Origin of the sequence: Actinoplanes siamensis (assembly GCF_016862395.1) — a bacterium.
Taxonomy (GTDB): Bacteria; Actinomycetota; Actinomycetes; order Mycobacteriales; family Micromonosporaceae; genus Actinoplanes; species Actinoplanes siamensis.
Genome location: NZ_BOMW01000018.1, coordinates 1 through 57286, shown reverse-complemented (window position 1 = coordinate 57286; position 57286 = coordinate 1). Strand labels below are relative to the sequence as shown.

The window sequence follows — 57286 nt, the reverse complement described above, 5'->3', positions numbered from 1 at the left end:
CGACGAGGTCGTCGGGGGTCATCGGCGGCTCCATCCACCCACCGTATCGGTGCTCAGCCCAGGCCCGGCAGGGTGACCCGGGCGGTGGTGCCGAGCATGTCGCTGGTCACGTCCAGTGAGCCGAGATGCGCGGCGATCGTCGCGCGGGCGATCGTCAGGCCGAGGCCGACGCCGGGAATCGCCTGCTCGCGGGCGTGCCGGCCGCGGTAGAAGCGGTCGAAGACGTACGGCAGCTCATCGCCGGGAATGCCGACGCCCGCGTCGGTGATCTCCACGGCCGGCTGCGGGGCGGCGGAGGCCCGGACGGTGATCGGCCGGTCCGCCGGGGTGAACAGCAACGCGTTGCGCAGCAGCTGCTCCAGGGCCAGCGCCAGCCGGGCCAGATCGGCCTGGACCAGCGCCGGCGGCCCGGTCCGGACGTCTATCGGCTCGGTCCGCAGCGCGGCCAGCGGGCGGCAGGCGGTCAGCGCGGCCGCGACCACGATGTTCAGGTCGACCGGGCCGACCGGGGCGGGCGGCGGCGCGTCCGGCGGACGGGTGCCGGCCAGGATGTGGTCGACCATCGAGACCAGCCGTTGCCCGTTGCGCTGGATCGGTTCGATCAGGTGGCGGTACGGCGCCAGCTCCTCGTTCTCGCCGAGCAGCTCGAGGTAGCCATGGATGCTGGTGACCGGGGTACGCAGCTCGTGCGTGATCGTGGCGACCAGGTCCTCCTCGCGCTGCGCGGCACGGGCCAGGTGGTCGCCCAGTTCGGCCGTGCGCAGCCGGCTGCGGATCGCGGCCAGGTGCGTGGCGGCCTGCCCGGCGAACGTGGCGAGCGCGTCCACCTGCCGGTCCGAGACGTCGCGTGGCTGGTCGTCGATCACGCACATCGCGCCCAGCACGAAACCTTCCTCGTCGATCACCGGGGCGCCGGCGTAGAACCTGATGTTCGGCGCGTCGAGCACGTTGCGGTACCTCGCGAAGTCCGGGTGCCGCCGGGCGTCCGGGACGATCAGCGGTGACCGGGCCGGCACGACGTGCGCGCAGAACGAGACGTCGAGCGGGGTCTCCCGATCCGCCAGCCCGACGTTGCCGGCGAACCACTGCCGGTCCCGGTCGACCATCGAGACCGCCGCCATCGGGGTGTCGAACATGGTGGCGGCGAGCCGGGTCAGATCGTCGAGCACCCGGGGCCGGGGCTGGTCCAGCACCTGATACGTCTGCAGCGCGGCGAGCCGGGCCTCGTCGTTCACAGCGTCCCACACAGCCTGACCATCGGCTCCGCTCCGGCATTGCTGAGGGCAGGGGCGGGGCGATGGGCGGTGGACGCGACGCGGGCGCCGGCTCAGCCTTTGGTGGCGACGGCGCGCTTGCCCACCGCCTTGACCGACCAGGTCACCGTGGCCCCGGTGAACGGATTCTTCGCGCTCACGTGCACGCCGCCCTTGATGTCGGTGACCGCGACGACCTTGAAGCCGAGCTCGTCGTTGACCGTCCGGGCCTCGGACCGCGCCCAGGTGCGGATGGTGCTGGCCCGCACCGCTCTGCCGCCCGACTTGGCGGTGGCGGTCGCGGCGCCGGCCAGGGCCGCCCGCCGCACGCTGCCCGCCATGTCGAGGTACGCGGTGGCCTTGTCCAGCAGCGCCTTGGCGATCACCGAGGAGTCCGGTGGCAGCGTCACGGTCTGCGGGCCGTAGTCGAAGGTGAGGGACGCCCTGTCGGTGCCCTGGGTGACCTCGACGGCGCCGAACAGGCCGGTGGCGCTCGTGGTGAAGACGAAGGTGGCGTGGTCCGCGTCGGTGTAGGTGTAGTCGGTGGTGCCGTCGTCGTGGACGGTCTTCGTGCCGGGGTGCCGGGCGTCGCCGCCGATCAGGCCGGACGGGACGGGCACGCCCTCCAGCCAGGCGTCCAGGGTGAGCGCCGGGTCCGGCTGGAAGGAGTAGGTCGCGGAGGGGTGGCCGGCCATCTTGGCGGCGGCCGGCCCGGTGCCGGTCAGGGACAGGTACTCGCCCCGGCCGGCCGCCGCGTAGAAGCTCGCCGGCCCGGACGTGACGGCGCCGGTGGTGGTGACGTACCCGAGACCGTGGTCCGGGTCGACGGCGAACTTCCCGGTGCCGGTCGCCGTCGCGCCGTCCTCGGTGACGCTCATCCGGTAGTCGCCGCCGAAGCCCGCCAGTTCGGCGGCCGCCGTGGTGCCGGCCACGCCCTTGAGCGCCGCGTACATCTGCGCGCCGGTCAGCGACGTCGTGGTGTCGGCGGCCCGGGCGGGCGCGGGCGCGATCACGGCGCCGGCCGCGACCATGGAGGTCAGCAGGATGCGGTACACCAGCGGAGTCCTTTCGAGATGGGATACGGCCGTGTGCGCGCCGGCCGGTCACTCCGCCCGGGTCTGCCCCGCGTCGTCGATCACGTGGGACGGCATTCCCAGCTTGCGGGACACTGCGGCGTGCTGCCGGGAGTTCGCGGAATTCGTCGGCCGGACCGCCGTGCGGGCCTCCGGCAGGGCGCGTGGATCACCGCGAATGCGCGCTGCCGAGCGGCGGGACTCCATGATCTGGAAGCGTAGAAGCACTGGTCAGAGCCCGTGTGCAGATTCCGTGAAATCAGACAAAGGAGCCGGGCGGTGGGATAGAACGACCGATAGACAGAGGGAATGAAAGACGACGAACGGGGTACGAACGGTGGCCACTCCCACCCAGTCCGAGGTCCGTGAGGACGACTTGGACCAGGAACAGAAGCGGAAGAGTCTCAGCACCGCGGCGGCGCGGAACCTGGCGACCACCACCAAGACGGTTCCGCAGATGCAGGAGATCACCTCCCGGTGGCTGCTGCGGAAACTGCCCTGGGTGCAGGTCTCCGGCGGCGTCTACCGGGTGAACCGGCGGATGACCTACCGGATCGGCGACGGCCGGCTCAGCTTCACCAACGTCGGCGCCCAGGTCCGCGTCGTTCCCGGCGAGCTGCGTGAGCTCTCCGTGCTCAGCGAGTTCGACGACGACGAGGTGCTGAGCACGATGGCCGACCGGTTCGTGCAGCGGGAGTACGAACCCGGCCAGGTCATCGTGGAGTTCGGCTCGGTCGCCGACCATCTGTACCTGATCGCGCACGGCAAGGTCAGCAAGATCGGTGTGGGTGACTACGGCGATCCGGTCAACCTGGGCGTGGTCGCGGACGGCGAGGCGTTCGGCGAGCAATCGCTCACCGAGGCGGAGCGGATCTGGGACTACACCGCGAAGGCGATGACAGCGGTGACCCTGCTGACCATCTCGCGGGCCGCGTTCACCGAGATCCTCGACCACAGCGACCGGCTCCGCGCGCATGTCGAGAACTTCCGGGCCAAGACCCGCCGGCCGCAGAACAAGCACGGCGAGGCGGCGATCAAGGTCGCGGCCGGTCACCAGGGCGAGCCGCAGCTCGACGGCACCTACGTGGACTACGAGCAGACCCCGCGGGAGTACGAGCTGAGCGTCGCGCAGACCATCCTGCGGGTGCACACCCGGGTCGCCGACCTCTACAACGAGCCGATGAACCAGGTGGAGCAGCAGCTCCGGCTGACCGTCGAGGCGCTGCGCGAGCGCCAGGAGTACGAGATCGTCAACAATCGCGAGTTCGGCCTGCTGCACAACGCCGACCTGCGGCAGCGCATCCACACCCGGAGCGGCCCGCCCACCCCGGACGACCTGGACGAGCTGCTCAGCATGCGGCGCAGCACCAAGCTGTTCGTGGCCCATCCGCAGGCGATCGCGGCGTTCGGCCGGGAGTGCACCAAGCGCGGCATCTACCCGCCGATGCTGGAGCAGGACGGTGGCACGTTCCTGTCCTGGCGCGGCGTGCCGATCCTGCCGTGCGGCAAGATCCCGGTGACCGAGACGCACACGACGTCGATCCTGGCGATGCGCACCGGTGAGGCGGACCAGGGCGTGGTCGGGTTGCACCAGATCGGGATCCCGGACGAGTACCAGCCCAGCCTGTCGGTGCGGTTCATGGGGATCGACGAGCAGGCGATCATGTCGTACCTGGTCAGCGCGTACTACTCGGCGGCCGTGCTGGTGCCGGACGCGCTGGGCGTCCTGGACCACGTCGAACTGTCGCACTGATCATGTTCGGCACACTGCTGGCACCCGACCCGGGGCTCGCGATGCCCGACCCCGGCAACGACCTGCCCCACCTCGGGCGGGAGATCGTGAACGACTTCACCGACGCGCCGTCCGGCGATCTCGGGGCGGTGCTCGGACCCGTACCGCGCGGAATCGGCCTCGGGCCGAGCGGACTGGGCACCTCCGCCGCCCGCATGTTCCGTCCGGAACCGCCGCCGCGGGCGCCGGACGAGCCGCGGCTGTTCTGCCCCGGCCCGCTGCGCGACGATCCCGCGCTGGGCGAGCGGGTCAACGAGGCCGTGGTCAGCTGGGCCGAGGAGGTCGGCATCTATCCCGGCCGCCTGGACCGGCTGCGCGCGGCGAACTTCGGCCGCTTCATGATGCTCGCCCATCCCGGCGCCGCCGACCCGGACCGCCTGCTCGCCGCCACGAAATGTCTGGTCGCGGAATGGGCGGCGGACGACTACTACGTGGACGAGGTGTCCCTGGGCGCCGACCCGATGGTGGTCGGCTCGCGGCTGGCCAACCTCCACGCGGTGGTCGACCCGGCGTCGCTGCCCCGCAGGTACGCGGCCGAGTTGGCCGAGCACCACAGGCTCCAGCCGATCTCGGTGGCCTTCCGCAGCGCCATGGAACACCTCGCCGGGTACGCGACCGTGACGCAGCTGGCGCGCTTCCGGCACCAGATGGCGATCCTGTTCCTGGCCTGGACGCAGGAGGCGGACTGGCACGCCAACCGCCGTACCCCGCCGGTCTGGGAGTACCTGGTCCAGCGGCACCTGAACAGCTACCTGCCGCCGATGATCCTGATCGACGTGCTGGCCGGCTACGAGCTGCCGCCGCACGAGTTCTACGACCCGCGCGTACGCGCGGCGTTCACCACCGCCGGCAACGCCGCGGTGCTGATCAACGACCTGTACTCCGGCAAGAACGAGTCCGAGACCGATCACAACCTGCCGAACGTGCTCGTGGCCCGGGACAGGCTCACCCACCGGGAGGCGGTCCTGCGCACCGTGGAGATCCACAACGAGCTGATGGACACCTTCGTGACCCGGGCCGCCGAGCTGTGCGCGTCCGGGTCGCCGAAGCTGCGCCGTTTTCTCGCCGACACGTGGGCGTGGCTGGGCGGCAGCCGGGAGTGGCACGCGACCAGCGGCCGCTATCACGACTCCAAGGAGAAGAAACCATGACGACCACCGCCGTCTCCCCGTTGCGCACCGACTTCGAGCGCTCGGTGGCGAACTACTGGAACACCAACCGGGTCGATCCGGTGAACCTCCGGCTCGGCGAGGTCGACGGCCTCTACCACCACCACTACGGCATCGGCGAGCCGGACTGGAGCGTGCTCGACGGCCCGGCCGAGACCCGCGGGCAGCGGGTCGTCGCGGAACTCCACCGCCTGGAGAGCGCCCAGGCCGACCTGCTGCTCGACCACCTCGGACCGATCAAGCCGACCGACGCGGTGCTGGACGGCGGCTCCGGCCGCGGCGGCACCAGCATCATGGCCAACGCCCGCTTCGGCTGCCAGGTCGACGGCGTCTCGATCTCGGAATACCAGGTCGGCTTCGCGAACGAGCAGGCCGCGCTGCGCGGAGTCGCCGGCAAGGTGCGGTTCCACTTCCGGAACATGCTGCAGTCCGGCATGGAGACCGGGTCGCGGCAGGCGATCTGGACGAACGAGACGACGATGTACGTCGACCTGTTCGACCTGTACGCGGAGTTCGCCCGGATGCTCCGGTTCGGTGGGCGCTATGTCTGCATCACCGGCTGCGCCAACGACGCGACCGGCCGGCGGTCCAAGTCGGTGAGCCGGATCAACGAGCACTACACCTGCGACATCCACCCGCGCAGCGACTACTTCAAGGCGCTGGCCGCCCACGACCTGGTCCCGATCAATGTGGTCGACCTGACCGCGGCGACCATCCCGTACTGGGAGATGCGGGCCCGGTCCGACGTGGCCACCGGCATCGAGGAGGCGTTCCTCACGGCGTACAAGGAAGGCAGTTTCCACTACCTCCTGATCGCCGCCGACCGGGTCTGACCAGCCCGGCCGGAGCCCGCCGCCGGGGGCCACCGCCCCCGGCGGCGGTTGCGGCGCGGTGTTTCGCCATTGCGTGGACGGCCTCCCGCAGCCGTCCACAGAGCCCGGTCCTCGTCGGATTCGCACGGAACGGCGCCGCGGCCGCTCGCCGCGGCGCTGGAGAAGCGGTATGCCGCGGACGTGCGAGGCGTCCCGCGGACGATCCATCGTCCGGAGTGTTCCGGTTCCCACGGGCCGTCGAGGGGCGGGCGGCTGATCCGGGAGGCGTCACCCGGGAGGGTGGTGTCCGGTAGTGGACGTGGTGGGTGGTTGGTCCCCCGGCGTCCGGACTGGCATAGGGTCTGGGCGTCACAGGCCGGCCGAGGGAGCACCGACCGATCATGAGTTTCACCCGTGGAGTGGCGGCCCGCTGCGCGAGGGTGGTGGAGGCGTCCTGGTTCAACGCGGCCGGGTTCGCCGTCATCGTGGTCAACGCGGTGGCTCTCGGGCTGGAGACCTACGACCCGGTGGTGCGCGCCGCGGGCAGCGGGCTGCGGGTCGTCGAGTACCTCTGTGTGACCGGATTTATCCTCGAAGTGCTTGTCCGGTTCGGATCACATCTGGCGGCGCCCGTCGGGTTCTTCCGGGACCTGTGGAACCTCTTCGATCTGGCGATCGTGGTGGCGCCGCTGCTGCCCGGGGTGCGGGAGAACGTCACACTGCTGCGACTGCTGCGGCTGGCCCGGATCGTACGGACCTTCCGGCTCTTCCCCAGCCTGCGGGTGATCCTGGTGGGGATCCGGCGCAGCCTTCCCGGACTGGCCAGCTTCCTGCTGGTCACGGTGCTTCTGCTGTACGGGTACGCGATGCTCGGCTGGATGATGTTCGGGCACACCTACCCGGGGCGGTACGGCACCGTGGGCCAGGCGATGTTGACCCTCTTCCTGCTGCTGTCCCTGGACGGGATCACCGACACCCTGCAGGCCGGTCGGGAGGTGACCGAGTGGGCCGTCCTCTACTACGTCTCCTACATGGTCAGCGCCTGCTATCTGCTGACCAATCTGCTGGTCGGGGTGGTGCTGACCGCCCTGCAGGAGGCCCACGAGGCGGAACGCGCCTCCCAGTCACCGGGCCGCAAGGTCACCCCCAAGTCGGCGCCGCCGCTGCCCGAGGCCGCCTCGGTCGCCGTCCTGGCCACCGAGCCCCATTTGGCCCCGCGCCCCGGACCGCCCCCGCGGACGACCGCGGCGACGACGGTGGAGGTGCCCGCGCAGACGGCGGCGGCGGATGTTCCCGGGCAGCTTGCGGTGGACGTGCCCGCGCAGGCAGCGGTGGACGTGCCCGCGCGGGCGGACACGGCGGCGGTCGACGTGCGGGAGCAACTGGCCCAGCTGCGGGCCGCGGTCGACGCCTTGGAAACCCGGCTCACGCCCACCCTGGCTGGCAGCCGCGGGCGCCCGGCGCACGCGCTGGCCGGGCCATCCGGCACAGACCCGGAGCGCCCGGCTGACGCTGTGCCATCCGGCACACACCCGGAGCGCCCGGCTGACGCCGTACCAAATAGGGGTTTTAAATGATTTTATGCAGCAGAGAACACTGGGGAATCTGAAAGTCTCGGCGCTCGGCTTCGGGGCGATGGGCATGAGCCACGGCTACGGCCCCGGCCCGGACCGCGACGCCAACATCGCCCTGCTCCGGGCCGCGGTCGAGCGCGGCATCACGTTCTTCGACACCGCCGAGGTGTACGGGCCGTGGGTCAACGAGGAACTGGTCGGCGAGGCCCTGCAACCGGTCCGTGAACAGGTGGTGATCGCCACCAAGTTCGGCTTCGTGATCGACGCCGAGGGGCGGCAGCACCCCGGCACGGACAGCCGGCCGGAGAACATCCGCCGGGTCGCCGACGCCTCGCTCAAGCGGCTGCGCACCGACACGATCGACCTGTTCTACCAGCACCGTGTCGACCCGGACGTGCCGATCGAGGACGTCGCCGGCACGGTCCGGGAGCTGATCGCGGCGGGCAAGGTGCGGCACTTCGGGCTCTCCGAGGCGGCCACCGGCACGATCCGCCGCGCGCACGCGGTGCAGCCGGTCACCGCGGTGCAGAGCGAGTACTCGCTGTGGTGGCGGCGGCCCGAGGAGGAACTGCTGGACACCCTGGGCGAGTTGGGCATCGGATTCGTGCCGTTCAGCCCGCTGGGCCGGGGCTTCCTGACCGGCAAGATCGGCGCGGACACCGTGTTCGCGGAGAACGACATGCGCAACGGCCTGCCCCGGTTCTCCGCCGAGGCGCGCGAGGCGAACCAGACGCTGATCGAGGTGATCGGGCGGATCGGCGCGGCGCACGGGGCCACCCCGGCGCAGGTCGCGCTGGCCTGGCTGCTGGCCCAGCGGCCGTGGATCGTGCCGATCCCGGGCACCCGGCGGCTGGAGCGGCTGGAGGAGAACCTGGGGGCGCTGGCGCTCACCGCCGCGGACCTCGGCGAGATCGAGTCCGTCCAGGTTCAGGGGTCGCGTTACCCCGAGCGGATGGAGCGGATGACGAATCTCTGAAGCCGGGTGAGACGGCCCGACCGGCACGATCCCGGCCCGCCGCGCCCCGCACTGCCAGCCGGCCGCTCCCGGCTGGCACGCAGGGCTTCTGAGGAGCCGCTGAGCTCCGGCCGACGGGGGCGGCTGGTGCGCACGGGCGTGGCTCGGGCGCGCCGGGCCGGGGGCGGGGCGCACGGGCCAGGACGCGCCGGGCCGCCGGGCCCGAGCGCTGGACGGGCGTGCGGGGCCGCCGGGCCAGGCCGGGGCGGGACGGTGGGAGGGGCGGGGTCAGCTGACCGCGGCCCGGCGGGCGGTGTATTCGGTTCCGCGCTGGGCCGGGTACGGGATGAGGTTGCCCGGCTTCTCGTCGTACGACTCGGACCAGCGACGGCTGTTGCTCTCCAGCGAATCGGCCTCGTGGACCGGCCGCCCGTGGAACCGCTGCGCGTAGTCCAGCATCCCGTCCACCAGCCGCTCCACGTCCGCCGCGGGCCGCACCACCAGGCGCATGAACTGGCTGGTCATGCCGAGTTTGTTCCCGCACTCCCGGGTCATGATGCCGTGGTTGGCCACGAGGAAGTCGCGCAACGCCACGCCGGACCACTCGGTGGGGAGTTTGACCAGGTAGAAGTTGCCCTGCGAGGGGAACACGGCGAGCCCGGGGATGCGCTGCAGCTCGCGGCCCATCGTCCGGCGGTCGCGGCCGAGCAGGCGCAGGCTCTCCTCGTACTCCATCTCATGATCTTGAATCATGTGGACGACCTTCTCCGCCAGGGAGTTCAGGTTCCACTTCGGCAGCGTCTTCGCGATCTTGCCGGCGATGGCCGGGTTGGCCAGCATGTAGCCGAAGCGGATGCCGTGCAGGCCGAAGTTCTTGCCGAGCGACTTGAGCACCACCGCGTTCGGGCGGATCACCGCGTCCGGGCCGACCGAGGGGTAGCGCTCGGCGTCCGAGAAGTCGATGAAGGACTCGTCGACGACGACCAGGTCCAGGTCGCTGAGCTGGTCGAGGAACCGGATGACGTCGCGGCGCGGCAGGTAGTTGCCGTCCGGGTTGTTGACGTTGCAGATCACCGCGACCCGGGAGCGGCGCTCGCGGATGAACTCGACGTACTCCTCCAGGTCCAGCCGGAAGCCGTCGCGCTCCTGCAGCGGGAACATGTCCACCCGCTTGCCGGTCTCCAAGGGCTGGTCGGTCCATCGGCCGAAGGTCGGGATCGGGATGGCCAGGCTCTCCTTGACCAGCAGGTGGTCGATCCAGGTGATCAGCTCGGTGGAGCCGTTGGCCATGGCCACCGTCTGCGGGTGCAGGCCGAGCACGCCGGCCAGCTTCCTGGTGATGGTCGCCGAGTCGCTCGGGTAGTACTTCAGGATGCTCCTCAGCTCGTGGCTCAGCTCGTCGAACATCTCCGGGGTGGGGAAGTACGGGTTGCACGGGATGCAGAAGTCGACGATCTCCGCGCCCTCGCCGGCCGCTCTGGCCAGGTCGAAGTAGGAGGCGCTGTGTGCTCCCTTGTGCAGGATCGAAGTGTCGATTCCGGTCCGCGCCACGGTTCCTCCCGATGCCCCTGAAGTGACTGTGCCGCCGGCGGGTACGGGGATCGCAGCCCGATCGTTCACAACATCGTTGATCCCCGCGGAGGATTAAGCCGGACGAAAGGAACGACATGCGGGAGATCCTGCGTACGGGTCTGATCGGGTGCGTGGTGCTGGGATCGGTCACCGTGGCCGACGAGGCACGAGCCGCGCCCGGCCCTCCCGGAACGGTGTGCGCGGTGGCCGGCGTGACGCGGGAGACGCCTCCGGTCCGGACGGTCGAGGCGCTACGGTGAGAGCGTGACAACCGGCTGGCCGGCCGCTCCGGCGATCTACGAGATCGATACCTGGCCGTGGCTGACCGGCCTGGCCCGGCGACTGGGCCGTCCGGTCACCCTGGCCGACGTGCCCGCCGGCGTCTGGGACGAGGTCGCCACGCCCGGGATGGACGCGGTGTGGCTGATGGGCGTCTGGGAGCGCAGCCCGGCCGGCCTCGCGGTGGCCCGGGGCGACGGCGGGCTGCAGCGGGCGTTCCGGCACGCGCTGCCCGACCTGGCGCCGGCCGACGTGGTCGGCTCGCCGTACTGCGTCCGGCGGTACCGGGCCGACGACCGGCTCGGCGGCCCGGCCGGGCTCGCGAAGGCGCGGGCCGCGCTGCGCGAGCGCGGGCTCAAGCTGATCCTCGACTACGTGCCGAACCACGTCGCCCCGGACCACCCCGCGGTCACCCGGCACCCGGACTGGTTCATCCAGGGCGCCGAGGAGGACCTGGCCGGCGATCCGGCCGGCTGGTTCCACGCGGGCGGCCGGGTGATCGCGCACGGCCGCGACCCGTATTTCCCGCCCTGGCCGGACGTGGCCCAGCTGAACGCGTTCTCCGCCGGGGCGCGCGCGGCCAGCCTGGCCGCGATGTCCGACATCGCCGGGCAGTGCGACGGGATCCGCTGCGACATGGCCATGCTGCTGACCAACGAGATCTTCGGCCGAACCTGGGGGAGGTACGCCGGTCCCGCCCCGTCCACGGAGTTCTGGCCGGAACTGATCGGCGGGCTGCGGGAGCGGCATCCCGAGGTGGTGCTGATCGCCGAGGTCTACTGGGAGACCGAGTGGCTGCTGCAACAGCAGGGCTTCGACTTCTGCTACGACAAGCGGCTGTACGACCGGCTCGCCCACGAGGACGCCGCCGCGGTGCGCACACACCTGACGGCGGGCCGGGACTACCAGGACAAGCTGGTCCGCTTCCTGGAGAACCACGACGAGCCGCGGGCCGCGGCCACCCTGCCGGCCGGGCGGAACCGGGCCGCGGCGGTCGCGACCGCCACCCTGCCCGGGGCGACGCTCTGGCACGACGGGCAGTTCGAGGGGCGGCGGGCGCACCTGCCGGTGTTCCTGGCGCGCTGTCCCGACGAACCGCTGGACCTGCAGTCGCGTGACTTCCACCGGCGGCTCGTCGAGGTGGCCCGGCGGGTGCGGCAGGGCGAGTGGCGGCTGCTGGAGGCCCACGGGTGGCCGGACAACCCGTCGCATCGGGATCTGCTGGCCTGGTCCTGGGACTCGGCCGTGGTGGTGGTGAACTTCTCCGGGCACGCGTCACAGGGGCGCATCCAGCTGCCGTGGCCGGGGCTGTCCGGGCGGGCCTGGCGGCTGACCGACCGGCTGGACGGCCGGGTGTTCGAGCGGTCCGGCAGTGAGCTGGCGACCGACGGCCTCTACGTGGACCTGCCCCCGTGGGGCTTCCACGTGCTCACCCTGGCGTAGGGCCCGGTCACCCGCGCGGTGCGTCATGCGGGCCGGTTTCCGGGGGATGCCCTGCCCGGGAGCGGGAATGGACGCGGTGAAGGAGAGCGCGCACTGCTGGACCTCGGCCGGGACCGCGCCTGCACGCGCGGGTGGGCACAGGTCGGCCCGCGCTGGAGCCGTGACCGGCGCTGGCGCCGGCCGGGCGGGTGACGCCATGATGACCTGGTGAGCAGCCACGAGCATCGACTGCGCGACCTGGTCCGCCTGCGCCGGGTCCGTGACCGGATCGACCGGGACTACGCCCAGCCCCTGGACGTGGAGGCGCTGGCCCGCGGCGCGAACCTGTCCGCCGGCCACCTCAGCCGGGAGTTCAAGCTGGCGTTCGGCGAGTCCCCGTACGGCTATCTGATGACCCGCCGCATCGAGCGGGCCATGTCCCTGCTGCGCCGGGGCGACCTGAGCGTCACCGAGGTCTGCTTCGCGGTCGGGTGTTCGTCACTGGGCACGTTCAGCACCCGCTTCACCCAGCTGGTCGGGATCTCGCCGAGCGCCTACAAGAAGAACGCCGCGGGCGCCACCGACGGCATCCCGTCCTGCGTGGCGAAACAGGTCACCAGACCGGTCAGGAATCGAGAAGTCCGCGCCGTCCCGCGTTCCTAGCATGGTCGGCATGGACATCAGCATCCACTCGTGCTTCCTGCCACACGACGACGCCGACGCCGCGATCGGCTTCTACCGGGACGTTCTCGGATTCGAGGTGCGCAACGACGTCGGCTACCACGACCTGCGCTGGATCACCGTCGGTCCGAAGGGCCAGCCGGTCTCGATCGTGCTGCACCCGCCGGCCGCCGACCCCGGCATCACCGAGGACGAGCGCCGGGTGATCGCCGAGATGATGGCCAAGGGCAGCTACGCGGCGCTGACCCTGGCCACCGAGGACCTCGACGGCGTCTTCGAGCGTCTGGTGGCGGCCGGCGGGGAGGTCGTCCAGGAGCCGGCCGACCAGCCCTACGGCATCCGCGACTGCGCGTTCCGCGATCCCTCCGGCAACCTGATCCGGATCAACCAGCGTTAGTAGCGGCCCGTGTCGTCCACCAGGACGTCCAGGGAGCAGGTCTCGAACGCCGTCACCGACATGAGGATCCTTTCCACCGGGGGCCCGCAGCCTGGTCTCCCGGGCGGCGGGCGCGTGCGGTCCACGGTCGCCGCCCGCGGGTGCCGGCGGGTTGCGCTTCCCGGTAGCGCCGGGTTGCCGGCGCCAAAGCGGAGCACCGCCGACGCAGCCCCCGTGGAAGGCCCGCACAGCTTCCCGCACCGCCCCTTCCGGCAGCCGCCTTTCGCGCTGGGCCGGGGGCGGCTGTGCGGAGGGGCTTTGGTGACGGTACGTGCCGGACCGGGCGCGCTGCGCGGAGATGCGGTTTCGGCGCCGTTACAGTTCGGGGTCTTGACAGATAACGAGTGTCGATGGAATGTGTTGGAACCTGATCGGACAAGTGAGTGATCAGCAGCTTTTTCGTGTGAAGCCGTTGGCTTCGAGGAGGCCTCGGGTTCAATCACGTAAGTTCCGTGCGCCTTGACACCGTCGCCGCCTGTGCCGCGGCCGCCCTGCTCCTCGGCTCGGGCGCCTGCGCGAAGAGGGAGGACTCCGGTACCACGACCGGCGGCGCGGCCGCCGCCCGGCCGGCCCGCTGAAGAAGTCCCTAAGGAGCAGCATGCGCCGCCTCGTCCTCCGAGCGGTGGCCGCATTCGCGCTGGTCGCCGGTGGTCTCGTGGCCACCGGCAGCCCGGCGTCGGCCGTCACCCCCAAGACCCCGCCGCTCACCACCCCGTGGACCGACCAGGTCTCCACCGCCAACCCCCTTCCCGAATACCCGCGCCCGCAGATGACCCGATCCGACTGGCAGTCGCTGAACGGCGAGTGGCAGTTCCTCAACCCGGACACGGTCGACCGCAACGCCGCCCCGCCGATCGGCCAGACCCTGCCGGAGCGGATCCTGGTGCCGTACCCGGTGGAGTCCGCGCTCTCCGGGATCATGCGCAACGACGCCCGGGACCTGATGTTCTACCGCCGCACGTTCACCGTTCCGGCGTCCTGGAGCGGCCGGCGGGTGCAACTGCACTTCGGCGCGGTCGACTACGAGGCCACGGTCTGGGTCAACGGCCGCCAGGCGACCACGCACCAGGGCGGTTACGACCGCTTCGAAGTGGACGTCACCGACTTCCTCAACGGCGGCACCAACGAGATCGTCGTGCGGGTGTACGACCCGACCGACGGCCGTGGCGAGGAACAGCCGGTGGGTAAGCAGACGAACAACCCGAGCGGCATCTTCTACACGCCCACCTCGGGCATCTGGCAGACCGTGTGGCTGGAGCCCACCGCGGCGACGTCGATCTACTCGGTCGACATCTATCCCAACATCTCCTCCGGAACCGTCCGGGTGCGCGTGTTCACCAGGGGCACCGCGTCCAGTCTCGTCGCCGAGGCGCTGTCCGGTAGCACGGTGGTGGGCAGCACCACCAGCGGCGTCACCGAGTTCACCGTTGCGGTGCCCAACGCCCGGCTCTGGTCACCGGACGATCCGTTCCTGTACAACTTGCGCGTCTCGCTGCGGAACTCGTCCGGGACCACCGTCGACCAGGTGACCAGCTACTTCGGCATGCGCGAGGTCGGCACGAGGGCGGTCAACGGGGTGCTGCGCCCGATTCTGAACGGCCAGTTCGTCTTCCAAGCCGGCACCCTCGACCAGGGCTTCTGGCCGGACGGGCTGTACACCGCGCCCACCGACGCGGCCCTGGCCTCGGACCTGCAGAAGCACAAGGACCTGGGCTTCAACATGGTCCGCAAGCACATCAAGGTGGAGCCCGCCCGCTGGTACTACTGGGCGGACCGGCTCGGCCTGCTGGTCTGGCAGGACATCCCCTCCGGTGGGGACGCCACCAAGACCACCGCGCAGATCGCCGAGTACGAGAAGGAGGCGCGCGAGATCATCGATGAGCACCGGTTCAGCCCCGCGGTGATCACCTACGTGCCGTTCAACGAGGGCTGGGGCGAGTGGAACCTGGCCGAGACCCAGCGGATCACCCGGGACCTGAAGAACTACGACCCGACCCGGCTGATGAACCCGCACAGCGGCTTCAACTGCTGCGCGTCCAAGGGCGACCCGGGCACCGGGGACATCATCGACTGGCACGTGTACACCGGTCCCGACTCGCCGGCGCCCAGCTCGTCCCGGGTGGCGGTCCTCGGCGAGTTCGGCGGGCTGGGCCTGCGCACGCCGGGGCACGAGTACAGCCCCAACGGGCAGTACTTCGCCTACGAGCAGATGGCCTCGAACGCCCAGCTCAACGACCGGTTCACCGGGATGATCCGGGACTCCGAGCGGCTGATCGCCGCGAAGGGCCTCTCCGGGTTCGTGTATACCGAGATCACCGACGTGGAGGGCGAGTACAACGGGCTGTTCACCTATGACCGGCGGGTGCAGAAGGTGGACACCGGGCAGGTGCGGACGGCGCTGACCAACCTGATCAACGCGTCGAGGAACCAGAACGCGGCCGTGCCGCTCACCCTCGGGCACGTCCGGTCGTTCCAGGTGACCACGGCCGGCTACACCAACCGGTACCTGCGGCACGCCAACTCGTTGGCCCGCACCGACGTGATCGCGGGGGACACCGCGCGGCAGGACGCGTCGTTCCGGACCGTCGCCGGCCTGGCCGATCCGCGCTGCTACTCGTTCGAGTCGGTCAACTTCCCCGGCCGGTTCCTGCGCCACGCCGGCGGCCAGGTCCGGATCGACGCGGACACCGGCGGCACGTTCCGGGCCGACGCCACCTGGTGCTCGCGGGCCGGGCTGGCCGCGGGCGGGACGTCGTTCGAGTCGTACGACGTCCCCGGGTCCTTCCTCCGGCACCAGTCGGAGAACGTGGTCCTCGGGGCGTTCGACGGCTCGGCTGGCTTCGCGGCGGACGCCACCTGGAACGTCGCCAACCCGGCGCAGTGGCGCAGCTCGGTGATCCTGCCCTTCGACGTGCGGCGCTCGCTGCAGGTCACCACGTGGGGCTACACCGACAGGTACCTGCGGCACGCGGACAGCCTGGGCTGGACCGAGCATGTCGACGCGGGCAGCGCCGCGCTGCTCAAGCAGGACGCCAGCTTCACGCTGCGGCACGGCCTGGCCGACTCGTCCTGTTACTCGCTGGAGTCGGTCAACTTCCCGGGCCAGTTCCTGCGGCACTCGTCGAGCCGGATCCGGCTGGCAGCCAACGACGGCTCGGCGCTGTTCGCCGCGGACGCCACCTTCTGTGCCCGGCCCGGCCTGGGCGGCACCGGCGTGACCCTCGAGTCGATCAACTTTCCCGGCCGCTACCTGCGGCACTTCGACTCGCAGGCGTGGATCGCCGCGGGCACGGGCACGACCTGGGACCGGCCCGGGCAGCTGTCCGCGGACGCCAGCTGGAACGTGGTCAACGGCTGGGCCTGACCCCGGCGCGCCGGCTGCCGTCCCGTGCACCGGGCGGCCGCCGGCGCTCCGGCCGGCTGTGTCAGGATTCCGTTCCATGGTTGCCGACCGGACGCGGATCAGAACGATTCTGGCCGGGGCGATGCTGCTGTCCGGCGGCGCCGCGGTGGTGGGGTCGTTCCTGCCCCGGGCGTACCTGCGCTTTCCGGTCGTCGGCGAGACCGGGATCTCCGGCAGCCTCACCTCGGAGCTGTTCACCGCGTTCCTCGGCGTCGTGCTGGCCGGGTACGCGGTGCCGGCGTTGCGCGGGGAGCGCCTGCCGCTGCGCGTCGTGCTGGTCGCGTCCGGCGCCGGGCTCCTCCTGTTCCTGCGCGGGGTCTGGGAGAGCGCACATCTCACGTCGCTGGCCGCCGCGCTGATCGCGGCCGACGACGGTGCGCGCATCGGGCCGGGGCTCTGGATGTGCATGATCGGGGGCCTGGCCGGCGCCGTCGCGGCCGCCGGCCTGGCGTTCCGCCGGCCCCGGACCGCGGCCGATCAGTAGCGGAGCTCGGCGACGAGGGGCAGGTGGTCGCTGCCCGTCCGGGGCAGGGCGCGCAGCCGGGTGACAGTCATCGACCGGGCCAGGACCTGGTCGATGCGCGCGACGGGCGTCGACGCGGGCCAGGTGAACGCGAAGTCGGCGGGCGGGGCGGTCATCCGGTGGGCGACCGGACCCAGTCCCCGGTCGTCCACTGTGGTGTTCAGGTCGCCGACGACGAGGAGCTTGTCGGCCGGGTCGGCGCGCAGCAGTTCGCCGAGTTTGCGGGCGCTCTCGTCACGTCGTGCCGACGCGAACCCGGCGGCCGAGATCCGCACCGACGGCAGGTGGGCGACGTAGACCGCGATGTCCCCGGCCGGGGTGCGGGTCACCGCCCGCAGCCCGCGATTCCAGTCCGCGCCCAGGTCGTGCGGCCGGATGTCGGCGCTGTCCGCGGCGACGAGCGGGAACCGGGACCAGAGCGCCACCGTCCCGCGCATGGCGTGGAACGGAAGTTCCGGGTCCAGCACGCCGGCATAGGCCGGCGCGGCCTCCGGCAGCACCTCCTCCAGAGCGATCAGATCCGGACGTACGTCGAGGAGCGCGCGAGCCGTCATGGCCGGATCCGGGTTCTCGTCGCTGACGTTGTGCTGCACCACCACCAGGTCCGGCGCGCCGGCGTCGCGGGGGAGTAGCTGACCGCCGAAACCGATCAGCCACGCGGTGAGCGGCAGCAGGGTCGCCGCGAGGCCGCGCAGGGAGCGCCGCAGGACCGCGAGGAGCAGCAGGAGCGGCACAGTCAGGCCGGACCACGGCAGGAACGCCTCGACCAGGCTGCCGAGGTTGCCGAGCACGTTCGGTATCGCGCGGTGGCCGAGGATGACCAGAGTGCTGAAGACAGCGGTCCACAAGATCGGCACCGGGAGATGGTATCTTATTTCGCATGCGAAATAATGAGCCGGTGCGGATCCCGGTCGTCACCGGCGGTGCGATCACGGCCACCCTGTTCCCCGCCCCGGAGCCGGTCGCCGTCCTGGTCGTGCACCCGGCGACCGCCACCCCGCAGGGCTTCTACGCCTCGTTCGCCGGCTACCTCGCGCAGAACGGGATCGCCACGGTCACCTACGACTACCGCGGCACCGGCCTCTCCGGCTCCCCGCGCGACCACCGAGACCTGGGCATGCGTGACTGGCTCGGCGTCGACGCCCCGGCCGTCGCGGGCTGGGCCGCGCAGCGTTTTCCCGGCCTGCCCCGGCTCGCCGCCGGCCACAGCCTGGGCGGGCACGCGGTCGCCCTCGGCGCGGCCGGCACCGACCTGGCCGCCTCCATGATCATCGCGTCGCACGTGGCCGCGCTGCGCACCATCCCGTCCTTTCTGGAGCGCGTCCGGGTGCGGGTCATGCTGCACCTGCTGGGCCCGGCCCTCGGCCGATCGCTGGGATACGTCCCGGCCCGGAGCCTCGGTCTCGGCGAGGACCTACCGGCCGCCGCGATGATCGAATGGGGCGCCTGGGCCCGGATGGAGAACTACTTCTTCGACGATCCGTCGATGCGTGCCCGGGAGCGCGCCGCCACCCTCACCGGCCCGGTCCTGGCCATCGGCACCTCGGACGACCCGTGGTCCACACCGCGGCAGATGGACGCCCTGACCGGCTATCTGACCGGCGCCGAGGTGGAGCGGCGCACCTACACGCCGGCCTGCGCCGGAGTGCCGGCGATCGGGCACCACGGGCTGCTGCGCCGCGCGCTGCGCGACTCGGTCTGGCCCGAACTGCTGGCCTGGTTGCACGCGCACGCGGAGAAGGCGTCAAGATGACCGCGTGCGCCTGCCTCGCCTGATCTTCCTGCTCTTCAACGCCGACCGCTCGGTCCGGCGCTGGATCGACGCCCGTTCCTCCGACACCGGGATCGGCGCGTCCGGCGCCGGCGTGCTGTTCTACCTCGCCGGGCACGAGAACGCCCTGATCGGCGACGTGACCGCGGCGCTCGGCGCGTCACCCTCCGGAATGAGCGGCCTGGTCGCCCGGCTGGAGCGGAGCGGCTGCGTGTCACGCTCGCCGGATCCGGGCGACGCCCGCGCCGTGCGGCTCGCCCTGACCCCGCACGGCCAGCGGGCGGTGGGCCGGGCCCGGGAGCTGGTCGACGACCTCAACGTTCAGCTCACCGCCGGTTTCGACGAGGCCGAGGTGGCGGTGGTCCAGCGCTGGCTGGAGCACGTGACGCGGGTGTCCGTGCAGCGCGGGTGAGCCGCTGGGCGGCGGTCGGGATCGTTACTTGAGGTAACGGTCGGCCATAACTCCGGGTCTCTCCGGAGGATCTGCGGGCGGTGCGGGGGTCGGCACACTGGGTGGGCCCTCCTCCCTCTTTCCGTCAAAGGAGCCCCATGGCTGACTCCGTCGTCTACGACCAGATCCCCGTCGTCCGGGCCATCGGGCGGGGCGCCACCTCGCTGGCCGCGTTCCACGACGCCCTGGTGACCATGGAGTGCGGTTTCTACAACCTGGTCCGGCTCTCCAGCGTCATTCCGCCGGGCACCGCCGTCGACCCGAGCGGCAAGGCGCCGGTTCCGGTCGGGGCCTGGGGCGACAAGCTGTACTGCGTCTACGCCGAGCAGCACGCCAGCCTGCCCGGCGAGGAGGCGTGGGCCGGCATCGGCTGGGTGCAGCGGCGCGACGGGCGCGGTGGGCTGTTCGTCGAGCACGAGGGCACCAGCGAGGCGTACGTCCGGCAGGCCATCAAGGCCAGCCTCCGTGACCTGGTCAAGGGGCACGAGGACGAGTTCGACGGGCCGGACTACGTGGTGCACGGGGTGGTCTGCGACGGCGAGCCGGTCTGTGCGCTGGTGCTCGCCCCGTACGAGACCGCTCCCTGGCGTGGCGTCGCCGCCTCGCAGCCGCCGGCGATCAACTGACGCTCACCCAGCTCGAAGGCCTCGCCCTCCCCCGGGGCGAGGCCTTCTTCCTCGGTTCCGCCGGCCGGCGGCCCGGTCGGTACCAGTGGCGCGCCCGGAAGCGGCACTCCTTCCGGATATACGGCCGCCGCCTGGCCCGGCCGTTCCCGGCTGCGGGGGTTGAGCAGCAACGAATGACGCCCGTCGTCTCTGACACGTGAGTGTCAATCCGTCGGGCCCAGCGCTACCGTTGCGCCTGCAAGGTCCCGGCCATCAGGGGAGCCGACATGCCGCGCCGCGCCGTTCCCATCAACCCGTCCATCGGGGAGCGCATCCAGACCCGCCGGGAGCTGCGCGGCTGGAGTATCCGCCACTCGGCCAGCCGGGCCGGGGTCGCACACACCACGTGGTCCCGGATCGAGCGCGGAGAGCTGCGCACCGACCGATATATGGTCGCGGACATCGCGGCGGCGCTGGAGTGCTCGATCACCGACCTGACCGGCCAGCCCTACGCCCCTGCCGACCGGCAGCTAGAGGCCGCGCACATCGCGGCCGAGCGGCTGTGGCAGACCATGATGGCCCTTCCCTTGGATGAACCGCCGTCCGCCGGGAGCGAGCCGACCGGCGACCTGTGGCGCGAGTCCGAACTGATCCGCGACCTCTACGCGCGCACCGATTACGCTGGCGCCCTCGGCCGCCTCGTCGGCCTGGTGCCGGTGCTGCACACTGCCGCCCACGGCCCCGACTCAGCCGCCGCGCTGACGGCCGCCGCCCAGGTCTACGGGGTCGGGATGGGGGCGCTGCTCAGCCTCGGTCATCCGGCGTACGCCTGGTTGGCCGCCCAGCGCTGCATCGAGGCCGCCCAGCGCCTGGACGATCCAGCCGCGCTCGCTGTGGCGGCGGTCAACCGGGGCCGGGTGTCCGCGAGCACCGGTGCCTACGGCCCGGCCTTCTCCACGGTGGATCGGGTCGCCGAGGAGTTGGAGCGGCACACCGACTCCCCTGCCGCGCTGGACGTGCTCGGGTTCACCCACCTGGCGCGTGCTCACCACGCCACCGGGATGCGTAACGAGAGCGCCGCCGCCGAGCACTTGGCTGAGGCCGCCCGGCTGGCCGAGCGCACCGGTGAGACCAACGCATGGGATCTCCAGTGGGGCGCGCGCAACGTCGGCTTGTGGACGGTCGCGCATCAGATCGACACCGGGCGCCCCGGAGAGGCTGTGGAGACCGCCACCGGCCTGGACGTGGCGACCCTGCCCCCGATTCGCCAGGTCTACCTCTACACCGACCTCGCCCGCGCGCTGGCCGACGTGAAGCGCAACGACGAGGCGGTCCGGATGCTGGTGACCGCCGAGCGGTTGGCACCCCAGCATGCTCGGTCCTCGACCGCCGCCCGGGAGACCGCCCGGCTCCTACTGCACAGGGCTCGCCACGCTTCGACCATCCAGGGCCTGGCCGAGCGGCTGGGCGTCGCGGACTGAATTCCCTGGTGCGTAACCGCACCAGCACTGGCGACCAACGACCGTAGCGTCCGCAGCACGGGTGCGGCGGCCGGATGGTCCTCCTGAGGTCGGCTCGTCGCTCCCTCCGGTCGATCGAGGGGAGGCGGCAAAATGGGCGCGATCTTGGCCGTAGGACCGCGCAAGCTGCCGGATCACGGGACTGTCCAAGTGTGGGTGGACAGCGGAAGCGGCGGCGGCCATGAGATCACCGTTCCTGCGAACCACCTTTCGGTGGCCGAGATGGACGACGGACAGAGCGAGACTGCGATCTACACACTCCAGGCGCGCGAGTGCCGGGGCTGAGGCTGTGGAGCACACCGAGGCTCGGCCGAGCTGGGATTGCCGTGCCTGTGGCAAGCCCTGGCCATGCGACCCGGCCCGGGAGCAACTGGCCACCGCAATGACCATGACGGAGCTGCGGACAGCCATGTGGATTCGGCTGGAAGAGGCCGCCCTGGAGCTTCCACCCGGCCCGGCCACCGAGCTGTTCGAGCGCTTTCTCCGCTGGGCAGGCTGATCCGAACAGGCCCGGCCCCGGCAGCGCCTCACCGAGAACAGGGCCGTCTCTGGGAGGGAGTTCGAGCGCCTGCTGGACGAAGCACACCGGAAACAGGTGAGGTGCTTCAGCTCTTTGGTCACCGACTGGCGAAGCTCGGCCCCGCGGCTCAAAACTTCGCTGTTGGCCAGGTCGCCCATGTCTCGGTCGCTGGCCTTCCAGATGACAGCGATGGCGATGCTCATCTGGGATTCCCAGTCGTCGGCGCTGATCAGGAACTCAACGATGCGTGATCTCAGCTCCGCGCGTCGCTTCTCGGCGCGCTCCATACGCACGACTTGGCGCTGATGCCGTTACGTTGAAGCCACGCCGCCGAGGGTGCCGACGACGGTCAGGAACTGCGGCAAGTAGTCGGTCACAGGGCTATCTCCGGGGCCGCAGAGGTGAGGTCACTACCGCCCGACCGTACTCTGAAGGCGAGACTACAAGGCTTCCGGCCGCTGACCGGCGTCAGACGCCGGTCAGCGGCCGACCCCGATCAGGGGCTTGCGGCCAGGAAGAGGAATGCGGCCAGCAGGCCCAGATGGACTCCGCCCTGGAGGACGTTGGCCCGGCCGGGAACGACAGTCAGCGTGCCCACGACCACGGTCAGAGCCAGGAGCACCATCTGAGTGCCGCCCAGACCCAGCATGAGCGGGCCGTCCAGCCAGATCATCGCCACGGCGATCGCCGGGATGGTCAGGCCGATGCTCGCCATCGCCGAGCCGAGCGCCAGGTTCAGGCTGGTCTGCATGCGGTCCCGGGCCGCGGCGCGCACCGCGGCGATGGTCTCCGGCAGCAGCACCAGCACCGCGATCACCACACCCACCACCGACGGGGGCAGCCCGGCACTCTCCACACCGGACTCGACTGTCGGCGACACTCCCTTGGCCAGGCCCACCACGCCGACCAGCGCGAGCAGCAGCAGGCCGAGACTGGTCAGCGCCGCCCGCCCGGACGGCGGATCGAGGTGCTCCTCCTCGTCGATGACCCGGCCCTCGGTCGTGATCGGCAGGAAGTAGTCCCGGTGCCGGCGCGTCTGCACGGTCACGAAGAGCAGGTAGAGCCCGAGCGACGCGACCGCCGCGAAGGCGAGCTGGTCCGGTGAGAACTGCGGCCCGGGCCGGCTGGTGGTGAAGCTCGGCAGCACCAGGCTGAGCGTCGCGATCATCGCCACGGTGGCGAAGGCCGCCCCGGTGCCCTCCGGATTGAACACCGCGATCCGCCGCCGGACCGCGCCGACCAGCAGCGAGATCCCCAGGATGCCGTTGCAGGTGATCATCACGGCGGCGAACACGGTGTCCCGGGCCAGCGACTGGGACTTCTCCCCGCCGCTGGTCATCAACGTGACGATCAGCGCCACCTCGATGATCGTCACCGCCACGGCCAGTACCAGCGACCCGAACGGCTCCCCGACCCGGTGCGCGACGACCTCGGCATGGTGCACGGCGGCCAGCACGGACCCGGCCAGCAGCACGGCGGCCAGCGCGACGACGGGCGGCGGCAGATCGCGCCCCCAGGTCAGCACGAGCGCGGCCACGGCGAGCACCGGCAGGTGGACCGTCCAGTGCGAGAGGTAGGAACGAATCTTCGGCGTCATCCGCCAACTCTGCCAGAATCCTCCCGGGCCGTCCCGTCCGTCAGCTTCCTCATCCGCCCCCTTCGTCACCGCTGCCCGCAGCGGATTCTCCCGCCCCGGTGCTTCGCCCCGCGGACCACTGATCAGGCGGTTGTGCCCGTTGGGCCGCCGGGCATACTCGATCGTTGTGACGAACCGGACGCCCCGCCTCGAGATCGAATACTGCACCCAGTGCCGCTGGCTGCTCCGTGCCGCGTGGCTGGCGCAGGAGCTGCTCACCACGTTCCCTCGGGATCTCGGTGAGGTGGCGCTGGTCCCGGGCGTCGGGGGCGTCTTCGAGATCCGTCTCGACGGCGAGATCCTGTGGAACCGCAAGCCCGACGGCTTCCCCGATCTCCCGCAGCTCAAGCGTCTGGTCCGCGACCGGGTCGCCCCCGGCCGCGACCTGGGCCACTCCGACCCCAAACCCTCCGCCTGACCCATCGCCGCACCCATCCAGGTCCAGCTGGTCATCCGGGGTGTCTCAAGTGCCTCGAGGCGCCCCTGGGCGCCAGCCGGGTGGCCGGCGCCGGTCGCGGTTGCGGCTGGTTGTCAATGGTCCGGGCTGTCGGCGGGGGCCATGATCCGCAGGGCGTTCGGGTCGACGGCGATGCGCATCGGCGTGGTGCCGCGCGGCTCCCCGTCCACCTCGACCGGCGCCGGCCGATCGGTCTCCAGCCAGAGCTCGCGGACCGCGAGAAAAGGGCGTTCGTGCAGGGTACGGCGATGCCCGGTAGCCGCGTTGCGAGCCGTCTCGCGGAGCAGGTCCCGCCGCGCCGGCCCGCCCACCGGGTACGCCACCAGCAGCCGGTCGTCGGCGTGGGCGTCCGCGGTGATCGGGCGGCCGGCGTGGAAACCGCCGTTCGCCACGTACACCTGATGGGTGTGGAATCGCAGGTCCCGCCCCTCGGCCCGGATGGTGGCGCGCAGCGGGCGGTGCCGGGTGAGCAGCCCCAGTGCGGTGATCGGGTAGGCGAGCCGCCCCACCAGGCGTTTCAGGCCCGGCGGGGCGCTGATCATGACCGCGGCGGAGAGGCCGATCCCGACGTGGTTGGTGAACGGCAGATCCCCGGCCAGCCCCAGATCCACGTCGATCACCTTGCCGCCGACCAGCGTGGTGATCGCGGTGTCCAGGTCCGGTTCGATGCGCACGGTGCGGGCGAAGTTGTTCGTCGTCCCGAGCGGGAGGAGTCCGAGGGCGACGTCACGGTGCGCGAGCATCCGTCCGGCGGTGCTGATCGTCCCGTCGCCGCCGCCCGCGATCAGCAGGTCCGGCCCCTTGCCCAGGGCGTCGGCGAGCAGCGGCTCCAGGTCGCCGGAGCGTTCCATCGCATACGTCCCGAGCAGCTCGAACCCGGCCCGCAGCAACCGCCGCCGGGCATTCTCGTAGAGCTGGCGCCCGCGCCGTGACCGGGTGTTGACGACGAGCGCCGCCCGCCGGTCGCGCCGGATGTCCTCGGTGAGCCGCTGCTTGCTCCGCACCCGCCGACCCTATCCGCGCGAGGTGTCCCGGCCCGGCACGCGGGGCCGGGCAAGACAGGTGGACCCGCCGGTACGCAGGGCCGTGCGAAGGGCCCGGCACGCCGGCCACGGAGGAGAACCCGGGAAAGACGAACGCCCCGCGAACCGGAAGGTCCGCGGGGCGCCGAAACCCGGGTCAGCTGTTGGCGATGAAGTTCGGGTGACTCAACAGGAAGGTGTCCAGGTTGTCCTTCTTGATGGTCTTCAGCAGCGCCATGCTGTCCTCGCTGAGCAGCTCGACGCTACCCACGCCGGGCACGTTCTCGGAGTTCAGCTTGCCCGCGTTGGTCTTGATGGTGATCAGCTTGTCCGGCTTGAGGCTGCGCATCGACAGCGCCCAGTCGGCCAGGTCGACCCCGCCGTCGTCGACGGTCATCGACTTGCCGAACGCGTTCAGGATCTTCGGCAGCTTGGTCGGCGAGTCGAGGCCGTCCTTCATCGCCTGGCTGATGATCGCCTTGAAGAACTGCTGCTGGTGCCGCTGCCGGCCGTAGTCCAGCGAGTTGTCCTCGAGCAGGTCGCGCTGGCGGACGAAGTCGAGCGCCTGCGCCGGGTTGAAGCAGTGATCGCCCTTGGTGTACGTGTTCGGCGTGACCCCGGCGATCGCGTGGTTGATCGTGCCGTCCTTGTTGATTTTGAACGGCTTGGCCGTGTTGCCCTGCCTGTCCTTGCCGAGGTGGATCGACTTGGTGGTGGTGTCCACGTACATGCAGACCCTGCCGAGCACGTTGACCACGTCACGGAAGCCCTGGAAGTCGATGATCGCTCCGGCGTCCGGGGTGATGCCGGTGAGGTCCTTGACCGTCAGGGCGAGCAGCTCGAAGCCGTGCTGGAGCGCCTTGTCCCCGGTCAGTCCACGGGTGCCGAACGCGAACGCGGCGTTGATCTTCGTCTTGCCACCGCCCCACCTCTGCACCCCGTTGTCGTACGCCGGGATGTTGACGTAGCTGTCCCGGGGCAGCGAGATCATGTAGCCGCTGCTGTGGTCCTTGTTGATGTGCAGCAGGATGATCGAGTCGGACCGCAGCGGCTCGCCGTTGGTCTGGTCGGGCCGCTGGTCGATGCCGACGAGCAGGAGGTTCTTGGCGCCGTCGAGGTCGACGTTCTTCCTCTCCTCCTTGCCCCCGTCCACCGGGATCAGTGACTTCTTGTCGATCGAGCCGGTGGCCGCGGCCAGCGTCGCCTTCAGGCCGATCGCCCCGCCCCCGCCGCCCACCAGCAGCACGGAACCGAAGACCACGGTCCAGAAGGCCCAGCGGGGCGTGCGGCGTCTGCGCTTGCTGGTCGTACGCAAGGGGGGTCTCCTCGGTCTCGGGCGGTCGTCTCGCCCTCAGAAATCTAGGACTGTCGTTCCACCCATTCAGACGGGCGCCGCAGGCCGAAAGATTGCCTGTCAAACATAGATTTTTGCTGAACGTAAGGTAAACGTAAGGTAAACGTAGCCGCCCCGGCAGTCTCGACGCCGAGTCGTGCTTCCCGGTTGCTCCACAGCCCGATGCCCTCCGTTAATCTTCACGCCGCTGGGTAGCCCTACGGTCCAGGCGACCGTTCCGACGCCGATAAGCGAGTTGCCATGTCCCCACAGCCGGATGTCAGTGTCGTCATCCCGACGTGTAACCGTCCGGAGCTGGCCGTCCGCGCGGTGCGCAGCGCCCTCGGGCAGACGCACCGGAACCTCGAGGTGATCGTCGTGATCGACGGTCCCGACGAGGCCACCGAGCGGGCACTCGCGGAGATCGGCGACCCCCGCCTCAAGGTAATTCCGCTGCCCGAGCGGGGCAAGGCCCCGAACGCCCGGAACACCGGCGCCCGGGCGGCCCTGGGCCGCTGGACCGCGATGCTCGACGACGACGACGAGTGGCTGCCGGAGAAGGTCGCCCGGCAGCTGGAACTGGCCGAGGCGGCCGAGGTGGAGTGGCCGATCGTGGCCTGCCGGATGATCAGCCGGACCCCGCGCGCCGACAACGTCATGCCGCGCCGGCTGCCCGAGCCCGGCGAGCCGATCAGTGAGTACCTGGTGGTCCGCCGCGGCCTGTTCTACGGCGACGGCTTCGTCCAGACCTCCTGCATCATGGCGCCCACCGAGCTGTGGCGGAAGGTGCCGTTCACCGTCGGCCTGCGCCGCCAGCAGGAGCTGGACTGGACCCTGCGGGCGCTGTGCGAGCCGGGCACCGCCCTGATCTACGCGGAGGAGCCGCTGGTGCTCTGGCACCAGGACGAGAACCGCGAGCGGATCAGCCTGGAGAACCCGTGGCAGGAGCAGCTGGAGTGGCTGCGCAACAGCCGCCACCTGTTCACCCCGCGCGCCTACGCGGCGTTCACGCTCAGCGTGCTCAGCTCGATGGCCGCGCCGACCCGCGACGCCAAGCTCTTCCGTGAGCTGCTCAACGAGGCGCGCGAGCACGGCCGCCCGGGCGCGGTCGACTACCTTACCCACATGCAGATCTGGGCCCTCCCGCCGAGCGTCCGCCACCACCTGCGCGACCTGGTGGTCGGCCGGGGCAACAAGGACAAGGACACCGAGCGGCAGGGCACCCCGCATGCCGAGTGACCGCCGGGTCGCGATCTGGCGCAGCGCGATGCTGCCCGGTTCCGAGACGTTCATCCGCAATCAGGGCGACGCGTTGACCCGCTGGTCGCCCACCTACGTCGGCGCCACCCGCTTGGACTCGGTGCTGTCCCGCCCCGACGACGTGATCGCCTTCCCGGACGGCAAGGGCTTCCTGCGGCTGCGCCTGACCGGCGCTTCACCCCAACTGCAGAAGACGATTGCGGGGGTACGCCCGGAGCTGGTCCACGCCCACTTCGGCGGCGACGGCTGGCTGGTCAGCCACTCCGCCCGCCAGCTCGGGGTGCCCCTGGCCGTCACGGTGCACGGGCACGACGTGACCCGCCAGCCGTCCAGCCCGGGGGCCAAGGGCGTGCGCTACCGCCGCAATCTGCAGTCCGTGTTCCGGCGGGCGGCGCTGGTGATCGCGGTCTCCGAGGTGATCCGTGGCCAGGCGGTCCGCTGGGGCGCCGACCCGGCCAAGGTGCGGGTGCACTACACCGGCATCACCGTGCCGGAGTCCGTCGAGACGCTGCCGAAGAAGTGGGACGTGGTGTTCGTCGGCCGGTTCGTCGCCAAGAAGGGCATCGACGACCTGCTCACCGCGCTGGCGGCGGTCCCGTCGCGGCCGCGTGCGCTGATCGTCGGCGACGGCGAGCTGCTGGACCGGATGCGCGCCCGGGCCGGGGAGCTGCGGGTGGACGCCACCTTCACCGGCAGCCAGACGCCCGGACAGGTGCGCCGCCACCTGCTGGAGTCCCGGGTGCTGGCCTGCCCGTCGAAGACCGCGCCGGACGGCGACACCGAGGGCCTGCCCACCACGATCCTGGAGGCGGCCGCGCTCGGCCTGCCGGTGGTCGCCACCCGGCACAGCGGCATCCCGGAGGCGGTCGTGGAGGGGGAGACCGGCCTGCTCAGCCCGGAGGCCGACCCGGCCGCCCTGGCCGCGTCGCTGACCCGCCTGCTCGCCGACGAGGATCTGCAGCGGCGGCTCGGGGCACGGGCCCGTGAGCACGTCACCAAGCACTTCGATCTGCTGGAGCAGACCCGGCGGCTGGAGGACCTGTACGACGAGGTGGCCGGTGCGCGCTAGGCTGACCAGCCGCTGACCACCGGCCACGCACTTTCCCGTACCTGACGGGGAACACGGGAGAGAACACATGATCTGTACGCACTGCGGCTCGCCGGCGGCGCCGACCGTCGGCAACTGCCCGGGCTGCGGCCGCGCGGTCGACCTGGCGCCGGCCACCAGCGCCTTCCCCGGTCCGCTGTCCGCGCCGGCGCCGGACGTGCCCGCGTCGCCGTATTCGGTGCCTGTCGATCCCTACACCGGCCCGACCACCGGCGACCCGTTCGCGCCTGCGCCGATCGCCGCGGACGGTTCCGGCGCCATGCCGTCCTCCGCGCCGCCGGCCGGCGCCGAGCCGTTCACGCCGGCGCCCCCGCCCTACGCGCCGGCGCAGCAGGCCGCGCCGCAGAGCCCGCCCGCGCCCTACGGCCCACCGCCCGCCGGTCAGCCCTACCCGGACCATCCTTACCCGGGACAGTCCTATCCCGGTCAGCCTTATCCAGGGCAGTCCTACCCGGGGCCGTACCCGGGGCAGCCGTACCCCGGTCAGCCGTATCCGGGGCAGCCGTATCCGGGGCAGCCCCACCCCGGTCAGCAGCCGTATGCGGCGTACCCCGGATATCCGCAGCCCGCGTCGGACAGCACCGTTCTCACCGTCCTGGCCTTCGTCCTGTCCGGCTTCGGCGTCCTGCTCACCTCGCCGATGATCGCGATCGTCGGCCTGGTCCTGGCAGCCTTCGCCAAGCGCCGCCACGAGCGCAACGCCCGGATCGCGATCGGGGTGGCCACCGGCTGTGTCGTCGCCGCGTTCGTCCTGAACATCCTGCTGAAGGGTCTGATCCTCAACTTCTGAGGCGCTCGCGGTCCGGCTCGCCGCCCGGGACCGCGGCGTCCCGCCGGTTGGCGATCAGGCTGGTCACGGTCACCGCGACCAGCACGCCGGCGATCACCGCGATGGTGACGGCCCACGGGGTGGGCGAGGCGATCGACGACACGGAGTCTCCTCGGACATGCGTCAACGTCCGAGGTCTCCCTCACCGTCCTGGCGCAACGGCGAACGCGCGGGGGCATGATCACACGCCCGTGACGCCCACCACGTCCCGGTCGGAGGTGCTCCCCTCGCCGGAAAGGATATCGGGTGCCCGGGATGGTCAGTACTGTCAGTTCATGGGCGAACATTTCGATCTCGTCGTGCTGGGCGCCGGGCCCGGTGGATACGTCGCCGCCATCCGCGGCGCTCAGCTCGGGCTCTCCACGGCGATCGTCGAGGACAAGTACTGGGGCGGGGTCTGCCTCAACGTGGGCTGTATTCCCTCGAAGGCGTTGCTGCGCAACGCGGAGCTGGCGCACATCTTCCACCACCAGGCGCAGACCTTCGGCATCGACGGCAAGGTCACCTTCGACTTCGCGGTGGCCCACCGGCGCAGCCGCACCGTGGCCGACGGTCGGGTCAAGGGCGTGCACTATCTGATGAAGAAGAACGGGATCACCGAGGTCCAGGGGCGTGGCTCCTTCACCGACGCGCACACGATCCGGGTCGGCGACCGCACGATCACCTTCGACCACTGCATCGTGGCGACCGGGGCGAGCACCCGGCTGATCCCCGGCACCAGCGTGACCAGCCGGGTGGTCACCTACGAGGAGCAGATCCTCGACTCGCGGCTGCCCGGCAGCATCGTCATCGTCGGGGCCGGCGCGATCGGCGTCGAGTTCGCGTACGTGCTGCGCAACTACGGCGTCGAGGTGACCATCGTGGAGTTCCTCGACCGGATGCTGCCGCTGGAGGACGAGGAGGTGTCCAAGGAACTGCTCCGGCAGTACCGCAAACTCGGCGTCGACGTCCGCGTCGGCACCAAGGTGGAGGGCATCGAGGAGGGGCCGGAATCGGTCCGTGTCACGGTCTCCCGCAACGGCGCGACGGAGGTTCTCGAGGCCGACAAGGTGCTCCAGGCGATCGGCTTCCAGCCCAACGTCGAGGGGTACGGGCTGGAGCGCACCGGCGTGCGGCTGACCGGCCGCGGGGCGATCGAGATCGACGACCGCTGCCGTACGAACGTCGAGGGCATCTACGCGATCGGTGACGTCACCGCCAAGCTGATGCTGGCGCACGCCGCCGAGGCGATGGGCGTCGTGGCGGCCGAGACGATCGCCGGCGCCGAGACGATGACGCTGGACTACCGGATGATCCCGCGCGCCACCTACTGCCAGCCGCAGGTCGCCAGCTTCGGGTGGACCGAGGCACAGGCCCGGGAGCAGGGTTTCGACGTCAAGGTGGCGAAGTTCCCGTTCACCGCGAACGGCAAGGCGCACGGCCTCGGCGACGCCACCGGCTTCGTGAAGATCCTCAGCGACGCGAAGTACGGCGAGCTGCTCGGCGCGCACCTGATCGGGCCGGACGTGACCGAGCTGCTGCCCGAGCTGACCCTGGCCCAGCAGTGGGACCTGACGGTCACCGAGGTGGCCCGCAACGTGCACGCCCACCCGACCCTCGGCGAGGCGGTCAAGGAGGCGGTCCACGGCCTCGCGGGCCACATGATCAACTTCTGACGTGCTTCGGCCCGGATCCCTGGGCGTCGTCACCCGGCGGCGCCCAGGGGTTCCACAAGAGACTGACGCGGGCGGCGTGCTGCGCCGGTGCGAGCCGCTGATCGTACGATCTTGTGATAGGCAACCGGAGTGGCATTCGACGGGCTGTTCTACACCGAGACCCCTTACGACCGTGCCCCGAGCCTGCGCCAGGATCCCGCCTGGGTGGCCGCCCAGGCGGCCCGCCCGGACGCTCGGGTGATCCCGCTCTGGCGGGACCGCTGCCTGACCACCTCCGGCCAGCCGGTCGTCGCGTCCGGCACGCTCGCGAACGGGCTCTCGCCGGCTGCCGACCATCAGATCACCCTTCTCGGCCTCACCCCGCGGACCACGGCGCCCGGCGCGACCCCGGTCTTCGCGGTCGACCTCAGCGACTACGAGGAGGCCGACGCGCTGCGCGTGGCCGGTGCGGACGCGACCGCCGACCTGCGGTCGCTGGCCGCGACCCTGCCACACGCCGAGGCGGCCACCCTGGCGTACGCCCGTGGTCTGCTGCACTGGAACCGCGCCACCCGGTTCTGCGGCTCGTGCGGCTGCCCGGCGGTCAGCGAGCACGCCGGCCACGTCCGCCGCTGCACCGGCCGGCACTGCGGGCGCCAGTTGTTCCCGCGCATCGAACCCGCGGTGATCGTCCTGGTCGAGGCGCCCGGCCCGGAACCCCGCTGCCTGCTGGCCCGGCACCACGGCGCCGCCCCGGACCGGTTCGCGTTGATCGCCGGCTTCGTCGAGATCGGCGAGAGCCTGGAGGGCACGGTGCGCCGTGAGGTTCTCGAGGAGGCGGGTGTGCGGGTGGGCGAAGTGTCCTATCAGGCCTCCCAGGGGTGGCCCTTCCCGGCCGGCCTGATGATCGGGTTCCGCGCGCGGGCGGTGGACGACACCATCGCGGTGGACGGGGCGGAACTGCAGGAGGCCCGCTGGTTCACCCGGGCCGAGGTGGCCGCCCGCGCGTCGTCCGGCCCGCCCGACTCGATCGGCGGTCATCTGCTGCGCGCCTGGGCCGGCCTTCCGCGCCCTGCCGCCGTGCCCTGAGCCGAAGGCCGTCCCCGGGTTCCGCGATCGTGCCGCAACGACCTGCCCACCGGCTTTGCGGTATGCCTCAGCGGTGTCCTCGTCCTTGCTGACGTGCCACAACGGCCACTCCCGGCATCGCGGCCGCCTCAACGGCCTGCTTTCGGCCCCGGTGGCGGCTCGTCGCCGTGCCGTGCGGTCAGGCACGGTCGAACTGCCGCAACACCGCGCCCAGCCCGAGCGTCAGCGCCGGCCCGGGCAGGCGCGAGCCGGGACCGTACCGGCGCCCCGGGTTCTCCCGGTCCACCAGGTCCGCCCACAGATCCGCCACCGGGTCGCCACCGCCGGGCAACTGGTGGCCGGCCGCGAGCAACAGCCGCGCGAGGTCGTTCTGCTGGCGCAACCGCTGCTGCTCGAAGATCCGGCTCCAGTGCAGCAGCGAGATGGAACTCTCCACGGTGTCCGGAACCGTCTCGTCCAGCATCGGCAGCGGCCGCGCCGCCGCCCACGCCGCCAGTTGCGCCCCGGTCACCGTGTCCGGGTCCCCGCCGGTGCTGCGGGCCAGCGCGTACGACAGCAGCGCCGTCGTCTCCACCAGCAGATGCTGCACCGGCACCAGACCGGGCGGGTCCAACCACCAGTGATCCGCTTCGAGCAGATCGGCCGCGTGCCGGGTCGCCGCCCGCCACCAGCCCTCGTCCCCGGCGGCCAAGGCCTCGGTGTAGGACCACAGAAAGGTCACGCTTCCGTGCTACCAGCGCCGTTTGACACGAGTCAATCACGCGAACGCGTGGCCGCCCGGTTCCGGGCCGCCCGCTCGCTGGCTGTCCGCTTCCGGGCGGCTCGCTTCCGGGCGGCCCACCTGCGGTCGGCTCACCCGTGGGCGCGCCCCCGAGCCCGCAGTGCCAGAGCCGCCACTCACGCGGGCCGAAGCCGCAGCGCGAGGGCGGCGACGGCCAGCAGGGATTCGGACAACGGTGGCAGCCCCGTATCGGTAGGTATCGCGACTATGTACGTCGACATCAGGCGCATCCGCCGGGTTCCCGTGGTCCCCTCCGGTGCGGTAGGCATGAGAGATGACCAGCCGCCGTCTGTTCGTCACCGCCGGGGCCGGAGTGCTGGGCCTGGCCGTGGTCGACACGCTGACCGCCTGTTCGTCGTCCCCGGCGTCGTCCCCTGCGCCGCCGACGTCCCCGGCGCCCGCGCCGACCGCGCTGCCGGCCGGCTGGCACCGGGTCAACCGCAGCTACGTCTCGGCATATGCGCTGCTCCGCGGTAGCGAGGCGGCGGTCGTCGACACCGGCACGCCGGGCTCGGCCAGCGCCATCGAGGACGCGCTGAAGGCGGCCGGCAGCGGCTTGGCCGCGGTCAGGCACGTGATCCTCACCCACTACCACGACGACCACATCGGCGGCCTGGCGGAGATGGCGCCGCGGCTCAAGGCGTCGATCTACGCGAGCGTCAACGACGGCGCCAACATCGTCTCGGACCAGGAGATCAAGACGCTCGGCGACGGCGCCGAGGTGTTCGGCCTGCGGATCGTCGCGACGCCGGGGCACACGCCGGGGCACATCTCGATCTTCGAGCCGGCGACCGGGACGCTGGTGGCCGGCGACGCGCTGCGCACCCAGAACGGGCTGGAGGGCTCCGACCCGCAGTACACGTCAGACCTGGCCGCGGCGAAGCAGTCGGTGAAGAAGCTGGCCACGCTGGACGTCCGGGCGATCCTGCCGGGCCACGGCGAGCCGCTGACCGCCGGCGCCAAGGAGGCTCTGCGGACATTGGCGGCGTCCCTCTGACGAGGTCCGCCGCCCGGGGTCCCGGTCCGCTTATCGCTTCCGATTGATTTTCTGTACGGCGGTACGCGCGATCGTCTCGAGCTCGTGCTGACTCGGCTCCTCGACGTGCGCGAGCAGCACCGTGACGGCCACCCCGCGCACCGCCACCGCGACGGCCTTGCCGCGCACGGTGATCGGCGGGTGGTTCAGCTCCACCTCGAAGCGCACACCGGCCGATTCCTCGCCGAGCTTCGGCACGCGCAGCGGGAACATCGCCATGTGCAGGTAGTCCGCCGTGCCGGGCCGTCCCTCGTCGTAGGTGGGGCAGCGCCGCGGCGAGTCGGCCACCGCGGCGACGATCTTCCGGGCGGCGCGGTCGCCGGCCGGGTTGATCGCCTCGAGCAGGACCGGCCCGGTCTCGCCCTTCATGAAGGCGGCCTGCACGGTCGGGTCCTTGCCGCCGTCGTTGCCGCCGGGGGCCGGGCTGCCGGTCCGTGGCGAGTCGCTGGGCCGCGGGCTGAGGCCGGGCCGGGCCGACGGCCCCACCGGCAGGTCCGCCCGGGCATCCGTTGTCGTCGTGGCGCCCCCCGGAGCCGAGGTCGCCGGGTTCGGCGGCGCGGACTCGGCGGCGCCCGGGGCCAGGGTCATCATGGCCGCCAGGACCGGCGGGACCGCGGCGGTCCGCGGGCTCGGGCGCACCGGCAGCCCGGGTCCGGCCGGCGAACCGGGCGCCACCGGGCGGTCCGGGACCTCGGGCCGGTCCCCGGCCGGCGGCCGGTCGCCGGCAACCTTGGCGCAGTTGCCGCCGCCGGTGCCCGCGCCGCTGAACGACATCATGTCGCCCGGCACCGCCACGTACCCCTTCGGCAGGTCACGGAGGGTGAGCAGGGCCGCCTTCAGACGATCCGGTCCGTCCGGCGCGGTCGTTACCGCCGGGGTCCCGGTGCCCGCCGCGGCTGCTGGATGGGTCAGGGCCAGGTCGGTGGTAAGCGCCGCCGTACCCACACTCGCGGACACCGCGAAAGCGAGAGGAATTCCTAAAACCGCTTTGACCGTTTTATACCGAATAATCTGCATTTCTCCACTTTAGCTGCAGCCTTTCCGCGACAGGCGCATTCCCCGGGACGCGCGGCCCCACCTCGCAAGACAGCCAACGCACCGCTGACCGCCGGCCAAAACCGCTCGGCCGGCAGTGGAGTCCCTCGCAAGGGCTGAGGGGCTTCTGACCGCCGGCTGGCGCCCGGCGGCCGGCACTCATGGGTGTCTCGCGGGTTCGGGGCAGGGGTCAGAGGTTGGTGGGGCTGAAGTGCATGTAGTCCTTGAGGGAGTGCCAGCGGCCGCCCCAGGCGAAGCCGTTCGCGGTGAACGCCGCCGCGGCGCCCGCTTCGTGGATCATGCCGGTGCGGTACGGGCCGCGGGGGATCCACGGCTCGCTGTGCGGGGGATCCAGGTAGTCGCCGCGGATCATCGGGTTCTGGCGCGGGTTGACGTCGATGGCCAGGCCGTAGGCGTGCTGGGACCACTTCGTGGTGCCGGCGACGGTGCGGCACTCGTAACCGCTGGTGACGATCGAGCGGTCGGTCGAGCCGGGCAGGTTCACCGAGGCGGGCTGCATCACCGCGATGGGGAAACGCCACTCGTAGAGCAGGGCGAACGCGCGCTGCGTGGCCGGCGCTATCGACTCGTGCACGATCAGGTTGCCGTCGTGGACGATGCCGTCGAAGTCCATGTACCTGACCCAGACCCGGCGCAGTTCGGAGGCGGGAACCGGGCAGCGCTTGGCCGGGTCGCCGTTGACCTCCGCCGCGGTGACCGGTTCGACGCGGGTGCTCCACCGCGGGCGTACCTGATAAGAAGCGGACAAGCGCACGGCGCCGTCGGGCCTCAGCGTGGCCTTCGCCGCGAGGTTGTTCCAGCGCCGCAGTTCGCCGACCGTGACGTGATAGCGGTCCGCGATGCCGGAAAGCGTGTCGCCGGGGCGGATGATGTGCCCCGGCGGGGTGGCCGAGGCGGCCGGCGCCGCCCAGCCGGCCGGAGACGACAGCAGCAGCACTGCGAGCAAGCGTTTGAGCACGTCATACACGTTCCGGCCGGACCCCGGGACGGCGCAGCGGAACGCCCCCGGACCAACTCGGAAGAGGGCGCCGGCACAAGTCGGGCGGGAGGCGGGACGTTTCGGGCTTGCCCGGGGACGAGTCGTCGGTGTCAGCCGGGCGGCGCGGCGCAACGCCGCCGGTCCGGCCCGGGGGGAGTCACCGCCGGGGCGGGGCGGGGAAACAGAGAGGAAAGTTCAGGTTCCGGCGCCGGCGGCCGAACAGCAGAAGTGCAGACCGCTACGGAATGAGTGCTTTCGGTGACGGATACCCCCCAGACGCGCCCCGCCAGCAGGCCGCACACCGCTGAGCTGACCGGCCTCGAAGTCGTCGAGGAACTGGGCCGTGGCGCTTTCACCATGGTGCACCACGTCCGGCACGAAGGCGGCGACTATGCGCTGAAGCGCCCGCTGACCGACGCCGGCGAGCTGCCCGGGATCCGGACCGCCTTCCAGCGGGAGGCCGCCCTGCTGGCCTGCATCGACGACCCCGGCGTGGTGGGCGTGCACGCGGTCGGCGACGTGGACGGCGTACCCGGTCTGGTGCTCGAGCGCCTCTCCGGCGGCACTCTCGCCGACCTGCTGGTCTACGGCGTGCTGACGCCCGAGCGCACGGTGGTCCTGGCCGCGCAGCTGGCCCAGGGCCTGGCCGCCGCGCACCGGGTGGGCCTGGTGCACCGGGACATCAAGCCGGACAACATCATGATCGCCGCGGGCGGCACGGCCAAGCTGATCGACTTCGGTCTGGCCCAGCTCGGCCGGGACGCCGGCGAGAACCAGGCGGTCGGCACGTTCCTCTACACCTCGCCGGAGCAGTCCGGGATGCTGCGCCGGCCGGTGGACGGGCGATCCGACCTCTACTCGCTCGGGGTGGTGCTCTTCGAGTGCCTCACCGGGCGTCTGCCGTTCGAGGCCGGCGACGTCGGCGAGCTGCTGCGGATGCACCTGGCCGCGCCGGTGCCGGATGTGCGCGAGAGCCGCCCGGAGATCGACCCGGTGCTCGCCGGCGTGGTGCACCGGCTGCTCGCCAAGGACCCCGACGACCGCTACCCGGACGCCGCCACCCTGCTCGACGCCCTGCGACACGCCCCGGGCGGGGAGGCCGCGCAGGCCCCGGCGGCCGGCAAGTGGCAGATGTGCGGCCGGGACGCCGAGGCGGACCGCCTGGCCCGCCGCTGGGAGCGGGCCCGGGCCGGGCTGGGCGGCGTCGTGCTCGTCCACGGCGGTCCCGGCTCCGGGCGCACCCGGCTGGCCGACCACGCCGCCGGGCTGGCCGCCGCGGCCGGCTGCCCGGTGCTCTGGGGCACCTGCCGCCCGGACGAGCCGGCCCCGCTCGCCGTGTTCCGGGAGGCCGTGCGGGCCTCGACAGCCCGGATCCAGAAGCTGCCCGAACCGGCCCGCGCCCACGCCGAGCAGCACATCGTCGCGGCCGTCGCGGCCGCCGGCGCCGCCCAGGTGCACACGCTCTTCGGCGACCTCGGCGGGCTGCTGGAGGACCCCGGCCCGGCGGCGGCCGGCGACGAGCACGTCTTCGCGGCCGGCGCCGCCTTCCTCGGTGAGCTGGCCCGCCGCGCCGACGGCATGATCGTGGTGATCGACGACGCGCATCTGCTGGACACCGCCACCCGGCGGCTGCTCTCCGCGCTCGCCCCGGAGCTGCCCGGCCTGCCGCTGCTCGTGCTGCTCACCGACACCGGCGACGGCGTGGACCTGGGTGTTCCCGGCACGCTGGAGCTGACCTGCACTCCGCTGCCGCCGGCGGTGGTGGCCGAGGTCGTCGCGTCCCGGCTGCCCGGCGCCGAGGTGCCGGCCGAGCTGGCCCGGCACGTCGCGGTGCGCACCGACGGGACCCCGCTGGCCGTGGTCAGCTACCTGATGCGGCTGCTCGACGCCGGCCTGCTCGGGCCGATGTGGGGCACCTGGCGGCTGGACACCGCGGGCGCCGACGCGCTGCCCGCCGCGTCCGGCGTGCGCGACCTGCTCGCCGCGCGGCTCAACGCGCTGTCCCTGCCGGTGCTGGACCGGCTCACCGTCGCCGCGGTGGCCGGGATCCGGTTCCGGCCGGAGGGCCTGCCCGGCGCCGACGACGCGGAGACCCTGGAGGCGCTCGCCACCGGCCTGGACCGGCACGTGCTGGAGGTGCGGCCGGGCGGCTGGTACGCCTTCGTCCACCCGCAACTGCGCGAGAGCCTGCTGCTGCGGCTCACGCCGGACGAACTGTGCCGGTGCCACGCGAGGCTGGCCGCGGCCGCCGAGGCGCTGCCGCCGCAGCTGCGGGACGATGCGTACGCGTACACGGTGGCGCGCTACTACCACGGCGCCGGCAACGCCGCCCCGGAGGCCGACCGCCGCCGGGCCGCTGCCACCGCGGGCCTGCGGGCGCTCGCCGACCAGGCCCCGGCCGACGCGATCCGCTACCTGGGCGAGGCCATCGAGGGCGACCCGGCGCCGGCGCCCGCGCTGCTGCACCGGCTGGCCCAGGCGAATCTGCGGGCGGGCCGGCTCACCGAGGCCGGCCAGACCCTGGAACGGGCGCTGGCCGTCGAGCCGGACCCGCTGCGGCGCGCCGGGATGTACCTCACCCGGATCGAGCTGAGCCACACCACCTGGGACGACACCCGGGCGCTCGCCGCGGTCCGGGACGCGCTCGCCGAGCTGGGCCGCCCGCTGCCCGGCAACGGGCCGGGCCTGGTCGGCTCGACACTGGCGTCGGCGTTCGCCGGTGGGGTGGTACGCCGTACCGGCATCGGGTTCGGAACGGCCGCAGGCCGGCGGCGGGAAGCGCTCGCCGTGCTGACCGCCGTGCTGGACGCCGGCGGCTTCGCCGCGGCCATCGGCCTGCGCCTGAAGGAGGCGGGCATCCTCGCGCTGCGGGCGATGTACGCGGTGAACCGCCTCGGCCCCAGCCCGGAGTACGCCCGGGTGTACGCCCTGGCCGGCTACGTCACCTCGATGGTCGGGCTGCGCGGCGCCGGCGAACGCTGCCTGCGCCGCGCCACCGAGGTCGCCACCGGGCTCGGCGATCCCGCGCTGCTGGCCTACGTCGAGTGGATCCGCGGCTGCTCGATGCTGCTCGGCGGCTACGACGACGGCACCGCCTGGGAAAAGGCGATCACCAGGAACGCCCGCTGGTACGAGCCGGCCCAACTGTTGCCCGGCCACGCCTCCCAGGGTCTGCGGCAGCTGTTGCGCGGCTACCCCGCGGAGGCCGAGCGCGAGTACCAGCGCGGCCTGCGCGGTGTCGCCGATCCGGCCCTGACCTACGGCACCTCGCTCGGCATGCTGGGCGCGATGATCCCCGCCTACCAGGGCCGGTTCGGCGAGGCCGCGACCGCCCTGCAGCGGCTGCGCGAGGCGTTCCCGCCCGGCGCCGGCACCCGCGTGCAGCGCGCCCACAACCTCACCGCGCAGGCCTGCGTGCTGCTCGAACAGGGCGAGGTGGGCGAGCCGTTCGAGGCGGTGATGACCGAGTTCCGTGAGCTCGGGCTGCGCCACCGGGATCTGATGGTCCAGCACAAGTGGATCTTCACGTTCCAGGCGCACGCCCGGCTGATCCGGCTGCGCTACAGCAGCGGCGAGGACCGGCCCGCCCGGCTGGCCGAGGCCGTCCAGGCGATCCGCGAGCTGGGCCGGGCCGGCGGCTCGCCGTTGATCAAGCTGTCCCACGCGCTCTGCCAGGCCTCGCTCTGCCAGCTCACCGGCGACCACGAGCGCAGCGTCAAGCTGGCCGACGAGGCCGAGAAGCGGGCCCGCGACCTGGACGCGCCGATGGCCCAGTACGAGCTGCACCGCATCCGGGCCCGCGCGTTCCGCGCTCTCGGGCAGATCCACGAGGCCGACCGGCAGGCCCGGGCCGCGCTCACGCTGTCCGCCTGCTACGGCTGGGAGCCGCGGCGGCGGCAGACCCGCACCGAGTTCGGCGTGGACGAGGAGGCCATCACCCACAGGCGTACGGTCACCGAACGCCGCGGCGCCGGCGCCGGCCGCAACCGCCGGCTGGAGGCGCTGCAGCAGATCAGCACGGCCGCCGCCACCGTCCTCGACCCGCAGCAGCTGGCCCGGGTCGCGCTCGACGAGATGCTGCGCATCCTGGGCGCCGAGCGGGCGCTGTTCTTCCTGCTCGACGAGGCGGGCGAGCCGGTCCGCTTCGCCGGCCGGGACGCCGCCGGCGATCTGGCCGGCGCCATCGAGTTCGGCGCCACCCTGGTCCGCCGGGTCGCCGAGTCCGGCGAGGCGGTCGTGGTCACCGGCACCGACCAGGGCGCCGCGCTCGGCTCACGCAGCGTCGTGGTGCACGGCCTGCGCAGCGTCCTGGCCGCCCCGGTGCAGTTCAAGGGACGCCTGGTCGGCGTCGTCTACCTGGACAGCCGGCTGGCTCGGGGCATCTTCACCGACGACGACATCGAGGTGCTCACCGCGGTCAGCAGCCACGTCGCGATCTCCCTGGAGACCGCCCGGGCGGCCCAGCTGCACCTGGCCGTGCAGGCCGCGCAACAGCAGCAGGAGCTCGCCGAGATGCTGCGCGCCAGCCTGGCCGAGCTGACCGGCATCCTGGAGCCGGACCGGCTGCTGCGCCGGCTCGGCGGCACCCTGCGGACCACCCTCGGCGCCGGCTCCGGCTGCCTGGTCAACCCGGACGGCGAGGTGCTGGAGCCGGCCGGGATCGCCGGGCGCCGCCTCACCGCGGAGGAGACCGCCCTGCTCGCCGGCCTCACCGCGCCGGCCCTGCTGGACCCGGCCGGCACCGGCGGGCTGCGCGAGCGGCTGCTCGACGGGGAGCCGGTGGCGCTGGCCGTGCCGCTGGACGGCCGGGACGGGCGGGCCGGCGTGGCGCTGCTCGGCGGCGCCGCGCTGGACGACACCAGCCGGCAGGTGGCCGCGGCGCTCTCCTCGCAGGGGATGACCGCTTACGACAACGCGCGCCTGTTCAGCCGGGTGCAGGAACTGGCCACCACCGACGAGCTGACCGGGCAGCACAACCGGCGGCACTTCTACGCGGTGGCCGGGGCACTGGTGCGGGCCGCGACCCGCGGCGGGCGCCCGCTCGCGGCCGCGATGCTGGACATCGACAAGTTCAAGAGCGTCAACGACACGTACGGCCATGGTGTGGGCGACGAGGTGATCCGCACCGTGGCGCGGCGGATCCGGGCCGTCCTGCGGCACTCCGACGTGCTCGGCCGGTACGGCGGCGAGGAATTCGCGATCGTGCTGCCGGACCACGACGGCGAGGCGATGGAGCTGGCCGAGCGGATCCGGGCCGCGGTGGGCGGCGAGCCGGTTCCGACCCAGGCGGGACCGCTCACGATTACGATCAGCATCGGCTTGACCCGTCTGAGTGATGGCGACAGCGCGCTTGACGAACTGCTCGCTCGGGCCGATCACGCCCTGTATCGGGCAAAGGAGTCGGGCCGCAATCGTGTGATGTCCGACTGAAGGACGGATGCGCAGGTGAAAGGGGTCGCCAGGCGGAGAGGTGGCCCCTTATCATCGGTGCGCCTTTCTTGATCACGAGGTGTGCCGTTGCGAAGCTTCTCCGTGCCGGAGCGCATCGGTGGCTTCGGCGTGCTCGTCGCCGGGGCCGCCGTGCTGTGGCCTGCCGTCACCAGCCGTACCGGTGCGGGCGTGCCGTGCATGTTGCGCACGCTGACCGGTGTGCCCTGCCCGGGCTGCGGTCTGACCACCGCTGCCGTCGCGCTGGTGCGCGGCGAGTTCGGCGCGGCGCTCCACGCCAACCCCGTGATCTTCGGTCTGGCCGCACTCGCGGTCGCGGTCGGCCCACTGGTGGCGTTGCGCGCCGCGGGTGTGCTGGCTCCTCCGAAACCGTGGTCGCCCGCCGGGCGGCGACGGACTGAATGGCTGGCCGGACTGCTGGCGACGGCGAGCTGGCTTTTCCAACTGCACCGGCTCGGCGTGAGCTGGGCCTGATAAAAGGATCCTCGAAATGACATATCCCCCGCCCCCGGGCGACCCGTACGGCCAGCAGCCGCAGCAGCCGCAGCAGCCGCAGCAGCCGTACGGCCAGCAGCCGCAGCAGCCGTACGGCCAGCAGCCCTACGGCCAGCCGGCCTACGGCGCGCCCGGTTACGGCCCGGCGCCGGTCACCGGTTACGCCAGCTGGATCCAGCGCGTCGGCGCCTCCATCATCGACAACCTGGTCTACCTGCCGTTCGTGCTGCTGGCTGTGATCTTCGGCCGGGGCACCGACGAGGTGACCGGTGCGCCAACCGTCACCGGCGCCTACTACCTGTTCGTTCTGCTCGGCGTCATCGCCTACGGCTTCAACCGCTGGTTCAACGGCGGAAAGGGGCAGAGCTGGGGCAAGAAGGCCCTCGGGATCCGCCTGGTCGACGCCTCCACCGGCCAGCCGATCGGCACCGGCAAGGCGTTCCTGCGCGACCTGGCGCACATCGTTGACGGCATCATCTGCGACATCGGCTACCTGTGGCCGCTGTGGGACCAGAAGAAGCAGACTCTGGCCGACAAGATCGTGAGCACTGTCGTCGTCAAGTAATTCGCACTTCCCAGGCCCCGTCCGGTTTTCCCGCCGGGCGGGGCCTCCGCTGTGGTGCGAAGGCCTGCGGGAGACCGCCGCGGTCCGGTGCGGCATACCGCGCCGATCCGCGCCGCCGCCCACCTCGGTAATCCCGGGGAGCGCTCAACCTCTGGGCCGGCGCCCGCCCGGCCTCCACCGCCGTGTTGGCGGACGAGCCGCAGGTCCACATTAACGATCGTTAATACTTAACAGGATATTCTCCGGGCGGCGCGATATTCGCTGACGACATCGGGGTAGGTTGATTTCCGGGAATAGAGACCTTCCTGGGGGGAGACCCGGTTCCCGTCCTTTCCGAAAAAGGGGCGGGAGCCGGGTCCGCCCAAACAGATCACCCGGCCGGCTGGATCCGCCCGGTCACCGAGCCGAAGGAGATCCGCGAGCCGTCCGCGGCCGGCGCCGTCGCGCTGATCTCCACCTCGTCGCCGTCCTCCAGGAACGACCGGACCGAGCCGTCCGGCAACGTCAGCGGCCGCGTCCCGTTCTGGGTCAGCTCGATCAGCGATCCCCACTCGTCGCGCGCCGACCCGCTCACGGTCCCGGACGCGAAGAGGTCCCCGGTCCGCAGCGCTGCCCCGTTGACCGTCAGGTGCGCGAGTTGCTGCGCGGCCGTCCAGTACATCCCGCGGAACGGCGGCCGGCTCACCACCGTCCCGTTCAGGCGAACCTCCAGCGTCACGTCCAGCCCCCACGGGTCGTCGTCGGCCAGGTACGGCAGCAGCGGCTCGTCCCGTGCCGGCGCCGCGACCCGCGCCGCGGCCAGGGCCGGCAACGGCACCACCCACGGCGACACCGAGGTCAGGAACGACTTGCCCAGGAAGGGCCCGAGCGGCACGTACTCCCAGGCCTGCAGATCCCGCGCCGACCAGTCGTTGACCAGGCAGACCCCGAAGACGTACGACGGGAAGTCGCGCACCGCCACCGCGGAGCCCAGCGGCGACGGCACCCCGGCCACGAACCCGACCTCGGCCTCGATGTCCAGCCGCCGGGACGGCGAGAACACCGGCTTGCCGCCGTCCAGGACCTGGCCCCGCGGCCGCACCACAGGCGTGCCGGAGACCCGCACCGTCCCGGACCGCCCGTGATAGCCGATCGGCAGGTGTGTCCAGTTCGGCGTGAGCGGCGGCGAGCCGGGCCGGAACAGCCGCCCCAGGTTTTCCGCATGGTTCCGGGAACTGTAGAAGTCCACGTAGTCGGCGACCTCGAACGGCATCCGCATGGTGACCGAGTTCCGGGGCAGCAGGTGCGGCGTGACCCGCTCCTGATGGGCCGGATCGGTCAACCAGGCGACGATCATCGAGCGCAGCGCGGACCACGCCGCCGGGCCCCGCGCCATGAACGCGTTCAGTGACCCGGTGGCGTGCACCGGGTCCCCGGTCAGGCCGGCCAGGTCGAGCACGTGATCGCCGATCGCCACGCCGGTGCGCGGCGCGGACGATCCGGCGGAGAACACCCCGTAGGGCAGGTTCGCGATCCCGAACCCGGTGGATTCGGGCAGATCAAGCCAGGTCATGCGGAAATTCTCTCCGGGAGCAGGCCGAGGCGGACGAGATCGTGGACGGGCTCGGCGACGTCGCACGTGCCGAACGAGGTGAAGACGGATCGCACGCGGGTGATGTCCGAGGGCGACCAGCCGCGTACCTCCGCGGCCATCGCCGTGGCGTCGGTGCGCAGCAGCTGGGTCTCGGCGGACCCGGGGTCGGACGCGGCCAGCAGCACGTTCAGGAAGCCGTGGTGCTCGTCGTGCCGGATCGCGTTGTGCAGACCGGCCGTGCACTTGAACGCGATGCCCCGGGCCACGCACGCCCGGATCGTGCCGGCCAGCTCCGCGGGGGAGGGGAACAGGTCGGGGCGCAGCCCGCCGGTCCGCAGCTTCGCGCGGCACCCCGAGCCGGCGAGCGCGTCGAGCACCTCGTCCCGCCCGCCCGTGCGCGGTACCTCCACGGCGACTGTCACGTCCGGGGGCAGGGCGGCCGTCGTACGTACCACCGATCGCACCTGATCCGCGCCGACCGCGACCGGCGCCTCCACCGCGACCAGACGCAGACCCGGGTGGTCGGCGATCCGGCCGGCGGCGGCCGGCAGATCGGCCGGCGCGGCGATCAGCGCGAGATCCAGCGGTGGCCCGGCGGCATCGAGGTGTACGCCGACCTCCGGCAGACGGGCCCACGGCAATACGAACGGGCCGACCAGGTCGCCCTCGCGGCGCAGCCAGGCCGGCACCGCCTCGGCCATCGGCGCGTTCCCCGGCGGGAAGAGCGCGGCGTCGTCGAAGAGCCGTGCGAAGAGCGCGGTCATGCCGGCGTGGACGGGCCGCGCCCGGACCACGACCAGGCATAACGTCCGTCGTCCGCCTCGAGGCCGGCCTCGCCCAGGTCCAGCGGCCGGAAGGTGTCGACCATGACCGCGGTCTCGTCGAAGAACTGCACGCCCAGCGAGCGCTCCACCGCTCCCGGCTGCGGGCCGTGCGAGTGCCCGCCCGGGTGCAGCGAGATCGACCCCTTGCCGATCCCGGAGCCGCGGCGCGCCTCGTAGTCGCCGTCCACGTAGAACATCACCTCGTCGGAGTCGACGTTCGAGTGGTAGTACGGGACCGGCACGGCGAGCGGGTGGTAGTCGACCTTGCGCGGCACGAAGTTGCAGATCACGAAGTTCTGCCCGGCGAAGACCTGGTGCACCGGTGGCGGCTGGTGCACCCGTCCGGTGATCGGCTCGAAGTCGGCGATGTTGAACGCGTACGGGTACAGGCAGCCGTCCCAGCCCACCACGTCGAACGGGTGCTCCGGCACCACGTGGACGGTCCCGCCGCCGCGGTGCTTCACGTAGATCTCGACGTCCGTGCCCTCGGCGAGCAGCGGCTCCACCGGCCCGCGCAGGTCACGCTCGCAGTACGGCGAGTGCTCCAGGAACTGTCCGTAGCGGCTCAGGTAGCGCGCCGGCGGGGCGATGTGCGAGCTCGCCTCGATCGCGTACGTCCGCAACGGATCAGGCCCGGCCGGGACCCACCGGTGCGTGGTGGTGCGCGGGATGATCACGTAGTCGCCCTGGCCCACGGTGAGCGCGCCGAACACCGTCTCCACGGTCGCGCTGCCGCGCTCCACGTAGACGCACTCGTCGCCGATGGCGTTGCGGTAGTACGGCGACGGCTCGGTGGCCGCCGAGTACGAGATCCGGACGTCCGCGTTGCCCAGGACCAGGCGCCGCCCGGTCACCGGATCGGCGTCCTTGAACTCCAGGGCGTGCAGCCGCAGGTGCCGCGGGACGAGCGGGGCGTTCGGCGTCAGGGTCTGGTCGGGCAGCTGCCACGGGCGCGCGTCGACGAGCGCCGACGGGATGCCGCGGTGGTAGAGCAGCGACGAGTCGGAGGAGAAGCCCTCCTCGCCGACCAGCTCCTCGGCGTAGAGCCCGCCGTCGGGCCGGCGGTGCTGGGTGTGCCGCTTCGGCGGGATGCTGCCCACCTGCCGGTAGAACGTCATTCGTGACCTCCCGGGTCGCCTGCGGACCATCCCGGCGGGTCACGCCGTGACGGTCCCTGGACCGCGCAGTCATCACCAGGGGTGTTGGCGGCGACTCCGTGTGCTACGGAATTTACGAGGCGGTAACAGACCGCACAAGTGGCCTCGCGGTGCGCACAGCGAACAAATCCCGGTAGCCTGTCGCGCGGGAAGGGGATCACGTGCCGAAGATCGTCGATCACGACCAGCGACGTTCCGAGATAGTCGAGGCCTACCTGACGGTCGTGGCGCGCGACGGGATGTCCGCCGCGACGAGCCGCGCGATCGCCGCCGAGCTGAACATAGGCACCGGCGCGCTGTGGCACTACTTCGACGGCTTCGACGAGGTGGCGGCCGGTGCGTACACCCGGATCACCGAGCGCACGAACGCCCGCATCGCGACCGCGACGCGCGGTCTGCGCGGGCTGGAGGCGTTCTACGCGATGATCCGCGAGATCCTGCCGCTCACCAAGGAGACGCTGGACGAGGCGTTCGTGGTGGTCGGCTTCTGGGGCCGGCTCGCGGCGAATTCCAAGATCCAGGAGACCCAGACCGATCTCGGCGACTACTGGGGCGGTCTCCTCCGGCACCGGTTCACCGAGGCCGTCGAGGACGGTGAGCTGGATCCGTCCATCCCGGCGGCCGACGTGATCGACGTGGTGCTGACGATCTGCCTGGGCCAGCAGGTCAACGCCGTGATGGCGCCGCCGATGGTGGACCCGGGCCGGCAGCTGGCCATGATCGACCATTGCCTGCGCCCCTGGCGCCGCTGAACCCCGACCGCGCCTGTACGCCCCGGCCCGCCAGCCCACTCCCACCCGCCCGCACCCCCTTCACCTCCGCCCGCGCGCACCCGGCCCGCGCCTCGGTTCCACGCTCACCCTCGAGGCCAGCCGGCGCCCGGCGGCACAGCGTCGTGGTGACGCCGTTCCGCCCGGCGTGACCGCCGCCGGCCTCGAGACGTGCGAGCTTCCGGCGGACCGCCGTTCCGTAAGGTGATCCAGATGGGGCCCACCTTGAACACCGGAAAGACGCGTTCGGCGATGCGCAACGCCGCCCGCGTCTCCGCCGAGACACTGCTGATCCTGCTGCTTCTCTACCTGTTCCTGGAACTGCTGGGGATCGCCTGGTCGGTGCTCTGGCCGCTGGTCGTGGCCCTGCTGCTGACCACGCTCACCTGGCCGCCGGTGCGCCTGCTGCGCCGCAGGGGCTGGCCGCCGGCGCTGGCCGCCTCGGTGGTCACGGTGCTGTTCCTGGCCCTGGTCGTGGGCATCGTGGTGCTGATCGCGGTGCCGGTGTCGGCGCAGGCCGGCAAACTCGCCCAGGGCGTGGTGGACGGCATCGAGACGGTTCGCGACTGGGCCTCCGGCCCGCCCCTGAACATCAGCGACGACCAGGTCAACAGTGGGTTGAACAGCGCGGTCGACAAGATGCAGGCGAGCGTCGGCAGCATCGCGAACGCCACCCTGTCCGGGGTGAGCACGGTGGTGAACGGCCTGGTCACCACGATCCTGGCGCTGTTCCTGATGTTCTTCTTCCTCAAGGACGGGTCGCGCTTCCTGCCCTGGCTGGGGCGCCAGCTGCCCGGCCGGCTCAGCACCGACCTGCCGGAGATCGCCGCGCGCAGCTGGAACACGCTGGGCTCGTTCGTCCGCGCGCAGGCGTTCGTGGGCCTGCTCGACGCGATCTTCATCGGTCTCGGCCTGTGGATCGTCGGCGTGCCGCTGGTGCTGCCGCTCGCCGTGCTGACCTTCGTCACCGCGTTCGTCCCGATCGTCGGCGCGGTCTTCGCCGGCCTGGTCGCGGTGCTGATCGCGCTGGTCTTCAACGGCTGGGTGAAGGCGCTGATCGTGCTCGGCATCATCCTGCTGGTGCAGCAGCTGGAGGGCAACGTCTTCCAGCCGATGGTGCAGAGCCGGGGCCTCGGGCTGCACGCCGCTGTGGTGCTGCTCGCGGTCACCCTGGGCGGCAACCTGGCCGGCATCGTGGGCAGCCTGCTGGCCGTGCCGGTCGCCGCGCTGGTCGCGGTGATCTGGGGTTATCTGCGCGAGCAGCTCAGCGACCCGCCCGTGGAGCCGGACCCGGCCCCCGGCCCGGCCCGGGAAGAGGCCGCGGCTTCCGAGTAAGCCGGCATCACGCCCGGCTGGCCCGCGGAGGCGCCTCCGCCACCCGGAGAGACCCTGGCGGCCAGCCGGCGGCCGGCGCCGGGAGGCCCCGGCGCCCGCGGGACCCCGCGAGGTGAAATGCTGCGTCCGACCGGAGGAGTTCTGATGAGGTTGTCGCAGCGTGCCCAGGCCGTCGAGCCGTTCCACGCCATGGCGTTCGGGCGCCAGGCCGGCGAGCTGGAGGCCGCCGGCCACCACATCGTCCGGCTCGGGCTCGGCGAGCCGGACTTCGGCGCGCCCCCGGCGGTCCGCGAGGCGATGCGCGCGGTCATGGACGGCCGCCCGCTGCCGTACACACCGGCCTTCGGGCTGCCCGCGCTGCGCGAGGCGATCGCCGGCTTCTACCGGGACCGGCACCGGGTGACCGTCGACCCGGCCCGGATCGCCGTCACGCCCGGCGCTTCCGGGGCGTTGCTGCTGGTCGCGGCCGCCACCACGGATCCGGGTGACGAGGTGATCGTCGCCGACCCGTCCTACCCGTGCAACCGGCAGCTGGTCGAGACGTTCGGCGGCCGGGTGGTCGCCGCGGCGACCACGCCCGCGTCGCGGTACCAGCTCGACACCGCCGCCGTCGACCGGGTCTGGAGCGACCGGACCAGCGCGGTCATGGTGGCCAGCCCGTCGAACCCGACAGGCACCTCGATCCCGTTCGGCGAGCTGGTCGCGGTCTGCGAGCAGGCCCGGGCCCGGGGCGCCTGGCGGATCGTCGACGAGATCTACCTGGATCTGGCCGACCCCGCGCCGGACGGCACCCCGCCGCGCAGCATCCTCGCCGCGGACCCGGACGCCATCGTGATCAACAGCTTCTCCAAGTACTTCGGGATGACGGGCTGGCGCCTGGGCTGGTGTGTGCTGCCTGCCGCGCTGGTCCCGGCCGTGGAGCGGCTCGCGATGAACTACTTCCTCTGCGCCTCCGCCCCGGCGCAGATCGCCGCGCTGGAGTGCTTCACCGGCGAGTCGCTGGCGATCTGCGAGGACCGCCGCCGGGAGCTGGCCGCCCGCCGGGCCATCGTCCTGGACGGCCTGGCCCGGATCGGCCTGCCGGTTCCGGTCCCGCCGGACGGCGCCTTCTACGCCTACTTCGACGTCACCGGTACCGGCCTGACCGCCTGGGAGTTCTGCCGCCGGGCCCTGGAGGAGGCGCACGTCGCGGTGACGCCCGGCCGGGACTTCGGCGCCGCCACCGCGGAAAGTCACGTCCGTCTGTCGTACGCGGCGTCGCGCGAGGCACTGCGGGAGGGCCTCGCGCGGCTGGAGACGTTCGTCACGACCCTCCTCTGAGGCAAGACGCTCATCGGCGGTAAGCCCTCATCCCGGGCGAGGCGCTGATCCGAGACAAGGCGCTTGTCCGAGGTACGTGGTGTCGGAGCCCACCTTGCCCCGGGGCGGCGTGCCGGCCCGCATGCGCTGCCCGCCGCGCATCCGCTCGGAGAAGGCGCTCGATGGCCCCCGCCCCCTGGTGAGTCCACAGTGGTGGGCGTAACGTCGGCGGCCATGAGCGCACTGATCGAAAGACGTCTCTCGGGGTTGCTCGCCGCCGGCGCCACCGCACTGGTCCTGGTGGCCGGCGTGCCCGCACCCGCGCACGCGGGCGGATCGGGGGCGAGCCCGGGATCCGCCGGTCTCGGCGACCGGCTGTACCCGCTGCTCGGCAACGGCGGGTACGACGTGCAGGACTACGACCTGGCGATCCGCTACCCGGCGAAGGACCCCGCGCAGACCGTCACCGGCGACGTGACGATCACCGCGGTCGCCACCCAGAACCTGTCCCGCTTCGACCTCGACTTCGGCGGCGACGCGGTCGGCCGGGTGTCTGTCGACGGCCGCCCGGCGCGGTTCGCCCGGGACGGCGACGAGTTGATCGTCACGCCCGCGCGGGCCCTGGCCAAGGGCAAGGCCTTCCGGGTCACGGTGAGCGGCTTCACGGCGACCCCGATCCCGGCCAACGCGGACTCGCCGGCCGGTTTCGTCACCACCGCCGACGGCACGATCATGGCCGGTCAGCCGGACCAGTCGCACCAGCTGTTCCCGAGCAACGACCACCCGCGCGACCTGGCGACGTACACCATCTCGATGACCCGCCCGTCCGGCTGGGCCGCGGTCGCCAACGGGCGGCACGTCGCCGACCGGACCCGCGGCGCCGCGGTGACCTCGGTCTACCGCGAGTCCAAGCCGATGGCCGGCGAGCTGATCCAGCTCGCGGTCGGCGACTTCACCGTGCACCAGCGCCCGTCGGTGGGCGGCGTGCCGATCCGCGACGTGGTGCCCACCCGGCTCGCCGCCGACCTGCTGCCCAAGGCGGACGTGGAGCGGTCCCAGCTGGCCTGGATGGTGAGCAAGGTGGGCCGGTACCCGTTCGAGAACTACGGCTCGCTGGTCATCGACACCGATCTGGGCTTCGCCCTGGAGACCCAGACCCTTTCGCTGTACGACACCGGCCTGTTCGGGACGCCCGCGTTCGTGCTCGACCCGATCATGGCGCACGAGCTGGCGCACATGTGGTTCGGCGACAGCGTCGCGCCGTACCAGTGGAGTGACGTCTGGCAGAGCGAGGGCCACGCCACCTGGTACGAGCTGGCCTACGCGGACGAGCACGGCCAGTTCGAGGACTACACCGGCCAGCCGGACCTGGAGTCGTACTTCAAGGCGGTCTATGCCCTGGGTGATCAGTACCGGACGAAGTACGGACCGGTGGCCCGACCGCTCAAGTCCGGCTCGATCTGGGACGTCTTCAACCCGAACGTGTACGACGGTGGCGCGCTGGTGCTCTACGCCCTGCGTCAGAAGATCGGCGCCAAGGCGTTCGACGCGCTGGAGCGGACCTGGGTCAGCGCGTACCGCGGCAAGTCGGCCTCGACCCAGGACTTCATCGCCCTCGCCTCCCGGGTCGCCCACCAGGACCTGCGGGTCTTCCTGAACGACTGGCTCTACGGCACCGAGACGCCGCCCATGCCGGGGCACCCGGACTGGACGACCGGGGCCGGTTCCGCCGCCAAGTCGAGCAACCGGCTGCTCGGCGCACGGCACTGAGCGCCGCCCGGGTGAGCCGGCTCGCCGGCCACCCGGGCGCTCGCCCGCCCCGCCGGACCGTCTGCCGCGCCCGCTCCGCCCGTTTCCCTCCCTCCCGCTGGAGACGTGTGGGAGCCCTGGGGACGCGTGGGGGCGCGCGACCCACGGAAGCCCGGGGGCGCGCGGTAAGCCGGAACGAAGGTCACATCGGCCCGTTGCCTTTCTTTGCCGGGCCGCAGTAGCGTGATCACCGTCACTATCCGAGGGGGCGTGGCATGCGGGTGGCGGGTAGGACCCTGGTGGTGACCGGCGCGGGCGGCGGGATCGGCCGCGCCCTGACGCTGGAGGCGGTCCGGCGCGGCGCCCGGGTGGCCGCCACCGACGTCGACGCCGGTGCGCTGGGCGAGACCGCCCGCCAGGTGGTGGCGCCGCTGCTGCTCTCCACGCACGTGCTGGACCTGTCCGACCCGGCCGTGACCGAGGCGCTGCCGTCCGCGGTGATCCGGCGCTGGAGCGAGGTGGACGGCCTGATCCACTGCGCCGGGTCCGGCCGGGGCGCGGCCGATCCGGTGTTCCGGGTGTTCCAGCCGGCGCTGCGGGTCCGGCCCGAGGCGCACCTGGTCGAGGTCGCGGCGGACCACAGTGGGCGGCGCGGGCGGCGGGTCGCGGCCAAGCGGCTGACCGAAGGGCTGCGGGCCGCCTACGCCGGGACGAACGTGCACGTCACGGCGGTCTTCCCGCACCGGGCGAGCACGCCGTACCAGGCCGCGCGAGATGTGCTGGACGGGATGGAGCGCAACGCTTCCCGGGTGCTGATCGGCGCCGAGGCGGGACTGATCGACCGCCTGATCCCGGCCCGCCTCCGGGCCCTGCTGAGTTAGAAGCCCACCCAGAGGAACGAGGTCAGGAAGAGCGCCACCAGCCCCAGGGTGCCGGCGGCGCCGCCGGCCACGCCGGCGATCGCCATCGCCCGGCCGCGCGGCGCCTGGCGGGCCGGGCCGCGGAGCGCCCGCACGCCGAGCACGATCGCGGCCACCCCGCTGAGCCCGCTGAGCCCGACGCCCCCGCAGGCCACCAGCGGCAGCGACGCCAGACCCAGGATCATCGCGATCAGCGGCAGGTTGCCGCCGGCGGCCCGGGGCGCAGGCCGGACCTGCTGGTACGCCACGGCGGGCAACGGCAGGTCGTGCAGCACGGCCGACAGCTCACCCCAGGTGCGTGACGCGTAGGCCTGCCGGGACCGCTCGCTGAACTCCTCGATCGTCAGGCGGCCCTCGGCGGTAGCCGCGCTCAGCCGCGCGACTGTCGACTCCCGGTCGGCGTCCGAGACCCGGACATGCGGCGAGGAATACATGCCGGACAGGCTACCGGCGACCATCCACCGGACGCGTCCACCGGACGGGCGGTCCACGGGAGAGTGAGGTTGCCGGCCCCGCGTCGTCCACTTCGTCGCATCCCGGTGCCCGGTCCGCCGCCGGTTGATACCCCGGACTTGACAGGACCGGACAGAATCCGGGCACTTCTCCTTGCCGGGCTTACGGGGGTTCGACCATGGCAGTGGCAGCGGCTGAGATCCGTACGCCGGAATCAGTTCCGTGCTGAGCCGGCGGGCGGCCATGCGCACCGCTCTGGCGGGTGCCGCCGGAGTGCTCGCCGGCGCCGCCGGCGCCCGCCAGATCCCGCACTGGCTGGGCTGGGACCGCCCGCCGGTCGCCGGTGGCTACGCCGCGGCCGCCGACGTGCTGGACGCGGTGCACCACCCCGGCGTCACGGTGCGGTACTACGTGGAGACCACCGAGCAGCTCGTCGCGTTCACCTTCGACGACGGGCCGGCGCCGCACTGGACGCCGATGGTGCTCGACGCGCTGGACGCCGCGGACGTCCCGGCCACGTTCTTCATGGTGGGCAGCCGGCTGGAGCGCAACGCCGACCTGGTCCGCGGCCGGATGGACCGGCACGGGATCGGCAACCACTCCTGGGCGCACGACGATCTCGCCACCCTCGACCTCAACGGCGTGCTGCGTTCGCTCGGCCGCACCGATGACGAGATCCGCCGGCAGTTCGGGCGCCGGGTCACGCTGCTCCGCCCGCCCTTCGGTCACCTCGGGGGCTCCACCCTGCTGGCCGCCGACCGGATGGGTTACGACGTGGTGCTCTGGTCCAAGGCGATGCGCGAGCTGAAGTTCCGCGACGACCCGATGGGCCAGGCCCGCGACATCGTCGACTCGGTCCGGCCCGGCTCGATCATCCTGGCCCACGACGAGGGCGACGGCCGCCGGCTGGTGACCGTCCGCGGCCTCGCGGTGATGTTCGAGGGCCTGCGGCGGCGCGGCTTCCGGATGGTCACCGTCCCGCAGCTGATCGAGGCCGGGAGGAATCCGGTCCGGCAGGCCTATTGATCCGGTCCGCGGCCCGCTCGCGGTCGACCGTGCCGCCGGTCCGCCGATTCAGCGCCACCTAGGGGACGGGGATCGGGGGAGTGTCCGGGACGGACCCCGATGGCCGGACCGCCTTCGTCCGGAAAGGTGATCTTCGATCGTCCGACCTGAGTGGAGGTGTCCGGTGAATCGACGTTCGTTGCTGGGTGGGGTGCTGGCGGGCGGGGTGCTCGCGACGGTGGGCGGGACTCCGGCGGTGGCCCGGTCGTCCGCCGGCTCGGCGCTGCCGCCGTTGCGGCCGGCGGCCCTTCACGCCGCCATCCATCCGCTCGGCGCCGAGGTCAGCGGCGCCCTGGTCCGGGTCGAGGGCGCGGCCGGACGCTGGCGCGGGCGGGCCGGGGAGGCGGAGATCGGCACCGGGCGGCCGGTCCCGTGGGAGGCACGGTTCCGGATCGGCAGCATGACCAAGGCGTTCACGGCCACCGCGGTCCTGCAACTGGCGGCCGCCGGGCTGGTCGAGCTGGACGCGCCGTTGCGCCGCTACCTGCCGGACCTGCTGCCCGAGGGGTACGCCGGGACGCTCCGGCACGCGCTCGACCACACCCACGGGCTGGTCGCCGCCGAGATCCCGCACAAGGACCCGGCGTGGTTCCGCGTGCACCGGTACGACACCTTCCGGCCCGGCTCGCAGGTGCTGTGGAACGAGACGCCGCTGTTCGAGCCGGGCAGCCGGCAGCAGTACGGCAACATCGGCTACATCGTGGCCGGGCTGGTGATCGAGCGGGTCACCGGCCGGCCGTACGCGGACGCGGTCCGGCGGGGCGTGATCCGGCCGCTCGGCCTGCGCGGGACGTCGCTGCCCGGCGCCCGGGTGGACGTTCCCGGGCCGCACGCCCACGGCTACGAGAAGATCGTCGAGGGGGACCGGATCCGGTACCTCGACGTGACCCGGTCGAACCCGACGCTGCAGTGGGCCGCCGCGGAGATCATCTCGACCACCGGGGACCTGGACGAGTTCCTGGTCGCGCTGCTCGGCGGGCGGCTGCTGCCGAACTGGGCGCTGGACGCCATGCTGACCGTTCCGGACGTACCGACCTGGGCTCCGGGCCGGAAGGAGGACGGCAGCCCCGCGTCGTACGGCGCCGGCCTCACCCGGATCCCGATGGGCGACCTGGTGGTCTGGGGCAAGTCGGGGGACCGGCCGGGCTACAACAACGGGATGGGCGCGACCCGGGACCTGCGCCGCCGGCTGGTCTTCTCGGTGAACACCCTGAACATGGGCGGCGAGCAGCCGCTCACCGCCCAGCGCATCGTCGCCGCCGCGCTGTCCTGATCGCGATCAGGACAGTGTCGCGCGGAAGTGGCGGACCGACTCGGCCACCAGCGGCTCCAGGTCCGTGCCGGTGAAGCAGTGGTCGGCGCCGGGGACGATCCGCAGCGTGACCGGACCGCTCAGGGCGGCCAACCGGTCGTACAACTCCTGGCTCTGCGCGGCCGGGACCACCCGGTCCTCGGCGCCGTGCAGCAGCAGCATCGGCGGGCCGTCCGCGCGGACGTAGGTGACCGGGCCGGCCGCCGCGGCGTCGTCCGGCCGGGTCTGCACCGGCCCGCCGAGCAGCAGGCTCTCCGGCGAGGCCGCGGCGTCGTGGTCCTGGACGCCCTCGGGATGGCTCTGGGCGGCCATGGTCAGCAGGTCGGACGGGCCGTACCAGACGACAGCCGACTGCACGGCGTCGGAGACCGGGGCCACCCCGTGGCGGCCGGACAGCGCCGGGTCGGGGTCGTCGCCGGTCAGCGCGACCAGGGAGGCCAGGTGGCCGCCCGCCGAGTCGCCCCAGACGCCGACCCGCTCCGGGTCCAGGCTCAGCTCGCGGGCGTGCTCACGCAGCCAGCGCACGGCGGCCTTGACGTCGTGCAACTGGGCCGGGAACCGCGCCTCCGCACTGAGCCGGTAGGTGACCCGGGCGACCGCGAAACCGGCGTCCAGCAGACGCTCGGCGATCCCGCCGGGCGTCTCGCCCTTGTTGCGGCCGGAGAGCCAGGCCCCGCCGTGGACGCAGACGATCACCGGGCGTGGCGGCCCCGGCTTGGCGGGGGCGGCCAGGTCCAGGGCCAGCGGCCGGAACCCGGGGATCTCGGCGACGACGGCGTCCCGCCGATGGACCAGGCCACCCTCGGTGGTGGGCGCGGGCGGGCGGAAGCGCTGCGGGAGGTGTGTCGTATCGGCGGTCATGATCTCACCTCGTACCAGAGATGCCGTCCGGCGCAAGGCCGGAAAGCCGGCGGCGTACCGGAAAGAGATGTTCGCCTCTGCCTTGCCCCGGCTACCCCCAAGTGGGACAAGCCGGATATGTCCGTTTAAACTCTCGCAATACGTGATTCTTGGGATGAATCAGTCAACGGCGGGAGGAAGTTGATGGCGCGTGCCGAGGGACCCGAGTCGCGGCGCATCGCCGCCCGCACCGTGGGCGACGGCCCGACATGTCGTTGAAGGTGTTGTACATCGCCGGGTGGGGGCGCAGCGGCACCACCATCGTCGACAACATCCTCAACTCGTACGACGGCGTCTTCTCCACAGGCGAGCTGTTCTATCTCTGGAGTCGCGGGCTCACCGAGGGGCGCAGATGCGGGTGCGGCGTGGTGTTTCCGCGCTGCCGGTTGTGGGGTGACATTCTCGACGCCGCGTTCGGCGCCGACCGGCCGTGTCCGCAGCACATCTCGCGGCTGCAGCGCGAGGCGATCCGGGTCCGCCACACACCTGCCCTCACCGGTCCCGCGGCCAGCCCCGAGGCCGAGGAGTACCGCCGGGTCACCAACCGGCTCTACCACGCGATCGCCGAGGTCACCGGCGCGCGGCTGATCGTCGACTCGTCGAAGGTGCCGTCGGTGGCCGCGCTGCTGCCCGGCATGTCCGGCATCGAGCCGTACCTGCTGCACATGATCCGCGACCCGCGGGCCGTCACGCACTCCTGGATGCGGGCCACCCCGCAGGTGGACCGCGCGAAGGCGGCACTGATGCACCAGGAGGCGCCGGCCGCCAGCACCATGCACTGGCTGATCCGCAACGCCCTCCTGGAGCGGCTGGCCGGGGCCTACGACCGGCGGTACCGGCTGCTGCGCTACGAGGATTTCGTGGCCGCGCCCCGGGCGACCATCGACGGCGTGCTCGGGTTCGCCGGGATGGACGCGGCCGGTGGGCCGTTCACCGGCGACACCACGGTGCGCCTGGAGCCGAACCACACGATCGCCGGCAACCCCGGCCGGTTCCGCACCGGCGACGTCGTGCTGCGGGTGGACGACAGGTGGCGGGAGGAGCAGAGCGCCGGGCCGCGGCTGACCGCTACCGCGCTGGCGCTCCCGCTGCTGCACCGGTACGGCTACCGCACCCGGACCAGCCGGCCCAACCGCCCGAGCCGCCGGAGCTGATCCGCCGGCGGCGCGTGGGACACCCCGTCCCAGCCGGCCGGTTGGCGGCGCCGGCTGCCCTTCGGCGGGGCCGGGCCGGCCGTGACCCGGGCCGGACGCCGCAGTCGGCGGGCTCCGTCCGTACCGCCGCGATCGTCCTTGGGGAAGCGGACCGCGCCGTGGCGACGGCGGCGCGGGCCTTGGCCCGGCCAGGCGGCGCGACCGGCGTGCGTGGTGGCCCGGTTCGCGGTGAAGCC

At 72.2% G+C, this 57286-nt stretch carries 54 protein-coding genes (1 of these 54 cut by a window edge); 35 read left to right on the top strand and 19 right to left on the bottom strand.

Going from position 1 to position 57286, the window contains the following annotated elements:
• From Asi03nite_RS09180 to Asi03nite_RS09165, 4 genes are all read right to left on the bottom strand, one after another.
• Positions 1–22 carry the beginning of a hypothetical protein gene (locus Asi03nite_RS09180; protein WP_203678128.1) on the bottom strand. It extends 545 nt beyond the left edge of the window, so 22 of the gene's 567 nt are visible here — the first part of the coding sequence; its start codon is at positions 20–22; its stop codon lies beyond the left edge, outside the window.
• 31 nt (positions 23–53) lie between these two features.
• A complete protein-coding gene (locus tag Asi03nite_RS09175) occupies positions 54–1247 on the bottom strand; it encodes a GAF domain-containing sensor histidine kinase (RefSeq protein WP_203678127.1) in 1194 nt (397 codons plus the stop codon).
• 80 nt (positions 1248–1327) lie between these two features.
• A complete protein-coding gene (locus tag Asi03nite_RS09170) occupies positions 1328–2308 on the bottom strand; it encodes a hypothetical protein (protein WP_203678126.1) in 981 nt (326 codons plus the stop codon).
• 48 nt (positions 2309–2356) lie between these two features.
• Positions 2357–2533: a hypothetical protein gene (locus Asi03nite_RS09165; RefSeq protein WP_203678125.1), complete on the bottom strand. Its 177-nt coding sequence runs from the start codon at positions 2531–2533 to the stop codon at positions 2357–2359.
• Between the two features lie 130 nt (positions 2534–2663).
• Here Asi03nite_RS09165 and Asi03nite_RS09160 point away from each other — a divergent pair, with 130 nt between their 5' ends.
• The 5 genes from Asi03nite_RS09160 (at position 2664) to Asi03nite_RS09140 (ending at position 8649) form a co-directional block, all read left to right on the top strand.
• A complete protein-coding gene (locus Asi03nite_RS09160) occupies positions 2664–4079 on the top strand; it encodes a family 2B encapsulin nanocompartment shell protein (RefSeq protein ID WP_203678124.1) in 1416 nt (471 codons plus the stop codon).
• A gap of 2 nt (positions 4080–4081) precedes the next feature.
• Positions 4082–5269, top strand: a complete 1188-nt coding sequence (locus Asi03nite_RS09155) for a family 2 encapsulin nanocompartment cargo protein terpene cyclase (RefSeq protein ID WP_239102560.1) — start codon at positions 4082–4084, stop codon at positions 5267–5269.
• On the top strand, positions 5266–6120 hold the full coding sequence (locus Asi03nite_RS09150) for a geranyl diphosphate 2-C-methyltransferase (RefSeq protein ID WP_203678123.1): 855 nt from the start codon (positions 5266–5268) through the stop codon (positions 6118–6120). The genes Asi03nite_RS09155 and Asi03nite_RS09150 overlap by 4 nt, the downstream gene beginning before the upstream one ends.
• A gap of 380 nt (positions 6121–6500) precedes the next feature.
• Entirely contained in the window at positions 6501–7676 is a 1176-nt protein-coding gene (locus tag Asi03nite_RS09145; protein ID WP_203678122.1) for an ion transporter, read from the top strand.
• A 4-nt stretch (positions 7677–7680) separates the two neighbouring features.
• Positions 7681–8649 (top strand): aldo/keto reductase, encoded by a 969-nt coding sequence (locus Asi03nite_RS09140; RefSeq protein ID WP_203678121.1) that lies wholly within the window; start codon positions 7681–7683, stop codon positions 8647–8649.
• Between the two features lie 267 nt (positions 8650–8916).
• Here the strand turns inward: Asi03nite_RS09140 and Asi03nite_RS09135 are convergent, their stop codons facing one another.
• A complete protein-coding gene (locus Asi03nite_RS09135) occupies positions 8917–10179 on the bottom strand; it encodes a pyridoxal phosphate-dependent aminotransferase (RefSeq protein WP_203678120.1) in 1263 nt (420 codons plus the stop codon).
• Positions 10180–10295: 116 nt separating this feature from the next.
• Here Asi03nite_RS09135 and Asi03nite_RS09130 point away from each other — a divergent pair, with 116 nt between their 5' ends.
• The 7 genes from Asi03nite_RS09130 (at position 10296) to Asi03nite_RS09100 (ending at position 16905) form a co-directional block, all read left to right on the top strand.
• Positions 10296–10460, top strand: coding sequence for a hypothetical protein (locus tag Asi03nite_RS09130; protein ID WP_203678119.1), 165 nt, complete (start codon positions 10296–10298; stop codon positions 10458–10460).
• A 4-nt stretch (positions 10461–10464) separates the two neighbouring features.
• Positions 10465–11922: an alpha-amylase family protein gene (locus tag Asi03nite_RS09125; protein WP_203678118.1), complete on the top strand. Its 1458-nt coding sequence runs from the start codon at positions 10465–10467 to the stop codon at positions 11920–11922.
• 207 nt (positions 11923–12129) lie between these two features.
• Entirely contained in the window at positions 12130–12564 is a 435-nt protein-coding gene (locus Asi03nite_RS09120; protein ID WP_239102559.1) for a helix-turn-helix transcriptional regulator, read from the top strand.
• 10 nt (positions 12565–12574) lie between these two features.
• Positions 12575–12979, top strand: a complete 405-nt coding sequence (locus tag Asi03nite_RS09115) for a VOC family protein (RefSeq protein WP_203678117.1) — start codon at positions 12575–12577, stop codon at positions 12977–12979.
• A 491-nt stretch (positions 12980–13470) separates the two neighbouring features.
• On the top strand, positions 13471–13596 hold the full coding sequence (locus Asi03nite_RS38455; RefSeq protein WP_275409345.1) for a hypothetical protein: 126 nt from the start codon (positions 13471–13473) through the stop codon (positions 13594–13596).
• A gap of 20 nt (positions 13597–13616) precedes the next feature.
• The gene (locus Asi03nite_RS09110; RefSeq protein ID WP_239102558.1) at positions 13617–16382 is read left to right on the top strand and encodes an AbfB domain-containing protein; all 2766 of its coding nucleotides are present in this window, start codon (positions 13617–13619) and stop codon (positions 16380–16382) included.
• Between the two features lie 76 nt (positions 16383–16458).
• Positions 16459–16905 carry a hypothetical protein gene (locus Asi03nite_RS09100; RefSeq protein WP_203678116.1) on the top strand — a complete coding sequence of 149 codons (447 nt, stop codon included), beginning with the start codon at positions 16459–16461 and terminating at the stop codon, positions 16903–16905.
• Here Asi03nite_RS09100 and Asi03nite_RS09095 read toward each other — a convergent pair.
• On the bottom strand, positions 16899–17801 hold the full coding sequence (locus Asi03nite_RS09095; RefSeq protein WP_239102557.1) for an endonuclease/exonuclease/phosphatase family protein: 903 nt from the start codon (positions 17799–17801) through the stop codon (positions 16899–16901). The genes Asi03nite_RS09100 and Asi03nite_RS09095 overlap by 7 nt on opposite strands.
• Before the next feature lie 23 nt (positions 17802–17824).
• Between Asi03nite_RS09095 and Asi03nite_RS09090 the strand changes: the two genes are divergently transcribed.
• From Asi03nite_RS09090 to Asi03nite_RS09070, 5 genes are all read left to right on the top strand, one after another.
• Entirely contained in the window at positions 17825–18697 is an 873-nt protein-coding gene (locus tag Asi03nite_RS09090; RefSeq protein WP_203678115.1) for an alpha/beta hydrolase family protein, read from the top strand.
• A gap of 4 nt (positions 18698–18701) precedes the next feature.
• Positions 18702–19127 carry a MarR family winged helix-turn-helix transcriptional regulator gene (locus tag Asi03nite_RS09085; protein ID WP_203678114.1) on the top strand — a complete coding sequence of 142 codons (426 nt, stop codon included), beginning with the start codon at positions 18702–18704 and terminating at the stop codon, positions 19125–19127.
• 137 nt (positions 19128–19264) lie between these two features.
• Positions 19265–19792, top strand: coding sequence for a pyruvoyl-dependent arginine decarboxylase (locus tag Asi03nite_RS09080; protein WP_203678113.1), 528 nt, complete (start codon positions 19265–19267; stop codon positions 19790–19792).
• A gap of 299 nt (positions 19793–20091) precedes the next feature.
• On the top strand, positions 20092–21252 hold the full coding sequence (locus Asi03nite_RS09075; RefSeq protein WP_239102564.1) for a helix-turn-helix domain-containing protein: 1161 nt from the start codon (positions 20092–20094) through the stop codon (positions 21250–21252).
• Between the two features lie 328 nt (positions 21253–21580).
• A complete protein-coding gene (locus Asi03nite_RS09070) occupies positions 21581–21790 on the top strand; it encodes a hypothetical protein (RefSeq protein WP_203678111.1) in 210 nt (69 codons plus the stop codon).
• Positions 21791–22307: 517 nt separating this feature from the next.
• On the opposite strand, the gene Asi03nite_RS09065 is transcribed toward Asi03nite_RS09070, so the two are convergent.
• Positions 22308–23408 carry a calcium:cation antiporter gene (locus tag Asi03nite_RS09065; protein ID WP_203678110.1) on the bottom strand — a complete coding sequence of 367 codons (1101 nt, stop codon included), beginning with the start codon at positions 23406–23408 and terminating at the stop codon, positions 22308–22310.
• 166 nt (positions 23409–23574) lie between these two features.
• Between Asi03nite_RS09065 and Asi03nite_RS09060 the strand changes: the two genes are divergently transcribed.
• A complete protein-coding gene (locus tag Asi03nite_RS09060) occupies positions 23575–23865 on the top strand; it encodes an Rdx family protein (RefSeq protein ID WP_203678109.1) in 291 nt (96 codons plus the stop codon).
• A gap of 113 nt (positions 23866–23978) precedes the next feature.
• On the opposite strand, the gene Asi03nite_RS09055 is transcribed toward Asi03nite_RS09060, so the two are convergent.
• A complete protein-coding gene (locus tag Asi03nite_RS09055) occupies positions 23979–24908 on the bottom strand; it encodes a diacylglycerol/lipid kinase family protein (protein ID WP_203678108.1) in 930 nt (309 codons plus the stop codon).
• A gap of 175 nt (positions 24909–25083) precedes the next feature.
• The gene (locus tag Asi03nite_RS09050) at positions 25084–26241 is read right to left on the bottom strand and encodes an LCP family protein (RefSeq protein ID WP_203678107.1); all 1158 of its coding nucleotides are present in this window, start codon (positions 26239–26241) and stop codon (positions 25084–25086) included.
• A gap of 279 nt (positions 26242–26520) precedes the next feature.
• On the opposite strand from Asi03nite_RS09050, the gene Asi03nite_RS09045 reads away from it, so the two are divergent.
• The 3 genes from Asi03nite_RS09045 (at position 26521) to Asi03nite_RS09035 (ending at position 29417) form a co-directional block, all read left to right on the top strand.
• Complete coding sequence (locus Asi03nite_RS09045) at positions 26521–27498, top strand: glycosyltransferase family 2 protein (RefSeq protein ID WP_203678106.1); 978 nt, start codon at positions 26521–26523, stop codon at positions 27496–27498.
• A complete protein-coding gene (locus Asi03nite_RS09040) occupies positions 27488–28588 on the top strand; it encodes a glycosyltransferase (protein ID WP_203678105.1) in 1101 nt (366 codons plus the stop codon). Before Asi03nite_RS09045 ends, Asi03nite_RS09040 begins: the two co-directional genes overlap by 11 nt.
• Before the next feature lie 67 nt (positions 28589–28655).
• Positions 28656–29417, top strand: a complete 762-nt coding sequence (locus Asi03nite_RS09035) for a hypothetical protein (RefSeq protein ID WP_203678104.1) — start codon at positions 28656–28658, stop codon at positions 29415–29417.
• Here the strand turns inward: Asi03nite_RS09035 and Asi03nite_RS09030 are convergent.
• The gene (locus Asi03nite_RS09030; RefSeq protein WP_203678103.1) at positions 29407–29559 is read right to left on the bottom strand and encodes a hypothetical protein; all 153 of its coding nucleotides are present in this window, start codon (positions 29557–29559) and stop codon (positions 29407–29409) included. The two genes, Asi03nite_RS09035 and Asi03nite_RS09030, sit on opposite strands and share 11 nt — an antisense overlap.
• A gap of 172 nt (positions 29560–29731) precedes the next feature.
• Between Asi03nite_RS09030 and lpdA the strand changes: the two genes are divergently transcribed.
• Positions 29732–31111, top strand: a complete 1380-nt coding sequence (gene lpdA / locus Asi03nite_RS09025; protein WP_203678102.1) for a dihydrolipoyl dehydrogenase — start codon at positions 29732–29734, stop codon at positions 31109–31111.
• Between the two features lie 129 nt (positions 31112–31240).
• Positions 31241–32179, top strand: coding sequence for an NAD(+) diphosphatase (gene nudC, locus Asi03nite_RS09020; protein ID WP_203678101.1), 939 nt, complete (start codon positions 31241–31243; stop codon positions 32177–32179).
• Between the two features lie 178 nt (positions 32180–32357).
• Here the strand turns inward: nudC and Asi03nite_RS09015 are convergent, their stop codons facing one another.
• Positions 32358–32900: a hypothetical protein gene (locus Asi03nite_RS09015; protein ID WP_203678100.1), complete on the bottom strand. Its 543-nt coding sequence runs from the start codon at positions 32898–32900 to the stop codon at positions 32358–32360.
• Between the two features lie 334 nt (positions 32901–33234).
• On the opposite strand from Asi03nite_RS09015, the gene Asi03nite_RS09010 reads away from it, so the two are divergent.
• Positions 33235–33957, top strand: a complete 723-nt coding sequence (locus Asi03nite_RS09010; RefSeq protein WP_203678099.1) for an MBL fold metallo-hydrolase — start codon at positions 33235–33237, stop codon at positions 33955–33957.
• Between the two features lie 30 nt (positions 33958–33987).
• On the opposite strand, the gene Asi03nite_RS09005 is transcribed toward Asi03nite_RS09010, so the two are convergent.
• Complete coding sequence (locus Asi03nite_RS09005) at positions 33988–34953, bottom strand: hypothetical protein (RefSeq protein ID WP_203678098.1); 966 nt, start codon at positions 34951–34953, stop codon at positions 33988–33990.
• Between the two features lie 268 nt (positions 34954–35221).
• Positions 35222–36010, bottom strand: coding sequence for a M15 family metallopeptidase (locus Asi03nite_RS09000; RefSeq protein WP_239102556.1), 789 nt, complete (start codon positions 36008–36010; stop codon positions 35222–35224).
• Positions 36011–36289: 279 nt separating this feature from the next.
• On the opposite strand from Asi03nite_RS09000, the gene Asi03nite_RS08995 reads away from it, so the two are divergent.
• The 3 genes from Asi03nite_RS08995 to Asi03nite_RS08985 all read left to right on the top strand — a co-directional run bounded on the left by Asi03nite_RS08995 (position 36290) and on the right by Asi03nite_RS08985 (position 42539).
• A complete protein-coding gene (locus Asi03nite_RS08995; protein ID WP_203678096.1) occupies positions 36290–41461 on the top strand; it encodes a diguanylate cyclase in 5172 nt (1723 codons plus the stop codon).
• 87 nt (positions 41462–41548) lie between these two features.
• A complete protein-coding gene (locus Asi03nite_RS08990; RefSeq protein WP_203678095.1) occupies positions 41549–41953 on the top strand; it encodes a DUF2752 domain-containing protein in 405 nt (134 codons plus the stop codon).
• A 16-nt stretch (positions 41954–41969) separates the two neighbouring features.
• Positions 41970–42539 carry an RDD family protein gene (locus Asi03nite_RS08985; RefSeq protein ID WP_203678094.1) on the top strand — a complete coding sequence of 190 codons (570 nt, stop codon included), beginning with the start codon at positions 41970–41972 and terminating at the stop codon, positions 42537–42539.
• A 370-nt stretch (positions 42540–42909) separates the two neighbouring features.
• Here the strand turns inward: Asi03nite_RS08985 and fahA are convergent, their stop codons facing one another.
• Genes fahA through Asi03nite_RS08970 form a run of 3 tightly spaced genes read right to left on the bottom strand, consistent with a single transcriptional unit; the run spans position 42910 to position 46054 of the window.
• Positions 42910–44091, bottom strand: a complete 1182-nt coding sequence (fahA, locus tag Asi03nite_RS08980) for a fumarylacetoacetase (protein ID WP_203678093.1) — start codon at positions 44089–44091, stop codon at positions 42910–42912.
• Entirely contained in the window at positions 44088–44876 is a 789-nt protein-coding gene (locus Asi03nite_RS08975; RefSeq protein WP_203678092.1) for a hypothetical protein, read from the bottom strand. The genes fahA and Asi03nite_RS08975 overlap by 4 nt, the downstream gene beginning before the upstream one ends.
• Positions 44873–46054, bottom strand: a complete 1182-nt coding sequence (locus tag Asi03nite_RS08970) for a homogentisate 1,2-dioxygenase (protein ID WP_203678091.1) — start codon at positions 46052–46054, stop codon at positions 44873–44875. The genes Asi03nite_RS08975 and Asi03nite_RS08970 overlap by 4 nt, the downstream gene beginning before the upstream one ends.
• Positions 46055–46254: 200 nt before the next feature.
• Here Asi03nite_RS08970 and Asi03nite_RS08965 point away from each other — a divergent pair, with 200 nt between their 5' ends.
• The 5 genes from Asi03nite_RS08965 (at position 46255) to Asi03nite_RS08945 (ending at position 52127) form a co-directional block, all read left to right on the top strand.
• Positions 46255–46845, top strand: a complete 591-nt coding sequence (locus Asi03nite_RS08965) for a TetR/AcrR family transcriptional regulator (protein ID WP_203678090.1) — start codon at positions 46255–46257, stop codon at positions 46843–46845.
• A gap of 231 nt (positions 46846–47076) precedes the next feature.
• A complete protein-coding gene (locus Asi03nite_RS08960) occupies positions 47077–48198 on the top strand; it encodes an AI-2E family transporter (protein WP_203678089.1) in 1122 nt (373 codons plus the stop codon).
• Between the two features lie 144 nt (positions 48199–48342).
• A complete protein-coding gene (locus tag Asi03nite_RS08955) occupies positions 48343–49518 on the top strand; it encodes an aminotransferase class I/II-fold pyridoxal phosphate-dependent enzyme (RefSeq protein WP_203678088.1) in 1176 nt (391 codons plus the stop codon).
• Positions 49519–49731: 213 nt separating this feature from the next.
• The gene (locus Asi03nite_RS08950; RefSeq protein ID WP_203678087.1) at positions 49732–51267 is read left to right on the top strand and encodes a M1 family metallopeptidase; all 1536 of its coding nucleotides are present in this window, start codon (positions 49732–49734) and stop codon (positions 51265–51267) included.
• 254 nt (positions 51268–51521) lie between these two features.
• Positions 51522–52127, top strand: coding sequence for an SDR family NAD(P)-dependent oxidoreductase (locus Asi03nite_RS08945; RefSeq protein WP_203678086.1), 606 nt, complete (start codon positions 51522–51524; stop codon positions 52125–52127).
• On the opposite strand, the gene Asi03nite_RS08940 is transcribed toward Asi03nite_RS08945, so the two are convergent.
• Positions 52124–52600, bottom strand: coding sequence for a DUF1707 SHOCT-like domain-containing protein (locus Asi03nite_RS08940; protein WP_203678085.1), 477 nt, complete (start codon positions 52598–52600; stop codon positions 52124–52126). The genes Asi03nite_RS08945 and Asi03nite_RS08940 overlap by 4 nt on opposite strands.
• 241 nt (positions 52601–52841) lie before the next feature.
• On the opposite strand from Asi03nite_RS08940, the gene Asi03nite_RS08935 reads away from it, so the two are divergent.
• Both Asi03nite_RS08935 and Asi03nite_RS08930 read left to right on the top strand, forming a co-directional pair.
• A complete protein-coding gene (locus Asi03nite_RS08935; RefSeq protein ID WP_239102555.1) occupies positions 52842–53645 on the top strand; it encodes a polysaccharide deacetylase family protein in 804 nt (267 codons plus the stop codon).
• Between the two features lie 163 nt (positions 53646–53808).
• Positions 53809–54957 (top strand): serine hydrolase domain-containing protein, encoded by a 1149-nt coding sequence (locus tag Asi03nite_RS08930; RefSeq protein WP_203678084.1) that lies wholly within the window; start codon positions 53809–53811, stop codon positions 54955–54957.
• Positions 54958–54963: 6 nt separating this feature from the next.
• Here Asi03nite_RS08930 and Asi03nite_RS08925 read toward each other — a convergent pair whose 3' ends face one another.
• Positions 54964–55857, bottom strand: coding sequence for an alpha/beta hydrolase (locus tag Asi03nite_RS08925; RefSeq protein WP_203678083.1), 894 nt, complete (start codon positions 55855–55857; stop codon positions 54964–54966).
• A gap of 248 nt (positions 55858–56105) precedes the next feature.
• Between Asi03nite_RS08925 and Asi03nite_RS08920 the strand changes: the two genes are divergently transcribed.
• On the top strand, positions 56106–57050 hold the full coding sequence (locus Asi03nite_RS08920; protein WP_203678082.1) for a sulfotransferase: 945 nt from the start codon (positions 56106–56108) through the stop codon (positions 57048–57050).
• Here Asi03nite_RS08920 and Asi03nite_RS08915 read toward each other — a convergent pair.
• Positions 57002–57286 (bottom strand): hypothetical protein (locus Asi03nite_RS08915; RefSeq protein ID WP_203678081.1); only part of this gene is annotated, 285 nt, incomplete at its 5' end. The two genes, Asi03nite_RS08920 and Asi03nite_RS08915, sit on opposite strands and share 49 nt — an antisense overlap.

Excerpts from the sequence above, each read along its gene's own strand:
- Asi03nite_RS09150 (WP_203678123.1), top strand. The coding sequence starts at position 5,266 with ATGACGACCACCGCCGTCTCCCCGTTGCGCACCGACTTCGAGCGCTCG.
- Asi03nite_RS09065 (WP_203678110.1), bottom strand. The coding sequence starts at position 23,408 with ATGACGCCGAAGATTCGTTCCTACCTCTCGCACTGGACGGTCCACCTG.
- Asi03nite_RS09100 (WP_203678116.1), top strand. The coding sequence starts at position 16,459 with ATGGTTGCCGACCGGACGCGGATCAGAACGATTCTGGCCGGGGCGATG.
- Asi03nite_RS09155 (WP_239102560.1), top strand. The coding sequence starts at position 4,082 with ATGTTCGGCACACTGCTGGCACCCGACCCGGGGCTCGCGATGCCCGAC.
- Asi03nite_RS09080 (WP_203678113.1), top strand. The coding sequence starts at position 19,265 with ATGGCTGACTCCGTCGTCTACGACCAGATCCCCGTCGTCCGGGCCATC.
- Asi03nite_RS08925 (WP_203678083.1), bottom strand. The coding sequence starts at position 55,857 with ATGACCGCCGATACGACACACCTCCCGCAGCGCTTCCGCCCGCCCGCG.
- Asi03nite_RS08940 (WP_203678085.1), bottom strand. The coding sequence starts at position 52,600 with ATGTATTCCTCGCCGCATGTCCGGGTCTCGGACGCCGACCGGGAGTCG.
- Asi03nite_RS09145 (WP_203678122.1), top strand. The coding sequence starts at position 6,501 with ATGAGTTTCACCCGTGGAGTGGCGGCCCGCTGCGCGAGGGTGGTGGAG.
- Asi03nite_RS08985 (WP_203678094.1), top strand. The coding sequence starts at position 41,970 with ATGACATATCCCCCGCCCCCGGGCGACCCGTACGGCCAGCAGCCGCAG.
- Asi03nite_RS08920 (WP_203678082.1), top strand. The coding sequence starts at position 56,106 with ATGTCGTTGAAGGTGTTGTACATCGCCGGGTGGGGGCGCAGCGGCACC.
- Asi03nite_RS09035 (WP_203678104.1), top strand. The coding sequence starts at position 28,656 with ATGATCTGTACGCACTGCGGCTCGCCGGCGGCGCCGACCGTCGGCAAC.
- Asi03nite_RS08970 (WP_203678091.1), bottom strand. The coding sequence starts at position 46,054 with ATGACGTTCTACCGGCAGGTGGGCAGCATCCCGCCGAAGCGGCACACC.
- Asi03nite_RS09115 (WP_203678117.1), top strand. The coding sequence starts at position 12,575 with ATGGACATCAGCATCCACTCGTGCTTCCTGCCACACGACGACGCCGAC.
- Asi03nite_RS08950 (WP_203678087.1), top strand. The coding sequence starts at position 49,732 with ATGAGCGCACTGATCGAAAGACGTCTCTCGGGGTTGCTCGCCGCCGGC.
- Asi03nite_RS08945 (WP_203678086.1), top strand. The coding sequence starts at position 51,522 with ATGCGGGTGGCGGGTAGGACCCTGGTGGTGACCGGCGCGGGCGGCGGG.
- Asi03nite_RS09140 (WP_203678121.1), top strand. The coding sequence starts at position 7,681 with ATGCAGCAGAGAACACTGGGGAATCTGAAAGTCTCGGCGCTCGGCTTC.
- Asi03nite_RS09040 (WP_203678105.1), top strand. The coding sequence starts at position 27,488 with ATGCCGAGTGACCGCCGGGTCGCGATCTGGCGCAGCGCGATGCTGCCC.
- Asi03nite_RS08975 (WP_203678092.1), bottom strand. The coding sequence starts at position 44,876 with ATGACCGCGCTCTTCGCACGGCTCTTCGACGACGCCGCGCTCTTCCCG.
- lpdA (WP_203678102.1), top strand. The coding sequence starts at position 29,732 with ATGGGCGAACATTTCGATCTCGTCGTGCTGGGCGCCGGGCCCGGTGGA.
- Asi03nite_RS09130 (WP_203678119.1), top strand. The coding sequence starts at position 10,296 with ATGCGGGAGATCCTGCGTACGGGTCTGATCGGGTGCGTGGTGCTGGGA.
- Asi03nite_RS09110 (WP_239102558.1), top strand. The coding sequence starts at position 13,617 with ATGCGCCGCCTCGTCCTCCGAGCGGTGGCCGCATTCGCGCTGGTCGCC.
- Asi03nite_RS09010 (WP_203678099.1), top strand. The coding sequence starts at position 33,235 with ATGACCAGCCGCCGTCTGTTCGTCACCGCCGGGGCCGGAGTGCTGGGC.
- Asi03nite_RS09090 (WP_203678115.1), top strand. The coding sequence starts at position 17,825 with ATGCGAAATAATGAGCCGGTGCGGATCCCGGTCGTCACCGGCGGTGCG.
- Asi03nite_RS09165 (WP_203678125.1), bottom strand. The coding sequence starts at position 2,533 with ATGGAGTCCCGCCGCTCGGCAGCGCGCATTCGCGGTGATCCACGCGCC.
- Asi03nite_RS08960 (WP_203678089.1), top strand. The coding sequence starts at position 47,077 with ATGGGGCCCACCTTGAACACCGGAAAGACGCGTTCGGCGATGCGCAAC.
- fahA (WP_203678093.1), bottom strand. The coding sequence starts at position 44,091 with ATGACCTGGCTTGATCTGCCCGAATCCACCGGGTTCGGGATCGCGAAC.
- Asi03nite_RS08955 (WP_203678088.1), top strand. The coding sequence starts at position 48,343 with ATGAGGTTGTCGCAGCGTGCCCAGGCCGTCGAGCCGTTCCACGCCATG.
- Asi03nite_RS09045 (WP_203678106.1), top strand. The coding sequence starts at position 26,521 with ATGTCCCCACAGCCGGATGTCAGTGTCGTCATCCCGACGTGTAACCGT.